Genomic DNA, 40,396 nt, shown 5'->3' on the forward strand with positions numbered 1-40,396 from the left:
AAATACGACCCATAAAATTTGTGGTATCGTAGTATCAATCATTAGTAACGCAGGTGAAAAGACAATCATGTAAGGAATAATAAACGCTGCAATGGCAAGCTTGGCTGAGTTTACACCTGTTTTAATAGGATCTCCTCCAGAAATACCCGAGGCCGCAAAGGCTGCGAGTGCTACTGGTGGTGTTATATCAGCAATAATGCCGAAATAGAACACAAAGAAATGAGCCGATAATAAGATAACTACTGGCACCAATTCCTGTGGTGTGTTCGGTGATAATAAAGCTACGATTGCAGGAGCAGCAATTGTTGATGTTATGACATAGTTTGCAGTTGTAGGAGCCCCCATTCCTAATATTAATGAGGCAATCATAACAAAAATTAGTGTTAAAATAATGCTACCTCCAGCTAATGATACTAAACTATTTGCGAGACTTAAGCCTAAGCCTGTTTTTACTACAACACCAACGATAATACCTGCACAGGCAGTTGCTGCTACTACACCAAGAGCTGTACGTGCTCCTTCAACTAATGCATCAATAATATCTTTTGGCTTTAATCGTGTTTCTTTATTAAACATTGCTACACCTATAGAAATAATAATGCCGTAGAGAGCAGCACGCATCACTGGTGTACCTGTTAGCATTAATATGATGATAGCAATAATTGGTAACAGCAAATAAATTTTCGTAAATACCTCTCGTCGATTTGGCATTTGATCATCACGTAAACCCTTTAATCCTACACGCTTTGCCTCAAAATGCGTCATAATCCAAATACCTGTAAAATACAACAGCGCAGGTATTGCAGCTGCCTTCGCAATATCCCAATATGTTATGCCACGTCCAATAAATTCTACCATTAAAAATGCTGCTGCACCCATAATTGGTGGCATTAACTGACCACCTGTAGAGGCTGCTGCTTCAACTGCACCCGCAAACTCTTTTCGATACCCAAGCTTTTTCATCATAGGAATTGTATATGAGCCTGATGTTACAACATTCGCAACAGAACTTCCCGAAATTGTCCCCTGTAACGCACTGGAAAATACCGCTACTTTAGCAGGTCCCCCAATTAATTTACCTGCAAGAGCTACTGCCAAATCATTAAAATATTGCCCTACTCCCGTCTTTACTAGAAAAGCACCAAACAGTAAGAATACAAAGATGAATGTAGCAGAAACACTAATTGGCGTACCAAAAATACCATCAGTCGTATAATACATAAGATTAACGATACTCTCTAAATCTTGACCTCTATGTGCCATAAATGAAGGAAAATATGGACCAAAGTACGCATAGATCAAAAACACAACTGCAATGATTGTAATTGGCAATCCAACTGCACGACGAGCTGCCTCAAGAACCAATACAACAGCAATTATTCCAACTATAAAATCTATTTGTGTAATCGTTCCATTACTATTAACAAGCTCCGTGTAATTGATAGTCCAATAGGAACCTACTACAATGGATAAGATTGCTAAAATATAATCAAACCATGCGATTTTATGCTTCGCAGCTTTTTTCCGAACAGGGAACAGCAAGAAAATAAGTGTTAAACCAAACCCTAAATGAATTGTACGCTGTATTTGAGCTGGAAATTGACCAAAGATTGCTGTGTATAATTGAAACAATGAAAATGCTAATAGTCCAAAGAAAATGACATGCTTCATGATGCCAGTAATTGTTCGTACATTCGATTCTATATCGTATTTCTCAAGGATTGCTTGCTGCTCCTCAGCAGATATTTGTTCGAATTCTTCTACTTTTTCTTTGTCTTTTAATTTTTGCTGTTTTGTCATCTCATCCTTACTCCTTTCCATTGTTCATAAAGTGATAAACGCTTCACCTCAAATAAATAAGAACTACCCCTTTGTAAATCTTTTTTTAAATCATATTCATAGTGCTCGTATATCAACACAAGATCTAAATCTAAATCACCAATAAATATTGTAAAATTGTCGATAATTTCGTTGTTAAACTGTAAATAATATCTACCATTACGCTCTGTTAATATTTGATTCTCCTCAGCATTGCTCGGCATACCAATTGCTAAATCTTCATACTCCATTCCTACCATTTGAATACGCTTCCCACCTATGTATTGATAATGTTCTAGCACATCCGATTTATGAATAGAATGAGTGTATCTAATTTGAAAGGTCTCCTCAGTTGTTAGTGGTATAAAATGCAGTATTGGATGCACAGTACGCGTTTCCGTAAATGCGAATACCTTTTGGAAAGGAAGAAAAATAACTAGGCATAAGATACTACATAAAATAGCAAAAACTATAAGCACTTTCCTCTGTCGCACAACATTTGTTCCTCCACTTAAAAAGCTATTGACTTTTCATCATGCTTTAAAGTAAGAAAAAAGACCCGAAGCTTTACGCAACCCGAGCCTCTTTATTAATTACTTTTCACTCACTATAAGCGATGATTGTTAGCTAATACATTATTTCTTTTCATCAAAGTACTTTTGTGCACCTGGGTGAACATCAATACTAATACCAGCTAAACCAGTTTCTGCTTTGATGAACGCTCCTTTTGCATGAGAAATTTTACCTGCGTTATCATAAATAGCCTTTGTCATTGAATAAACAACATCATCTGGAAGATCCTTTTTCACTGCTAGCATCGCAAGAACAGACACTGTTTCAGTATCATTAGCAATACCATAAGTTCCAGCCTTTACTGTATCTTTTGCATAATATGGATATTTCTCAATTAATGCATCTGCTTTACCAGGATCTACACCAATAATATTTACTTTCGTCGTGGCATTTAATGCCTCAACTGCTGCTGTGGGTGTACCAGCTGTTATAAATGCTGCATCAATTTGACCTGATTGAAGACCATCTGTGGATTCCCCAAAATCGAGGTTTTGAGCTTTAATATCATTCATTGTTAGTCCATGAACTTCAAGTAATTGTTCAGCATTTGCATAAGTTCCAGACCCTGGTGCACCTACAGATACCTTTTTTCCTTTTAAATCTGCATATGACTTTATTCCAGATGCCTCAGTTGTAACTAGTTGTACCGTCTCTGGATAAAGAGCACCTAAAGCAGCAATTGTATCAATTTTCTTTTTGAACATTAACTTTCCTTCAGTAGCATAATAAGCAATATCTGTTTGAACAAATGCAATCTCACCTTTGCCCGCTTCCAATGCATTCATGTTTGCAGCAGAGGCTTGTGATACCTCAGCAGTAGTTTTAATACCTGTTTCTGTAGTAATAAAATCAGCAAATGTTCCACCTAATGCATAGTAAGTTCCCTGTGTTCCACCTGTAAGTAAGCTCATTAATTTAATGTCGGATGCTGGCTTGTCAGAAGATACCGAATTATCCTTATCCTTGGTACCTGTTCCGCCATCGGCCCCGCATGCAGCCAGAATTAAGAGTGCAAATGCTGTTAAGAGCAGAAATAGATTAAAGCGCTTTTTCTTCATAGTAACCTTCCCCCTTGGTTATATTTAATAATCTATTTAAAATTATCAAATTTAGTATAATAATGTCAATAAATTTATGGTAAATTCAGTATTTTATAAACATACAATCATTTTTCAAACCAATTCTAATCATATCTCTATTACCCTGAAATATTCTCTATTAAACAATAAATTACTACCTTAATAAATTCCGCTTTAAAATAAAACGAAATGTATATGTATAAAAATGCAGAAATGGCATCTATTTATTTACCATTTCAAAAAAATACTGTACCTAAAGTAATTGCCTTCAGATACAGTACTCACTATTATTGAATGACTCCACATGCAATTCTTGCTCCAGAATTACCAGCAGGATCTGTTTTATAGTCGTCTTCGGATTCATGGATAACTAAGGCTGTACCTTCCCCGTTTAGTAACGAATTAGCCGCATTTTTTTCTAGTGTCAGCCCTTCAGCTAAAAAATTCAAATCCACATTGCCATCCTCACCAACTTCTAAATTTGGAAGATCTCCTAGATGATAGCCTTTTGGATTGAGCTTCCCGTGCTCTTTAGATGTTGGATTAAAATGTGGTCCGGCAGATTCAAAGGTTGGCGGTTCGCATTTTCCAACTGCATGTATATGAATTCCATGCGTCCCTGGTGGCAATCCCGATAACGCTAGCGTCATCATTACCCCATTATCCTCTTCTTGAAAATACGCATTTCCATAGCTTTCATTATCTTTACCGATTACTTTTGCGGTTGCTGTCAGCGGGGATTTAGCATTAACTGCCACTTTCTCTTCTTTCTTTTCAAAAAAACCACACCCTCCTACAAACACCAATAGAGACATAAATACCAAGCTTATTTTTTTCATAATTAATACCTCCTCTATTTCTGATGGTTCCCAACAATCCTTACACTTATTCGATTTATCTAAAAAAATAAAAGAGACATCTCCTAAGAGATATCCCTTTTCCTGACATCAATTTAAAACCTTCACTGTTACCTGCTTGACGCCCCACTTCCGGGCTTGTCCCTCTGAAGGGATAAAGACATCAATTTTATTGCCTTTAATGGCACCGCCAGTATCCGCCGCTATTGCTTCTCCATAACCTTCAACCCAAACCTTTGTGCCTAGAGGAATAACCCTTGGATCTACAGCAATTACCTTTAAATTTGGATTAGATCGAATATCTGTCCCATTTGCTGTAATACCTGAACAGCCTTCACAATATGCAGTATAAGCAGTTGCACGCATCGTTAATGTTTTACCTGTCCCCTTTGTTGCGGCACTTCCCCCTTTTGTAGTTGTTGCTGGCTTTTGTACTTTATTTACGGTTGGTTTTGTTTTTGGTTTTGCCGCTGACGCCTTAATGGCTAATTGCTCCCCTACAAAAATTAAGTCAGATGAGAGATTATTCCATTCCTTTAATTCTGCAATCGTTACATTATTTGTGAGTGCAATATTAAATAAAGTATCACCTTTTTCAATAAGATGTTGATCCTTAGGCTTCTCATCACCCTTAACTATGCTTAAAGTTTGCTCTGGATATATCCATGTCGAATCTATTTCACTTATTTGCTGTAATTCTTCTATAGATAAATTAAAAACTTTTGAGATTCCCCAAAGTGTGTTGCCAATTTGAACCCTGTCTATTTCCTCAGCAGAGGAAGAACCCGTAAATACACTTAGACTAAAGGTCAATGCCACAGCTAATGCAAATGCTTGTTTTTTCATATTTCATATTACCTCCATATTTTATTATTTTTTTGCAATCTGGTGCTAGCACGCTAGAGATAGGCTCTTCTATGCAATCGATGCTAGAGAATGCGTTTAATAACTCAGGACAATGGACCTGATATTACAAATTATTACTATAAAAACAGAAAAATATACAATACCGATCATATATTTAGCAAATAACACAATTTTATGGGATAAAAACTAAAACAAATGTTAATGATTCACATCTTTTAAATGTTGGAAAAACAATGTTTTCATCCGATAATAGAGGAAAGGAGGAATGTAGGATGGAGACTTATTCGATATTGGTTTCTAAGGAGCTAAAGCTGCAAAAAAATAGACTACCACAAGCAATGCGAGACGCACTCCATTTAAATATGACCTTGTTAATCATTGTCAAATTGATTGTCAATAAATCTCAACAGCTTGCTAACAATCGAATGTACAAAGGAACCGTGATAGAAATTTCATATTAACCTATCCTCATTTTCGATTTAGGTTAAAAACATCTGAAAGTTGGTGCCCTTTTTGATTCGAGTAATTGTTATGGACGATGAGCCATTAGCTCTTATAAACATGGAGAAAAAGTTAGAGGAGTTTGATTCAATAGAGGTTATTAAAACTTTTACAACTGTAAAAGAATTGATGGCTGAAGGACCAAACCTGTCCTTTCAAGTAGCATTTTTAGATATTGAAATGCCTGGCATGAACGGTTTAGAGGTTGCACATCTTCTCCAAGAATGGAATCCAAACATCTATATCGTTTTCGTTACAGCATATCGTGATTATGCAATTCAAGCATTTGAAATCCACTCACTTGATTATTTATTAAAGCCTATTTCAAAAGCTCGCTTAGAGACAACCATAAATAGAATCCAAGCACTCTTCCACCAAGAAAAGAAGTCACTTCCTGTAGTAGATCAACAAAAATCCTTATTGACTATTCAATGTTTTGGAGGTTTCGTTGTCTCCTATGATGATAAAACCGTACTTTGGAGAACGGTTAAAACAAAGGAGTTATTTGCCTTTCTTTTTTCTAATCTTAATAACCTCATTCCTCGTGATACTATAATTGATGCTTTATGGACTGAGACAGACTATAAGAAAGCTAGGGTGCAATTGCATACAACCGTTTCATATCTCCGTACAACACTCTCTACATTAGGCTATTTAGATGTGATTCAGTATGCAAATGGCTGTTATATTTTACAGCTTGAAGATTTCCAATGTGATGCTTATGACTTAGAGCAGATCTTAAATGAGAAAATGGAGAGTGGAAGGCTCAATATTGAGAAGGCTGAGGCACTTATACAAAAGTATCAAGGCGAATACATGGCTACACTAGATTATCCGTGGATTATTAGTAAAGCCAATTATATGAATAACCAGTTTACGCTTTTGCTGCATAATCTTGAGGGCCATTATACAGCCATAAATGACGTAAAAAAGCGAGAACATGTCTTACTCTTAGCGTTTGAACATAATCCATATTCTGATAAAACTATTCAACAACTTATGCAACACTATATCGATATAGATAATCGAGCAAGCGCTGTAAAAATTTACAATAAATTTAGAGATACCTTGTTAAATGATCTTGAAATTTTACCAAATCAAGAAACAACGGAGCTTTTTAATGCGCTATCGCAGGAATTATAACCACTATTATTCATATAAAAAAGTATGCTAGATGTAACTTATAGCATACTTTTATTTTTTGCATTTTTTTATTTGATTATTTTTTCTGATAGCTCATCAACGACACAGGTACAGTTTCTGCCTGATTGTTTCGCTTTATATAATGCCTGATCTGCAATGGAGATTAATTGATTCGGATTCATAATGTTTGTTGTAAAAGCCGTAATACCTGCAGACAATGTTACCGGCCGTCCACATGCGGTATCTAGTAAAGCCTGCTTTATTCGTAGATTTTCAGCTATTTCAATAGCGATATCAACTGTAGCGGACGGTAATATGACCATAAACTCTTCCCCACCATAGCGAAAGCACATCCCCTGTTTACCAATGTTGTTCTGCATATGATTAGCAAAGGATTTTAAAACCTCATCCCCCATAGTATGACCATATGTATCGTTTATACTTTTAAAGTCATCTAAATCTATTAAGACTATTGCATGGGGTACTCTATTAAAAATTAATTCATTTAAAATTTGATCCATCCTTCTACGGTTAGGAATTCCTGTTAAAGAGTCTAAATTTAGCTGATTTGTTAAGTCAGATATTTTACTTTCTGAAAGAATTACAACGTTCTCTACTACTTCTTTTAACGATCGCACTTCATCATACCAATCATTAATCACTTCAAGCTCTTGAACCCCTTCCGCTCTTTCTACACTAGTAGAAAGTTTTTGGAGAGGTCGTACAATTTTTAAAGCAATCCATATTGCTACTATCAAAATAATTACAAACAAAATGAATAAAGGAACAATCATACTTTTGAAAAAGGTGCTAAATGAAATGGTATTTTCATCATGTATTTTACCAACCAGTTGCTCCATATTATGTTCAATGGACTGTGCTTGATTAGGGTCATTTAAACTTTCCTGTATATAGTTTTCGGTCATGGCCGAAAGTTCCCTTACATAATTCTCTTGCATCGTGTTTTTATTTTGCATAAGAATGTCGTTAAAATTTCGATAGCTGCTCCAAATACTAACACCAGATGTCGCAAGTACAACGATGATTATCATACTCACAATAACAAACGATAACTTTAACTTGTATTTACCCACAATAGATCATTTCTCCCATTGAGATGATTTTTTCGTTAAATCTTATCTATGTTTTTACTCATAAAAATTGATATATTTATTCCATCATCATACGACATAGTTCTTAAAAAATACTTAACAATTAATTAAATTTAACCGACTTTAGAAATATAATGAAACTCAAAAAGAACTATATTTAAGACATTGTGAACATCTTTATATCTTAAAGTATTCTTTAAGAGAATTAATTATTTCCATTTTCTGATTTTCATGGCATGGTAAATATAGTCCTTTTTCTTATTCAGAAGACCATTTAGGAGGTCCTTATGTCACTGTTTAAAAATACCGCTAGTCGTGTACTTACTATTGTTTTAATATTTATTGCTCTGACCATTCTTCGCCTATTATGGCTATCATATTTTCTTCCTTCTAGTAATCAGCCTGTCGCCCATGAAGGAATATTTGATATTCGACATCAGCAGTTACCTGAAGATGAAGTTCTTCATCTCAATGGAGAATGGCTCTATTATCCAGATTTAGTAGATCCCCTAACCATTAACGATCGTACACTCACTTATTCTTCCAGCGTTAATAGGACGATTCCTATAAAAGATGCAGGGAAAATAGCACAAAGCTACGGTACATATCGTTTAAAAATTCAACTTAATACGAATGCTGCTAAAGATAACCATTACGCTATTCGAATTCCAGCTGTATCTACAGCTTCAGCATTATATATTAATGGTAAATTGGTTGGGCAATCAGGCAAAGTTGCTTCTAACCCACAAAGCCATAAAGGTCAAGCTGCCCCTTATACTGTTTATTTTACAAATGAGCAATCTGAAATGGACTTAGTACTACACGTATCTAATTTTGATACTTCAGAAAGTCCTACTATTAGTAAAAGAGTTTTATTTAGCTCAGCAACAGCTATGATACATCATCAACAGGTTACCAAGCTATCTCTTGCGACTATTTCAATTATGCTCATCATATTCGCACTCTTCAGCATTTTAGTGTTTTTATTTATTTATCGAAAACCTATTGTATTACTGTTCACCGTTGGCTTTCTATTGCCTTTAGCCGATGAGTTAATAACCTTTGATCGCTCTATATTAGATTGGTTACATTTAGAGTATGCTTGGTCATTTAAACTATCGTCAGTCATTTATCTAGGGGCTTCTTTTTTCTTTGTCCAATTTATGCGTGTTTTACTAGTCAAATATCGTTATGCAAAATGTTTTCAGCTGTTCTTTCATTTATATGCTTTAGGAGCTCTATTGATTGTACTTTTACCTATTAAATGGCTGTATATATCAAATTTGCTGTTCTTTATTCTTTATGCTGCTTCATTTTTATTTGTAGTCGCCTTTGCGTTAAGAGAGTACATTGAAAATCAAACACAGAGCTCTGTCTTTATTGCTCTTACAGCTCTTAGTACAACAAATGGCGTTATCTGGGGGCTTATTAAATCTATATATGTTTTTGATATACCGGTTTATCCACTTGACTATTTATTTATCATGCTTGGGTTTTCGAGTTACTGGTTTAAACGCTTTTTTGAAAATACAGAGCAAATTAAAGATTTAGTGGCTAAATTACAAAAGGATGATGAATTAAAGGATGAGTTTTTATCAAGTAGTTCACAGAAGCTGTGGGATCCTATGAATAAAATGATTACTTTAGGACAGTCCATTTATGATAATCCTAATAATAAGCTAGTAGCTGAGGATCAGGAAAATCTTAAGTTTCTCATTGATATTGGGAGAAGTATGTCCTTTACATTAAATGACATATTGGATTACACTCGCTTAAAAGAAGGAAATCTACATCTTCATAAAAAAGTTATTAGCATCCAAGGCGCTGTATATGGGGTTTTTGATATGCTAAGGTTTATTACAAATGGAAAACAAATTCACATGAATTCTACTATTGCTCAATCATTTCCTACTATACTTGCTGATGAAAAGCGCTTAATCCAAATTCTTTTTAATCTTTTACATAATGCTATTAAATATACAGATGCTGGCTCTATTGAAATTAGTGCACATATAGAAAAGAATATGGCTGTTATCCATATACATGACACTGGTTTAGGCATGGATGATTCGATTCAAAGTCGGCTATTTTCCCCATACGAGCAGGGAAACGAAAATGATGATGGAATTGGGCTTGGTTTATTAATTTCTAAAAAGCTTATTGAATTACATGGTGGCACATTGAAAATACATTCTATTCCTAACAAAGGATCTGATGTTTATTTTACTTTGCCTTTAGCAATGGAAAACGTAAAGGATCAGCATAACTCTTTAAAGCATGAGATTACAGCAGTTCCAGCAGAAGAAAAAATCCTAGCCTCTATAACAGAAAAACAATTCAAAATCTTAATGGTTGATGATGATCCGGTAAATTTAACAATAATGCGTAGTTTATTTGCATCAACCGAGTATGCTGTTAAAACTGTAACTAGCAGTGAAATGGCTTTAGCTGCTTTAAAGGACAACGATTGGGATTTGGTTATAATTGATGCCATGATGCCCTATATCTCTGGCTATGCATTAATTGAGATGATGCGAGAGCATTATTCCTTACTCGAATTACCAATATTATTATTAACAGCTCGAAAATACCCGGAAGATGTTTACATTGGCTTTGCACATGGGGCAAATGATTATGTGACAAAGCCTATTAATGCTCTTGAATTAAAGGTTCGAAGCCGCGCTTTGATCGATCTCAAATATAGCATCCATCAACAATTGCAACTGGAGACTGCTTGGCTACAAGCCCAAATACAACCACACTTTTTATTTAATACTTTAAATACAATTGCATCACTTAGTACCATCGATACAGATCGTATGGTTAACTTATTGCATCATTTTGGTGAATATCTCCATGCAAGCTTTGATGTGCGAAATCTGCAGCGAGTTGTTCCGCTTAAGGAAGAATTAGAGCTAGTAAACTCGTATCTCTATATTGAACAACAGCGCTTTGGGCAACTACTACATGTCGAATGGGATATTGATAGTCCTATAAATATTGATATTCCCCCTATCTCCATTCAAAATTTAGTAGAAAATGCAATACGTCATGGCGTATTAAAACAGGAAAAGGGCGGAACAGTCTGTATTCGTATTAAAGATGCTCCTGATTTTGTAGCAATAAGTGTTATTGATAATGGTGTTGGTATAGATCCGACCATCTTACATGAATTACAATCAGGTAACGATCATAAAAGTACTAACTCTGGCATAGGTATCCGTAATACTGATTTACGCCTAAAAAGGATTTATGGACAAAGATTGCACATTGAAAGCACACTTAATAAAGGAACAACTATATCTTTCCGCATTCCCAAAAATTAATTTTAAAAGGGCCACCACACTCTCAATTGGATTTGTGGTGGCTCTTCTTTATAATGTAGAGTTACATAGATTTTAAAAAATCAGGGTACAATAAAAGAAGGTAACTAAAGAAAGGTCGATACTATGTACAAAATTTACATAATCGAAGATGATGCTAATATTTCAAGGCTAATCACGGAGCAATTAACAAAATATCAATTTCAATGCTATACTGTCCAGCAATTCCATCACATTGTAGAAGAATTTCAGGCTATTCAACCCCATCTTGTGGTTATGGATATTAACCTACCAACCTATGATGGCTATTTTTGGTCACGGAAAATCCGCCAGCTTTCCACATGTCCGATCATCATTGTATCAGCGCGTATTAACGATATTGATCAAGTTTACGGTATAGAAAATGGTGCAGATGATTTTATGACTAAGCCCTTTTCACTTGATGTGTTTATGGCAAAAGTGAATGGTCTTATCCGTCGTACATATGGAGAATATGCTTCTTCTGACTCTTCTATCATCACCATTGCAAATACAACTTTAAATACTGATACTGTTCGTCTTCAAACAGCAAAACAGGAGAGCTTATTAACATTAAAAGAAATGCAACTTTGCAAGTTACTATTTGATTCATATCCGAATGTTGTTACTCGTCAAGAGCTGTTAAGTGCCATTTGGGATGATGAAACCTTTGTTGAGGAAAACACCTTATCCGTGAACATCGGCCGTCTACGTAAAAAATTTGAAGTCATCCAATCTTCGCTAGCGATTAAAACCATTCGTGGGCTTGGTTACCAATTAGTGGAGGTAGAAGAATGAAACTTTTTTTTCGAGATCATGCAAGTGTCATTATCCTTTACACTATAAGCTTTCTATTTCTTCCTTGGCTAATACAGGTATTAGATGATTTATCATCGCACTATTTCTATTTTATTTTTCTCGTCAGCTTCTTATTTACGATTTGGCTAGTTGGTCGTTATTTTCGTAGAAGGAAATTGTATGCCCATTTACAAAACGACACCCTCACACATAATGATTTACATTTATTTGAACCTCAAGCTTGGATTGAACAAGCCTATAGCTCAAAGCTACGTCAAATGCAGCATTTATATTTAACTCAGCAGCAACTACTTGAAGAACAAGGAAATGAAAGACAGCTTGTGTTATCTCATTTTGCCCATCAGATGAAAACACCCCTATCGGTGATTCAATTGATTATTCAATCTAATCCTAATGCTGCTGCAAATAATCCATCCGAGTGGCAGATTATTAAGAATGAATGTGACAAGATGACATTTACCCTCAACCAACTACTCAGTTATGAACGTACTTCCCATCTTGCTGCGGATTTAAAAATTGAAGCACTCCTATTAAAGGAACTGGTTCAGGAGGTAATCAACGATTTAAAGGATTATTTCATCGCTAAGGAAATTTTCCCTAAAATATTATTCAACGACAACCCTATTATTTACTCAGACCAGAAATGGTTAAAAATTACGCTCTATCAAATTCTCAATAACGCTATTAAATATGGGGATTCTGAAAGCTCCATTCAAATCATGTATGACAATGCTATTTTACAAATTAAAAACGAGGGAGAGACCATTCCTGAGAGCGAGATTTCCCGAGTCTTTGATTTATTTTATACAGGTACAAAAGGACGAATGGGTGGTGAAGCAACAGGGATTGGCCTCTATTTAGTGAAGAAGATACTAACCTCTTTAGAGCACCCTTTCACTTTACTATCTCTAAACAATACCACAACCTTTACCATAGATTTTTCAAATAAGCGGAAAAAAGTAATATGACAACTTTGTCATATTGACGTCATATAGCTAAATAGGTATATGACTTCTCCTTTTTTATAATAGAGCTATTCAATTAAAATAAGGAGTTGTTGAAGATGGGAAACAGTATCCTACAAGTGTCCAATCTACAAAAAGAATATATCGGAGAAATCACCTATAGAGCATTGAATGGTATCAATTTTCAGCTTGGAGAAAATGAATTCGTAGCAGTTATGGGGCCTTCAGGAAGCGGAAAAACAACATTTTTAAATAGTGTGTCCACAATTGATCGCCCTACTGCTGGAGAAATCCTTATAAATAGTAGAAATCCATATACATTAAATGACGATGAGCTTGCTAAATTTCGCCGTAAAGAATTAGGCTTTGTATTTCAGGATTTTAATCTTGTCCACACATTAACCGTGAAGGAAAATATATTATTACCACTAACATTAGATAGTTTACCTGCCGATAAAATGAACCAACGCCTAAAAAATGTGTCTCAGTTTCTTGGCATTGAAGAGCTACTATCAAAAAGGATTTATGAAATTTCTGGTGGGCAAAAACAGCGAGCAGCCATTGCACGAGCAGTTATTCATGAACCAACTTTATTATTGGCAGATGAGCCTACAGGCAATCTTGACTCCAAAGCTGTAAACGATGTGATGAACCTATTTAGTTCTATTCATACAGCATTAAATACTGCCATTCTAATGGTGACGCACGATCCATATGTTGCAAGCTTCGCCAGTCGGATTATTTTCATTAAGGATGGTAAATTATATAACGAAATTCATCGTGGTCATAATCGCAAGCAGTTTTACCAGGAAATTATGGATACACTCGCATTTCTAGGTGGTGGGCAGCATGAGCTTTAATCATATCGTTGTGCAAAATATTTTGCGTGATAAGTGGACATATATTTCCTATTTTCTTAGTAGCGTATTTTCAATCATTATTTTCTTTCTCTTTACAATCATTGCATTTCATCCAAGTTTAAATAGCTTAGATCCAGATTCAACACTTGCCATATCACTACTATTGGCGAGTATGCTCGTTTATTTGTTTTCATTTATTTATATCACTTACTCGATCATGGCATTTTTAAAGAAAAAAACAAAAACACTTGGGATTTTTATGATAACTGGGGCATCTATGAAGCAAATTCGCACACTCATCTTTCGTGAAAATATCTTAATAGGTGCTTTGGCAATAATAACAGCAATTGTTTTTGGTCTTGTTATTACCCCTCTTTTTTTAATGGGGGCCAAAGTCGTTTTAAAGGCTGAAACTTTTAGTATGTATTTTCCTCTAAAAGCAATCGTACTTACTATTTTATTATTCATTGGATTATTTGTAGTGATTTCAAAAGTTGTCACTCGGTTTATTAATAAAGAAGCCTCCATTCAGCTTTTAAAAAGTGACACTATCATTGAAAAATCTATACCAAAGCATCCTTATTTATTTGGCATTAGTATTATATGTTCAGCTACACTGGCTTATTTATTAAAAATCAATCATCATTTTGTTGAAAGCCTCGGCATTCTTTACTATTTAATATTTTTTATAAGTTTCCTTTGCTCGATTTATCTCATCATATCGCAAGGAATGCGCTTCCTTCTAAAAGCTTTTGAGAAATCGCCAGCCTATTTGCGAAAAACAAATATGCTACTAGTTTCTAATTTGAATGCAAAAATGAAATCTCATGCAAATATGCTGTTTTTAATCACAATTTTATTAAGCGGTGTATTTTTATGTACCAGTATTTTATTTAGCTCCTACTACAATGTTGCAAAGGATAGTGAAGAAAACTATCCATATAGCTTTCAATATATAGCTGATCCTAAAGCAGATCTAAATATGGTAAAAGACGATATTGATTACCTAGAAAAGAAATTATCCACAATTGATTCCCAGAAATATTTTATAGAATTTAAATCCAATGAAGAGGATCGACTCGGCTATATGTCTGTTTCTACTTATAATTTGTTAAAAAATAAATCGGTTAGCTTACATGATGATGAATTTATAGCTGTTGCTGGAAATCGTGGTTTAGAACCTATAACAAATATGCCTAAAGACCAGATTCTTAAAAATCTAAAGCTTGCATCTATAGATGAAAAAAACTTGTTATCCACTGGCTTCCAGAACACCTATTTTATTGTACCTGACCAGCTTTATGACCATATCCGCTTCCCTGTTTATCAAACCTATATCTTTGAGCTAGCTAATTGGACAGAACATACAGAACTAGCTGATAAAATTATGGAGCATATACCATCTTTACCTGATGATCGTTATGTCACTTCCAAAATAGCTTTGTATGATTCGGAAATGTTTGTAAAAAGTGTGATGTTTTTTATCGGTTCTATGTTGAGTCTTATTTTCTTAAGTGCGGCTATGAGTATACTATACTTTTATTTACAAACAACCCTTATACAGGAAAAGGAAAAATACGCAAGTATACGCAAGCTCGGCCTTTCTCAAAAGGAATTATTCACTGTTGTTTCAAAAGAACTGGCAATCCTTATATTTGTCCCATTTGCTATAGCCATTGCGATGTTATTTATCACTTTGTTGGCCATGCGAGCGATGGTTTCAACCACATTTTTACAAGTTTCCATGATAAGCTCTCTTAGTTTTTTAGCCCTATTCATGATTAGTTACTTATTTATTCGTAAGAGTTATTTCAAAAGATTGCTCACCATATAATACAAAAAACGCACTCCTCCACGAGTGCGTTTTCTTTACCAAAGAACAGGCTTTGCGACCATTAGCCATAACATAATTAGTAATAAACAGATATACATCCATGCCTTTCTCCGTAACAATAAAGCAAACTTTTTCTGGTCATAGGCGGGTGTATTAAATGTCCTTAAGGTTGGTTTGAATGCTCTTGCCAAAAAAACAATAGAAGCCAACATAACTAGAAATGTTAGGACTATCCACGATGTACTCCAATGATAGCCCGCATGCCACATTAATAAAATGCCAGACGCAACAAGAACATGCCCAGAATGCTTAACAATGGTAATAGCCCCCTTAAAGGCCTCGATATATGGTGGCATTTCAATATGAGCCGCAGTGTTCATTTTCTTAACAATTGGTAAAACTACAAACAATGGCCCAATTGAAAGAATGGCGCTTACAATATGTATATAAAGAAGAAGTGTATAAATAGAAATCATGGTGCAAACTCCCCTTATTAGCAGTCCCCTTCATTATAGCATTCAACATGTCCCGACTTTAGAAGCATTTGTGAATCCTTTGTAAACGCCACTTGAATCATTGTTAAATTGTTTGAAATCTTTACAAAGAGGGTAAGGTTTATAGTAACATGCACTTATAGAACAAAAAGGAGTGATTTTTATAGGAATTCATCAATTTTTTACAAGTCTAAATGATCTAGAACGTATTATTCGTTGCCCTGGCCGCTTCAAATTTGAAGAGCATAACGTAGCTGCTCACTCTTGGAAGGTTTCACAATACGCTATGTTTTTTGCCACATTAGAGGAAATGAATGGCGCCACAGTAAACTGGAAGGCACTTTACGAAAAGACCATTAATCATGATTTTGCTGAAGTATTTATCGGCGATATTAAGACGCCAGTAAAACATGCTAGCCCTGAGCTCAAACAAATGCTTGCACATGTGGAAGAAAAAATGATGGAAAAATTCATTATTAATGAAATCCCTCAGGAATTTCAAGCCGTCTTCTTTGAGCGTATGAAGGAGGGTAAGGATAGCACATTGGAGGGTCGTTTACTTGAATTTGCCGATAAGCTAGATCAATTTTATGAGGCCTTTGCTGAATTAAAGAGAGGAAACACTGACAAAGAATTTGTTTATATGTATCAATCAGCCCTTTCTAAGCTTTTAGCCATTCCTCTAGATGCAACGGTACATTATTTCCGTACTGAAATTTTGAAGGATGCGGTGAAGGAAAAGACACATATTGATATTCAAGCTCTCACTAATGAGGTATTAACCTCAACATAATAAGGTGCATGTACAAGTTTTCCGAATGAATAAACTCACGGAAGGCTTTTTTTATTTTCCCCAAAAAGTTTATAATGAAAGAAGAGGATTGGAGGGAAGTCTTTGTCAAAGGAATGTTCAATAGTTGAGGATTTATTACCTTTGTATAATAAGCGAGCGCTTCAGGCAGCTACTATACAGTTTGTCGAACAACATTTAGCTAATTGTGAGCATTGCCGTCAGCTAGCCACTTCAAAGCAGTTAACAAGTCATTTACCGATGAAAAGAACAATCAGCTTTTTTCATATTATTTTTATCGTTCTATCCTTTATGTTTGCGATTAATTCATCCTTATTAGGCAATCAAAAAAGCTTTGTTGTTTCCTATGCAATTTTCGGCTGTCTAACTTATTTTTTTTATAAAAATATTTGGATCGTTTTTACCATCAGCTCTGTACCAGTTTTCGTATGGGCTATTATAAATAATATAAATAATCCGCTTTATATCACTAACTACTCGTTTACGGAGTTTGGGGCCCTGTTGATCGGTGCAGGCTATATTGCCCTTTTACATACCATTTTTGCACTAATTGGTTCTGCATTTGCGATTCTTTTACGTAGGTTTACGAAAATTAGCTTTTAGCGAAAATTGGGAGCTGCCTCAAAAAAGTCAGAGACAACTCCCTCTATTACCAGTTATCCCAATTCCAAAGCTCAACATCACCAAGCTTCTGATTAGATACGCCTTCTATATTTTTCAGCTTTAATAATTCCTTTGTTGGTCCTGTCACCACAGCACCATAAGCCTGAAAACCATTCTTTTTTAAATAATCATAACGCTCTTGTAAATACGACAAACCAAGAAAATCCTCGATATAGCTTTTCTTTTCATTGTTCAGTAGCTTTTCCATATTTTCTAGCATAACACGCTGACTATCTCTAACACCATTCGTTAAATTTTGACCTACCCAAATTTTTGAATAATCATCACTAACCTTCAATCCTCCTGATAGCCCGAAACTATCATAAATGGTAAGGTTAACACTACCTTCACCAGTTGGAAATAGATCAAAGGATTTGAATTCGCCTGTATATATAGGCATCCAGACAACTTCCACATCGTATGGTTCAAGCATTTTTGTCAACTTTTTAGGCTCCATAAATGTTGTGGTAGAAAACGCTAGTTCTGCAACTGTTCCTTCGGGTAATTTTTCTAACGTTTTCCATACACCATTGTTAATTTGGGATGATGTCACTTTCCCTGTTCGAGGATCCTCAGGTAAATTGAAGCTAAATTTATCAAATTCATTTGTCGATTTCAGGCTCGAAGATGAAGAAGAATTTTTTGAAGTTAAGTTCATTTTCATCGATGAAGATGTATTAAATATTTTTTTATCCAAACTCATCTCACCTACCATTACGTTCTCTTTCCCTACTTGCTTCACAAGAGGATAGCTAAATTTTTGCGTCAAAAGTGGTGTTATTTCAGCAGATGAACCTGAATATTGTCCTTTTATATTTGGCTGCTGCCATTCTAAAGCCATTAATGAATTATAAATATGTTTACGATCTGGGCGTGTTTTTTCAAAAATGATTGATACGCTTAAAATATATAAACTATAAATAACAGCACATAGTAGCAATATACGTAATATTCGAAAGGTTAACGTAAAACGGTACTTCTGCAATATTTTTTTCTCTTTTTCCTGCGACCACTCAATCATCTTGAAATCCTCCATTCTTTTTGATTATTTCTGCTAAACGTTTACGTGCTCGATGTAACAGTATTTTCACCTGCCCCTCTGTTAGCTCCAATGCCTCCTGTAGCTCCTGATATGTAAATTGTTCATACTCTCTTAAATATAAAATTGTGCGGTAATTTTCAGGCAAAAACTTTAATAATGACTGGATATCCTCGGTTACTTCTTGCTTGAGAATATCAACTTCAGGCAAACCATAAGGACTAAGCATGTCATCCTTCCAAAATAATTGGGCAAATGGGATAGTCCTTCTTCTTTTTTGCTTGCGCCATTCATCTAAATACGTATTCCGTGCTACTTTAAACAACCATGCTCTCACATCCTCCTCTTTATAAAATGACAGCGATACCGTAGCTCGTACAAAGGTTTCTTGTACTAAATCTTCTGCTATATGTACGGACCCTGACATTTTCAGCAGAAAGTAATATAACGATTTCGCATATTCCTGATAAAGTTGCTCAAGCTCATTCTTCCGTTGCCTGTCCATGCATCCCCCTCGCTTCATAGATTTCACAAGTAAAACGTCTGTCGTTTCTAAATGTTACAGTAATTACTAAAAAATAAAAAAGAGTCGATTAGAAGTGCAATCCATTATCCGAAAATGGAGCTCTTTTTTACTCGACTCTTTTAATAACTATGCTTTTTTAACAAACTCTGACTTTAATTTCATGGCACCAAAGCCATCAATTTTACAGTCAATGTTATGGTCACCTTCAACTAGACGAATACTTTTCACCTTTGTACCAATTTTTAATGTTGAAGAACTGCCCTTGACCTTTAAATCCTTAATGATTGTAACAGAATCACCGTCCGCAAGTAAGTTACCGTTTGCATCCTTTACAATAAGTGTATCTGCTTCTTGCTCTGCTACATCTGCACTCCATTCATGTGCACATTCAGGACATACAAAATTCGCACCATCCTCATACGTATATTCCGAATTACATTTCGGACAATTTGGATAAGCTGCCATTTCCGCTTCCTCCTTTACTTTTTGCTAGGTTAATCCTATATATTCTCCTATCTTTACATAACCCGTCCTATTAAGTAAAGGTTGTTCGCCTTTTTTGTTCGCATTTGTGAATAATGTATGAAACAATTAGATGGGCGTATGGCTATTTTTTATTTAAAGCAAGACGATTTGGCATGCTTGCCCATTGACTTTTTTTCATAAACCATCTTACTTGCAAGTTTGTTTATCATGCCTTATTATATTTTTAAAGGCTGCATTGTTCGTATAATATTAAGTTTTAACCTTTAAGCTGTAAAAGGGAGTTTTATTATTGGAGTTGGAATGACGGGCCTCACACCAAGGTGAATGAGGATAAGCAGGAAAGCTTCTGCGAACACCCACTTTGAGGAGTGGTGGTTTAAAACTTTCTATAATAACTACGGCATACGCGGCTTTTTAATTTAATCATACAGCCACTTGGCTTTTGAGCGAATCACCCTTCCATTATTGGAGGGTGATTTTTTTATATCAAAATAAGCGTTGGGGTTAAACTGGGGTTAAAATTCATAATAATCCTTAATATCATTTAACTCATTTCAACATTTACCCCATTTAATTATTTCCTCTTTTACTACCATTCAAGCCAGTTTTCTATTTTTGGTCTACTACTTATTTCTGAATGACTATCCTTTTCATATAACCAAAGGTACTGGACTCCACCAAATAAATAACACTCCATTGATTTAATAGCCCTTCTCCCTTACTTTCCTCCACATAGCATAAGATGAAAGGAGGGAAAATTGTGTGCATAAATAATGAAAGTTGTAATTGTTTATCACCACAAATAGAATGCGGAAATTTTGGACCTTTTGTGGCAAAAAACATTAACTGTATAAACTTTAATGAAAGTGGCGAAGAAAACGACAGCGGTTCAATAATCCCTTTTACCTCGGGAATTTCAACATCTGTAGTTACTATAGGACCTGACTTTGGATTAACGTCTAGTCTTATAGGATTCGGTACTGCTATTAATGGTGTGCCTATTTTAAACAACACTATAGATTTATCTGGACTTTTAAGCGAAGCCTTCTCAGTTCCACGCAATGGTAATATTACTGCTATTTCCGCAGCATTTAATTACTTTTTAGATCTTAACCGAGGAGGGTTTACTACTATAACAGCTCAAATCTATCGTGCTCCTACAGGAAGTAACATCTTCACTGCTACAAATGTACGTGTTGATTTAGCTCCACCTGTCGCTGGAGTTCCAGCAGGAATAACTTTTGGTTCAGCAAATGTTGAGCCTGTACCAGTATCGGTTGGAGATCGTTTATTAATGGTATTTTACATTTCATCAATAAATCCTCCTGCTTTAAATTTCTCAGTTGAAGGTACTGCAAGTGCGGGTATTAATATTGTATAAAGAATTCCCTCTACTATTAAAACAATAAATAAGTGTATGATTTAAAAAAGGTTACATTGAGTCATGCGCTTATTTATTGTTTATGAATATTCCTTTCCTCTAACCAATTGTAGAAAGGTACTGGACGTTCTCTTTTCGCTTTGCCCTCCACAGATGATGATTTACTAGTCCTCTTACTAGAACGCTCTACAGCCTTACTTTGGGTTAGGGCTAATAAAGCTTTTGGAGAAGAAGGTTTACAACGGAAAACAAAGCATGAAGAACATCCTGTTCAATTCAAATTAGATGTATTAAACTTTATGAAACAAAAAGGTGCTTCTTACCAAGATACAGCAATACGATTTAACTTGAATGATCCTAGCTTAATCGCAACTTGGAACAGTAAGTTTTTAAAAGAACGAGTGAGAAGGCCTGAAACATGCGAAAGGAAGGCCCTCTATGTCTAAAAAACCAAAAGCTACAGTGACAAAAGCAGAAAAAACAATGTCTCGTGAGGAGCAGTTAGAACGTGAAAATGAACGACTTCGTCTAGAGGTTACGTATTTAAAAAAGTTGAAGGCTTTTCGAGAGAACCCAGATGCCCATAGCTGTCAACTTAAGATTTCTACACATCTAATCAAATGATTTCATAATTAGAAATGATAGGTTTCATTTATCGTTAAAATGGGAAAAAGTATTTTAAACATATCAAAATAAACCCCTCTAGGTGAGTTGGTTATATTTGGATATTCTACGTGAATTGAAGGCGTTGAAAGGCTGTTCCTTTGGTGGACTTTGATTTCCGGGCCGTCTTGAGCAGGAACTCGGTGGTCAAATGGATAAAGTCTTTCAATCCCTTCTCTTTTTTTATGCATTCTTCATATAGCTTCGGTAAAATCTCTGTCGCGATACTACGAATGGCCACCATCTCACTAATTTCTATGCCCTTCTCCTTCCAGATGAAGTTTCTTATTTGATAGGCCATCAATTGACTAATAAAATAAACTAGGATGTTCCCATATAAATGACAAAGCCACCTGTCTTTCTTCATCACTTTGAAGTGGTTGATGCCTAAATCAGATTTCCACACTTTAAAATGCAACTCAATTTGCCAACGTAAGCGATACAATTCCATGATATGACGAGCAGACATCCACTCTGGCAGATTCGTCATATAAATCGTAATGCCTGCTAAATCACGTACCACTTGTTTGGGCACCTTTCCTGATTTCTGGGCTCGTCGATTAATTTTTTTGATGTGTTGCGCTTTCCCCTGCTCATCATGGGAAAAAATAATACAACGAGCTGGAAAATGAGCATCCCGTCCAAAATAAACACCCTCTAATTCTAAAAGTTCCTCTGGTAGTAACTTTTTACAAAGTGCCACGAAATCAATGCGATGATAAAGACTACTTTGAATAACCTCACCATTTGAGTGATAGGAAGGAAATAGATTTTCGAAAGCGGCATACGCATCTGTCCGTATTTTTGTAATAAAAAAACCCTTTTTTTCCTCGATTTTTTTTAATTGTTCGAAGTTAAAATAACCCAAATCTTGTAGACAAAGTTCATGTTCTGTCAGAAACGGAATCCGCATGGCACTTACTTTCGCATCATTCATTCGATGAAAAGCAACGTGAAGAAAGGTCGATTGACCGGATAAGAGATCCAATTCAAATTGAATTTTGGCGGATGCTTGTTTGGTTTTTTGAGCGCGCTTTTGAAAACGATCTGGTACACTAACTGTGGTGGAATCAAGTACCCGAATACTGGTAAATGGCCATGGTTCAGACAGAGAGAGCGAAGAAAAAGATAGTTGATGTTGTGCCCATACGAATTCTTGAATGAGTCGTTGTAAAAAAGCCGTGGCTTCCGGGGTAAATTTTTTATCCATGGCTGCCCGACTAATGGAAATGGCTTGTTTCATTTGTAAGGTTGTACATAACTCTTGGATTGAGCAATCTGCTAAATTCCCATGGACATGAAACAATAAGGATAGGAAGTCACTCGCAGAGACTAGTCGCTTTCTTTGAATAAAACCCGTTTCTTTGGCTATTTCATCTACTCTTTCAGGACAAATGACTTCAAATAGCTTTTGGAGTAATTGTATATGTTTCGGTGTCGACATCAAAAGCACCCCTTCCCAAAAAAGTTTTGTATATATCTATACCACTTTTTAGAAGAAGTACACATTTCTTAAGTTGACAGCTATGACCCAGATGCCTTCCTCGAAAAGCACAAGCAGCAATCGCCTTTGAACTCAAAGAAGAAGGATTCCGATTAAAAGACATTTTTAAACAAGTCGATATTCCAGAAGCAATATATCACTATCACATCAAGCAAATGAAGAATGAAGATCCAGATCAAGTGTGGAAAACGTTGATTTTAGAGATTTTTGGGCAACATGAAGGGCGATAAGGATATCGTCGCATTCATGCGGAATTAAAGGGACAAGGACATAAAATCAATCATAAAAAAGTACAACGAATCATGAGTGAATTGAATTTAAAATGCGAGAAATTCGTGCGTAAATCCCGCTATAAATCGTATAAAGGTACTGTAGGGAATGTAGTGAAGAATCGATTAAACCGTCATTTCCATACAACGTACTTCTTACAAAAACTCGTGACAGACGTAACAGAATTCAAATGTACAAACAACGAAAAACTCTATTTAAGTCCGATTATGGATTTATATAACGGTGAAATACTGGGCTTTAGTATGTCTAAACGCCCCACACTTGATTTCGTAATAGATTCATTAAAACAAGTACTCCCAATTATTCAAGAACATGCCCAATACCGTACAACGATTCATTCGGATCAGGGCTGGCACTATCAACATCATCTATGGGTAAAAGCATTAAAGCGAAACAAGATTTTCCAAAGTATGTCTCGTAAAGCAATCTGTGCAGACAATGCGACCATGGAGAACTTTTTTGGCTTCCTTAAACAAGAAATGTATTACGGAGAAGAATTAATCTCTTATGAAGCGTTAAAGAAGAAAATAGAGAAGTATATCGATTACTATAATAACGATCGAATTAAACAAAAATTGGCCGGCATGAGCCCGGTAAAATACCGAACTCAAGCCAGCCAATTAGCTGCATAATGAAAACTCTAACTTTACGGGGTCACTACCGTATCTGGGCTTTTTTTAGGTATAACAAAATTATTTACTTTGAGACTTACTTATATTTCTCACGTAATCCATTATTAAAAATACCATCATTGTAATAATACCGTACATTAAAGTTTCTTTACTATCAAAAAAATAATCGTCTTTATTATAAAGAAACTTAGAAATATTTATAATTATCGCTCCGATTAGAAAATAAATTAGAGAGTTTCTTATTAATTTCATAATTTTATTTTTCCTTATTCACAATTTGAATCTCCAGGGAATTGTTTGTCCATCTCCCCTTTGGTCTGTCTTACAATTAAATGTACTTGTCCTTTACTATTAGTAGGCATATTTAATTTGCCCTCTAGCTTATAACCTGTAGGCATCTTCCAAGATGTTTTAATTGGGCTTAGGTGAAATGTATGTTGCTGACACTTTTCCTCACCATTTTCTATATGAATAAATCCGCACTTTAGATGCACCATAACAACATACATAATGAATCTGTGCTTTTTTTTGCATGCAATTGTGTGAATACCAAAAAAATATTTAGAACCTAATATTTAATATCTTATGACCCGAAAACTGCTCATGGTGAAAAGAAATTCGCTCGGGATAGCCCTAATCCGATCAGGTCGATATGATATTCGCTCGGGATAGCCCGTAATCCGATCAGGCCGATATGTTTTTCGCTCGGGATAGCCCGTAATCCGATCAGGTCGAATTGATTTTCGCTCGGGATCGCCCATAATCCGATCAGGTCGAATTGTTTTTCGCTCGGGATAGCCTGTAATCTGCTCAGGTCGATATGATTTTCGCTCGGGATAGCCCGTAATCCGATCAGGTCGAAAAGAATTTCGCTCGGGATAGCCCGTAATCCGCTCAGGCCGAAAAGAATTTCGCTCGGGATAGTCTGTAATCCGATCAGGTCGATCATATCAAGAGCACAGAAAATCACCCGTCAAAGAGTAGTCTATAGTTTAAATGCATTTCTTCATATTTTTTTCTTTAAATAAAATGAGCAAAATCCTGAAACACAAAGGCAGGCCATAAACGTCCAGAAGTTAAAGAATAAATCATTAGAAAAAGGATTTAAATAGGATATTTCATATTCAAAATATGGATTGATTTCATTTCGAAACGAAACAATTCGGTAAATCGTTATTCCTAAAATGACCACAAACACCCCTGAGTAGCAGGCTTGAAATAGGTTCCTTTTCACTGAAAAACGTTCATGTATCTTTTCAAAAACAAACATCATGGCGAAGAAAAAATAAAGAATAATTAACATTGGAAGCATAACAAACATTAAGCCTGGGTTTCCATTTCCTCCAACAAAATTATCACCTGTGGGGTCGAATGAAGAAGTAGTCATTTTAGTGAGTGCAAAACCGACAATACTTACAATTCCCGAGATAACAACACTTAGCCAAAAAAGAAAACGCATTATACTCCTCCTTAATAAACCTACCTTGTCATTTAATAATACCTTATACCACTTTGGATAACCATTTCCGTTTATAATTTCCAGCCAATTATCTAACGATGACTCACCATGCACCTTAGATTGTGAAAGGCTAACCTTTTCATTTAACCAGTTAGACACTGAACGTCTTTAAGTGCTTTATCCTCCCCCATCTAATTACAAGCACAACAAAGACCAAGCTTGTTTAACTTGATCTTCTCCAAAGTAGATTAAATTTTTATTTAAGCTGTCTCAAATTTGGATATACTTCTGAGATTTTTTTACTCTCTATTGTTGCATGTTCAAAAAGCTCTTTATGTCCACAAAACTCTTGTGTATAAGAATCCTTTGTTCTGGATAGAAAAGATTTATCTTGAATATGACTTATCCAATATTCATCATTTTTATAATAAAAATTAAGTTCATCCCCCATTGATATAAGATTTTTAAATTCTAAATATTCTTTCTCAGTCATAAATTAACTCCTTATAAATAGCCTGAGCTTCTTGAACTACTATTCAATTCAATGTCTATTTGGTACTTTAAGGTGTTGCTTTGGGTTCTCATGATCTGTGCAGTCAATATCCATATCAGCATTCTCATTTGTATCATAGTATCTTTTTTGAAGAATTTTTTCGCTCCAACTACAGATTTAACTTTTACTGCCTAAAGGTTTTCAGTAATCTAAAAAACTCCATTTTTCTTGTGACATTATAAGTCCTTTCAACGAAATAAACCTCTATCGGATAATAAATCCACCAGTCATTTTACTATCCACCATGTTATACCTATCCCAATGCCCATCTTACATAACTTCATCTAACTCAAATCCAATATCCATCGGCGACAGTTTTACGTCAATTACTACATTAATACGACACAAAGACCCCTAAAAAAATTCTAGGGGGTTACTGATTTAGAAGAGTTCCTTTAATTAACTTTTTAAAGGCTTCATTAGACTGACACATCAATGGAACCGCTGGATGTACTGATATCGCTTTGATTGTTTTGGCTTGCTACTTTAAATGAGCGCCATGCTTCTATATAGATCGCATCAAATTCACTTTCACGAAGCTGTTCTTTTCGTGTACCAATTGCATGCCAACCATTATGTGGCGAATAAGTAGAAGTTATATTCCCTCTTACATCCTTTACCTCTAAATAGCTCACATTTCCACGCTGCCTGAATGGTAATTGACTTACTATTTGTGCTATCGACCCTTTACGATCAGGGGATGCTACAGATACGAAGCTGTTCTTTAGTGTCATATAGGAAGGATTTTTATGACCTCCACACTTACCATTTTCAAAATCTTTTTTTGCCTGTGCGATAATTGCTTCCTTATATTTTTCTTCACTCATCGCTGGAGCTGATTTCGTTGGCATGGCATTTATTCCTGAAAAACTTGGCTTTGAAATAGGTGTTGTCTTTTTTTCAACTCCTAACAATTTCAATGCATCACTACTAATAGTTGGGAATCTCATTTTACACCTCCAATAATTTTGTACCTCCTAAATGTAGAGAACAATATAAAATCAGTTATATTAAGTTTATACATTTAATAGCTAGTAAACAGTTAATTTTGGGGATGCATATGATTTCTATGCACTATTTAAAGTACTTACATTTGTTCCATTATAATAAATAGACCATGTGCCGTTAGCTAGTTTTCCATTAACTCCAATAGTTATTTTGTTTTATTAAGCCAACCCCAAGGCGCAGAAGCATAAGTGCTCATAGAATCACCCGTTCTCCATATGTGATATCACTATTGGCATCAACTACCACTTTAGTAACTATAGCGTTGGAAGGTAATCCAGAAAAATAAAATGTAGCTACATTAGATTTTCATCCTAAAAATAAACTTATTATTGTTAATATTATCTTTTTTTACAACAAACTCCTTTTTATATCGGATGGGTAACCATTATTTATAGTTTTAAATTATAGAATGCTCATTTTAGATATTCTTCTAATGCACCAAGGGTTTCCGAATTTGGTAAATAAATTCGAAAAGAAAATATAGTTTTACCCAGCCGTCACGAAGTGCAAAAATACACCCTATAATCACGAAAAACTGCACTCCAATTCATCAAATGGAGTGCAGTTCAAATAGCTAAATAACAAAACCAACAATTGTAGCTGTTAAGATACTAACTAGTGTGGCTCCATACAACAGCTTTAAGCCAAAACGAGCAACGATATTGCCCTGCTTTTCACTCAAGCCCTTTACTGCTCCAGCAATAATACCGATGGATGAAAAGTTTGCAAAGGAGACAAGAAAGACAGAAATAATACCTACTGTATGCGCGCTCATAGACTTAGCTACTTCTCCAAGGCTTATCATGGCCACAAATTCATTTGTTACTAATTTGGTAGCCATAATTCCTCCAGCAGAAATGGCATCTGCCCATGGTACACCCATTAGAAAGGCTATTGGAGCAAAGATATAACCCAAAATCCCTTGAAAAGATATACCGAATACGATATCAAATAGTGAATTGATCATATCCATTAATGCTACGAAGCCGATTAGCATAGCTCCAACAATAATAGCTACTTTAAATCCATCCATAATATATTCTCCAAGCATTTGAAAGAAAGATTGTTTATGTTCATCTTCAATCGTTAAAATATCTTCGCTTTCCTTTACTCTATATGGATTAATAATGGAAACAATGATAAATCCGCCAAACAAGTTTAACACAATCGCCGTTACAACATATTTAGGTTCAATCATCGTCATATAGGCTCCAACAACTGCCATAGAAACGGTCGACATAGCTGATGCACACAATGTATACATTCGCTGCGGGGTCAGCTGATCTAATTGTTTTTTTACAGTAATGAACACTTCAGATTGACCAACCATTGCAGAAGCAACAGCATTATAAGATTCTAATTTCCCCATGCCATTTACTTTACTTAAAAATAAACCTACCCATTTCATGAAGAAAGGAAGAATTTTAAAATGCTGCAAAATCCCTATCAATACAGATACAAAGACAATCGGTAATAAAACGCTAAGAAAGAATGGAGATTCTCCTTTATTCGCTAAACCCCCAAAAACAAAGGATATGCCCGTATTTGCGTAAGATAATAAATGATCAAATATTTTTGTTATTCCTTTTATTAAAATATAACCAAATTTTGTATTTAACAGAAATGCTGCCAACAAAAATTGGATGATTAACATCATCAATATATTTTTATATTTTATTTCTTTTTTGTTTTTACTCATTAACAGAGCTAAACCAAAAACAAGCAGCAATCCGCAAAAAGATATTAAGTATCTCATAATTTCCCCCATACTAATTTTCAGCGTTCGACCATAAAGTCATCCTTTCATTCATTATGTCCAAATATGAAAATTTAAGAACAACCAAACTCAACATACTATAGTCAGACGTCAGACAAATAAATTCACTATAACAGTTTTTCTACTACTTTTTCAATAGCTAGCAGAAAAATAATATATAAGTATAAAAATTTTTGTTGCATTTCAAGCAAAAAAACGATGACAAGTTATTTCGTCATCACGACTGCTTCTAGTTCTCTGGGGAATTCGTTTGAAATAAAATCATCACCTCTATCTAAACTTGTCCAACTACTTCAACTGAAAGCAGAAAAACCTCCCATCAACTTGTATAATTCATCTTCATTTTGTGCATATATGGTAGTAACAAGGGAGGTTATGATATTGAAAAGGTTATTTTATATGTTATTACTTGCTACACTATTATTGTCAGCGTGTGGAAAAAATACGGTACCTAAGGAAGCAGTGGTTGATAGCAATACTTCAATTGAAGATATAGTGAGGACTACTGTCAAAAGTAAATTTACAGTGGAAGATACAAAGGGAATTGTTACAATTTCCATTCAAGATGATGATGTAAAACAGGGCTCAAAAAGCCAAATGTTAAAGGATTCTGCGAAAATATTTGCTGAGTTATCAAAATTAAAAAGTGTTAAAACACCCGCCATTATTTGGTCTGCCCCATTAACAGAACCTGGTGGCGCTCAAAATATGACTGAAGTATTAAATATATACTTTAACGAGAAAGATTTTAGAAAGGTCAATTGGGCGAACTATTCCCAACTAAATCTAGAATCCATTGCCTCTCACTATCATCAAAATGAAGCTTTAGGGCAATAAATTGCGTTCAGTAAAGAAGATACCCTATTATGTATAATGAAGAGTATCTTCTTTAATTTATTTTACATACATACTAATGGCATCAGATAGAAGTAATTGTTTTATCTTATAATGGGTTGCCTGCCAAACTCCCTGCCCTCCCTGCAAAATTAAAAACTGAGGGGATTCATGCCTCACCTCAAGTTCCTTCTCGATCATTTTCGATACCTCCCTATCCTTTTGTACGATAACTACATACTTCGGCAGGATCGTTTCCAGTGCTTTTAATTCTTTTAATGCGGATATGCTACTAAAGCAAGTCATGCTATATTTTAACACTAGGCATGGCGTATGGCTCGATAGCTGTAAAACATTTTTCCACTCTTCTGTGGTCATTATTCGCTTCATGCTGAACCCCCCATTTTATTGTCTTATTGCATTATATACCATAGTGGGTATTTTCCGCATTTCCATAAAAAAACGAGCCTACACAGAAGGTAAAAGCTCGTGCCATTTATAATTTATTTTGATTCTTTTCATCCCATTATGATTTTTCTGGCTCTACTTCTGGATATTCCATATTATCCTTGGTTGCCGCTAGACATGGACTTTCCTCTAAATGCTCCGTAAACTCTATAAATTCCTATACTCAAGCTTAATTCAGTAAATAGTGGATTTATACTTCATAAACCGAATCTACTACAGCTAATGGATTTTCTTTCGTTAAATAATACTTTTCTGCTGGCCAATATCTTTTTTTATATTTATGAAGGCGTGTTATAAAATCACCTATATACACATCTCGTTGTAATACTCTTTCCTCTCTAATAGTTGAGGGGCAGTCTATAAATAAGCGATAATCATAAAAGCTCCTCCACTCATGGCGCATAAGAAATATCCCTTCAATTATAAAAATACTATTAGCTTCTATATTCATGTCTCTTTCGCAAATTGTATCTGTATGCCGATTATAAAATGGGAGATAAAGGTGTAAAGCACGATTATGTAAGGGTAAAAATAGATTATTTTTTAAGCTTTCAATATCCCATTGTAAATAATAATATTCGAACCATTCCTCATGGCCCGTATCATAACGTTTACATCTTTCTACGATATGATTATCAATATGAATAAGTGTCACCGTACATATAGACTGAAGCTCCTCTACAAGGTGGTGAGCTATAGTAGACTTGCCAGCCCCACCTAATCCATCAATGGCTACGATAAAAGGTCTATCTGTAGCCGTTCTCAATTTAAATCGCTGAATAATTTCCTCTTTTACATCTAGGACATCCATCAATAAAACACTCCTTGGTTAATCGATTACGTTCAGGGTTTTTCGCGTTCACGCAAAAGCTCCTCTTTAAGAACCATGACGTTCCCGGGGCTTTAGTAACTCCTTTCTGAATCAAACTAAAATAACCAGCCCTAAAAAGAACTGGTTACACTGATTATAATGCAATACTGAATGAAGCAGCTGTTTTTTCCTTTACTTCCTCTATAGTAACACCCTCAGCCAATTCGATAAGCTGCATGCCATCCGTTGTAAAGTCGAAAACAGCGAGATCTGTAATTAATCGATGTACTACACCCTTACCTGTCAGCGGAAGCTCACATTGCTTTTTAATTTTAGATTCTCCATTTTTATTAACATGCTCCATGATGACGATAACCCTTTTCGCACCAACAACAAGGTCCATGGCACCTCCCATGCCCTTGACCATTTTTCCTGGAATCATCCAGTTTGCAAGGTCACCTGTCTCAGATACTTCCATACCGCCCAAAATAGCAAGATCAATATGCCCTCCTCGAATCATCGCAAAAGATTCCGCACTATCAAAGAAAGAGGCACCTGGTACAGCTGTTACTGTTTCCTTCCCAGCATTTATTAAATCAGGATCAACAGCTTCCTCTGTTGGATAAGGTCCAATTCCAAGCAAACCGTTTTCTGATTGTAAAAGCACATCATAATCAGCAGGAATAGCATTTGCAACTAATGTTGGCATACCAATACCTAAATTAACATTCATCCCATTTTGTATTTCCTTCACAGCTCTATTGACGATTCTTTGTCTTGTATCAGCCATTAAGCTTCCCCCTTTTTCACCGTCAAACGCTCAATACGCTTCTCATAATTTTCCCCTAATAAAACGCGTTGTACAAACACACCAGGTGTATGAATATGGTCCGGATCTAATTCTCCCACTTCAACGATTTCCTCTACCTCTGCTATCGTAATTTTCCCTGCCATTGCAGCTAGTGGATTAAAATTACGGGATGTTTTCCTGAACACTAAATTCCCTAGCTTGTCTGCCTTCCATGCTTTGACAAGTGCAAAATCAGCAGTAATTCCATTTTCTAAAATATACTCCCTGCCATCAAAAACCTTTACTTCTTTTCCTTCAGCAATGGGTGTCCCCACTCCAGTAGCCGTGTAAAAGCCAGGAATTCCAGCCCCACCAGCTCGCAAACGTTCGGCCAATGTTCCTTGTGGTGTTAATTCTACTTCGAGTTCACCACTTAAAAATTGCTGTTCAAAAATTTTATTTTCGCCTACATAGGATGCAATCATTTTGTTTATTTGTTTATTTGCTAGTAAAAGCCCCAAGCCCCAATTATCAACGCCACAGTTATTGCTGACAACTGTTAAGTCCTTTATGCCCTTTTGCACTAAGGCAGCAATAGATTTTTCAGGAATACCACATAACCCAAAGCCTCCTACTGCTAATGTATCTCCATCTTTTATATCTGCAACGGCTTCCTCAAACGAACTCCACACTTTCCCGTTCCCCATAATCGAAACCCCCTTAAATTGCTCGTTTATTAAGAAAAATTCTACCCTATTGCTATTTTATAAGTAAAGGAATTAATTAGAATATTACTTATTCCTAAAATGCATAAATCATTTTTTACTTGCCACTTCTCTACTAATACTATTCAGTAATTGCTTTAATGCAAAAGATTGATATGAATTCTTCTTTGTAATAACGCCTAAACGCCATGGCATATCAAAATCTTTTAAAGGTATAATTTTTACGTTGTTATTTGTTTGCTTAGCTGCAATTGAATAAGGTAATAGTGTAATGCCTAAATTTGAGGATACAAGCTCTACAATCAAATCCCATTGTGAGCTTTTATAGCCAATGATTGGTGTAAACCCAGCAGTATTACATGTATTGATGACATAATCATGTAGTGTAAATTCCTCCGTAAAGATAATAAAGGTCTCATTTTTTAAATCCTCTAATTGAATAAATTTCTTCAGTGCTAATGGATGGGAATCATTAATAAATACAAAAAATTGATCCTCCACAAAGGGTTGGACAGAAAATTTCCGTTCGTCCGTAGGCAAAACAACAATTCCAATATCGACTTCACCATTTTCAACGAGCGTTCCAATCATTTTAGCGCCACGCTCCACAAGTTCTAGACGCACCTTTGGATATTGCATATGGAAATTTCTTGCGATGTCTGGGAAAAATAGTGTGCCAATTAATGGAGGAATACCTAATTTTATTGCACCTGTCTGAATGTTCAATAAATCGTCCAATAAAATATGTAATTCCATTACAGAGCCCATTATTTTTTGCCCCTGTTTATAAACAATACTTCCGGCGTCAGTTAATTCGACATGGCGTGTAGAGCGACTTAACAATTCTACTCGCAGGGTTTCCTCCAATTTTTTAATGCTTTTGCTTAAAGAAGGCTGTGAAACAAAGGATTCACTTGCGGCCTTTGTAAAACTTCCATGTTCAACAACTGCCATAAATGCTTTTAAATCTCTTAATTCCATATTCAAGTCCCCTATTTATTCCAATTTATTATAAAAATATAGCTGTTTCCCCTTTTTAATAATAAATTCTCTCTATATTCCACAAATCCTTTATATAAGGCATCCCTATATGGAAGAGGAAATTTATTGGTGATGAAGGGGCCATTTGGAATAAACGTAAAAAAAGAAATCCTAAAAATAGTTTGCTTCTCACGTTACGTTAGCTTTTACAATAAAGATAACATGTAATAGGGAGGTAAAATAATGTTCACTCAATATTCAATTGGAGAGTTTGCCAAAAAAACAGGTATGACCATACGAACTTTGCATTATTACGATGAAATTGATTTATTAAAACCATCCTTTATTTCTCCAACTGGCAGAAGATTTTATTCAGATGAAAATATTATACAACTGCAAAAAATTGTATCCTTGAAGTTCTTAGGCTATCCATTGGAAAAAATTCATACATTAATCCATTTAAAAGAATGGAATATAAAAGAGTCACTTGAATTTCAAAAACAAGAAATGCTTCAAAAAAAGGAGCAACTTCAACAGGTCATTCGTGCCCTAGACCATGCCTTATATATCACGGAAGAGCAAGGCACCATGAACGCAAATATCTTTATGATGCTTATTCATAATATGCATAAGGAAGAGGAGCAGAAAGAATGGCTGTCCAATTATTTTCCAAAAGAAATGGTTGAGAACATGTTTAAAGTTCCTGAGGAAAAGCTTAAGGAGCTAAATCTGGAAATGGCTGAGCTTTTTAGTCAGCTGAAGGCAGCATATGGTCAGGATCCGGCTAATCCGAATGTTCAGGCGCTTTTGGAACAGTATTTTGATCTATCTTTAGAGTTATACCCTAATGCAATTGAGCTTGTGGAAAATGTAAAGGATGAAAATATTGAATTTGGGCAGGATACACAGCTCTTCCCCTCGCCCCTATCGCCTGAGGAAGAGATATGGCTTGGTCAGGCTATACAAATTTATTGGAACAACAAGGGTATTAATCTCCACGAATAGATGATTAAAATTCTTTTTTACTGAAATACTAAAAAGTCGATTTGCAACACATTTTTTTGTGGCAAATCGACTTTTTAGTATAATCAATGGGCTTTTTCCAAAGCTAGTTTAATCCCAAAGCCAATTAACACAATCCCTGTTAAACCTTCGATAACAGCCTTTGTAGTTGGCTTTTTCATAAATGCACTAACTTTATCTAACAAGTAAACATAGAACACAAACCAAATCCCTGTTAAAGCAGTGTATATTAGCCCCATTATAAGAAACGGCATGAATGTACCGCTCGTGCCATCTACAAATTGAGGTAAAAATGTTAGGAAAAATACGGCTACCTTAGGATTGGTAACATTTGTTAGAAAGCCTTGCTTAAAGCAAGATTGCTGTGAAAATTCATGATTAATTTGTGTTTCATCTTGAACTACAGGAGATTGCGTGCGGATTGTCCGTAAAGTCCATAATGTCTTGACACCTAAATAACATAAATACACCGCTCCGACATACTTCAAAATGGCAAATACATAGGCGGACTTCACAATAATGGCAGACAGTCCAATCACCGCTGCAAAAGTATGGATTAACAGCCCACAACAGGAACCTAGTAAAGTTTGTAAGCCACCCTTTCTACTTATGGTAAGTGTATTTTTCGTGGCAATTGCCGTATCTGGACCTGGTAAAATAATTAGTAAAATACACATTATCAAAAAGACCGATATGTTCACCATTTCAAGCCCCCTTTTCTGAAAATTATAAAAATAATTCTACCATAAGGACGATATTGTAGAAAAGGTGATTTATAGGAAATTAAATCTGTTTTCGCTCATTTCTCTCTAAAGTACAATTGCAAGCAAAGGTTCGTTTTGAACATCATCTATAGGAGCAATTAAAAGAAGTAAGAAAAATTGATTTAACCTAGTATCTATTTTTGAAAAATGCGAATCATATTAAAAATAATTGACATATAACCATAAGGTGTTATATATTCATAACACCTTATGGTTATATTTTTGCAAAGGAGTTATGAGAAAATGACTGAAAAGCTAGATAATATTGTGAAGGTAATAAAACTTAATGCGCCAATTGATAAGGTGTGGGAGTCAGTTACAGATGCTGAAAAAATAGCTACGTGGCTGATGCCAAATGATTTTAAGCCAATTGAAGGACATCAATTTACGATTCAATCTCCTTTTGGCCCTTCGCCATGTAAGGTGGAGCAAGTGAATGCTCCCCATTTTGTACGTTTCGCTTGGGATACAGATGGCTGGTTTGTAACATTTGAGCTAAAAGAGCTCGGTGAACAAACAGAATTTACGTTAACACACGGTGGCTGGAAGGAAGCATCACACATTATTCCGAAAGCAAATATACCAGCTGAAGCTGTTCGTAAAACTATGGATGGTGGCTGGACAATGATTGTTACTCAAAAATTAAAGGAAACTGTGGAATCACGATGACGCAGCCTGCAGTAAAATATGATGTATTTCAAGCAATTGCTGATCCAACAAGACGTCATATCCTACAACTGCTAGCCTTACGTAATAAACCGATCTCATTAATTGCTGAAAATTTTGCGATCAGTCGTACTGCTGTTGTTAAGCATTTATCTATTTTAGAGCAAGCTGAGCTAGTATCTGCACAGAAAAAGGGCCGGGAAAAAATTTATACATTGCATGTTGAAAAGCTGAAGGAACTTGAGGATTGGTTACAATACTTTGATTTATTCTGGGATAATAAATTAGCACAGCTACAAAACATGGTGGAAGAACAATAAAAAGCAAGGAGCTGTCTTTTCTATTTGGACAGCTCCTGCTTAGTATAGATAAAACATCCCACCATTAATAATGTCTATTTTAATCTTTGTCTCATATTGTTCCTCTAACGCTTTTTTTTCAATATCATAGCATTCTGGCTTGTCATCTATATCCTCGTAAAAGTAATCTAGAACACGTTGATCACGCTGCCATCTTTTTTTTGCTTCTAAGGCCCATGAATGGTCATCTTGTTCAATGATGGCATGAATGGCTGCCTCTAGTCTTTGCAATGCTCGAATTGGCTTAATAATAGGTTGAACATGAAATACATTTTCTCCCGGAGCTGTTTCTAGTGACGTTTTACATAAGGTTTCTTGGAAATTCTTTTTAATAACCCCTGTTAAGAGATTTATGCCAAAGGAGTAGAGCATTTCCTTTGTACGATCACAACAATAAGACACTTTATAATTTATTCCTAACCAAGGTGTTAAGATAACCTGCCCGATTGTCGGATCTACCACCTCATACATCTCCACGTAGGCTCCTAGCTCTCTTGTCGCTTGAAAAACCTGATTGAGTCTTGGAGAACCGAAATGAATGGCCTCACCGTATAAGTTTGCAGAAGATGTTATTTGATTTGTAATAAATGTAATTTTCGCAGGGTTTGGCTCACTATTTGTCGCCTCTATATATTGCCAGTAGAAAGGTCTGTTCATAATTTTTTTATCAATATCTACTGTTAATTGGACAGTAAGATAATGACGATCTTCACTCAAAATAGTGCAATCATTTTCGGAAAAAAACTCTCGTAAGTAACTATGAACTTGCTGTGGATACATAACTTTTCCTCCTACATCAGACAGATTCTTTAAAGTTTGTTAAAATGGCATCTAAGTCCCCCACTACCTTTTCAAAAACATCAATTTTCGTATGCAATAATGCTAAGATATTTTCTTCAATCGTATTTTCGATAGCAAGATTATAAATATGCACATCATGCTCCTGTCCCAAACGATGGACCCGGCCTATCCGTTGCTCTAATTTCATAGGATTCCATGGCAGATCATAGTTAATGACATGATGACAGAATTGTAGGTTTATTCCCTCGCCACCTGCCTCTGTCGCTATAAGAACCTGCGCTCTCTCTTTAAATAAATGCTTCATATAATCACGTTTACTTTTATTAAATTTCCCGTTAAATAGTACGCTTGTGATTCCTTTAGAATGTAAATACCACTGCAAATACAATTGAGATGCTCTATATTCTGTAAAGATAATCACTTTCCCCTGTGCTTTTTCGATAATTTCTAGCGTTTTTTCTGCCTTAGTATTTACTTCTAAAGCCATTAATTTTTCCAGAATATCTTTAATTTTTGATGACTCCGAGTGCTCTTCAAGCATTTTCGATAATGTTAAAGCTGTTGCCTCTTTGCTACTACACATTTCTTTCTGCAATGTAATTAAAGTGAACGAACCCGTATTTTGAAGCGTTCCGAGTAAATCATAAACTTCCTTCTCTTCTTTCGTAAATTGGATGGGCACAATTTGAACTTGACGTTGCGTCCATTCGATGCCAGTATCTTCCCTCCTATTTCTCACCATCACCTGATTTACTAATTCTTTTAAATAATCATCATGCTCTAAATCATGCTTACTAGCTGAGAAGGCAGATTGGAATGTTTCATAGCTACCTAGATGACCAGGCTTTAATAACGAAATAAGATAATATAATTCAAAAACATCATTTTGAATAGGTGTAGCCGTTAATAATAGACAAAACTTTTTCTTTAAGCTTTGTACAAATTCATATATTTTCGTTTTATGATTTTTTAATTTATGTGCCTCGTCAATAATAATCATGTCATAATCCTGCTCATATATACGCTCTCTGTGTGGGCTTTTCTTCGCCGTATCCATACTCATAATAAGTACATCGTAGCGCTCTATTGGACAATTTTTTTTATAAGCGATGGCTGGAATATGAAATTTACTATTTAATTCTTCCACCCATTGATTAATAAGAGAGGCTGGCGCTAGTATAAGTGCTCTTTTGACAAGTCCCCGAATAAGATATTCCTTTAAAATCAAGCCTGCTTCAATTGTTTTACCAAGTCCCACCTCATCACCTAGAATTGCTTTTCCATTCATGCGTTCAATCACTGTTTTAGCCGCCTCCAGTTGATGTGTCAGTGGCTTTAAATTAGGTAAATATTTTATTGCTTGTAATCCCGTAAATTCAGGAATCAATTTCATTTTTACAATGTCATAATTCATCTTATATAATGTCCAGCTATCCCATTTCTCAAGATGATTTAATCGATTGATGAAGCCCTCTTCCCATTCAGATGACCTCTCGATATTCATAACCATCACCTCATACCTTTTTTTCTAACTTAGGTTGTCCAAAAAAGGCAAAGCTATGTTTTTTTATGCAAAAAACATCTGACGAAAATTATTTTTCGTCAGATGTTTGTTATTTCTTATACATACGAAATTCAGTAGGTGATAATCCCATAACCTTTTTAAAAACATGACTAAAATAAAAAAGTTATCGTTTTAAGCTTTCCTTTAAGAGCAAACGATTGCGTTGCTTGAAAATATCATTATGTGAGGAAACAATACCACCCTCTGATGCATCTGGTTGAATGTATTTTTTCGCACTATTTACCGCATGAAGGGCATCATGAAAAGTTGCTGCAATTAAGTGAATTTTACCGTTATGCTGCAAAATATCTCCGGCCGCATAAAGACCAGGAATAGAGGATTCACTATGAATCGTTCCAGCAATAAAATAATCATTTTTCCGCTCAATGTCTAATGGACTATTATCCAATAGCTCCTTATCTCTAATATAGCCATGACTAATGACAACTTCATCAACTGGAATTTCATTTACTTGCCCTGTTTCATAATTTGTTAGGGAAACAGCTTTAATCATACCTTCTGCATCGTCTGCAATAAGCTTTGTAATTTCAGAATTAAAATGACATTCAATTGTGCTATTTAATAGCTCAGTAATTTGAGCCTCATGTGCAGAAAGCGTGTCCTTACGATACGTTAAATATACTTTAGAGGCAACTTCCATTAATTCCAGTGCCCAATCTACTGCCGTATTGCCACCACCTGAAATAATAACAGCCTTATCCTTAAATTTTTCATAGGATTTAATCGTATAATTTAAATTGGATACCTCAAATCGCTCTGCACCCTCAATCTCAATTCGTTGAGGATTTAAAATACCACCACCGATAGCAACTATTACTGTCTTTGAATAATGAATATTGCCAGATTCAGCGGTAATAATGAAAATTCCTTCTTCATTTTTTGAAATAGTAGTTACTTTCTCATTTGTGTACACAGAAGGATTAAAGGTCATAGCCTGTTCGATTAATTGTTCAATTAACTGTCCTCCTGTAATTGGTGTTACGCCACCAACGTCCCAAATCATTTTTTCTGGATAGACATGAATTTTTCCACCAAGCTGAGGCTGTGATTCGATAAGCTTAGTTTTCATCTCACGTAAGCCACTGTAAAATGCTGAATATAAACCTGCTGGACCACCGCCAATTATAGTTACATCAAATAATTCTTGTTCTAACAATTACATACACCCTTTCCTCTGTGTACAACATATTTAGTTAAATAAAATAAATTTATCCTTACTTTCTATTTTCAATTTCTTTAAGGGAACACAAGCATCCCTTGCCAAATTCTCTAAAGATGCTATATATCCTCTATATTACACATTATACGATAATGATAATCATTATCAAATAAAATGATAACAAATCTTTATGTTAGAGTACATGTATTTTTGCTAATCTTTTTATATTTTTGTTCATCAGTCATAAAACATCCATAATTAAATAAAAAAATAGTATGCTAATAATCAGCATACTACTTTCATAGTGTTGAAAAACTAAATGGTCAAGGGACTCTTTGTGAATATTTAGTCAAAATGAAGGTGATTTCCGTTCC

42 protein-coding genes, 1 other RNA gene and 1 pseudogene (1 of these 44 cut by a window edge) are annotated in these 40,396 nt (G+C 35.2%); 18 read left to right on the forward strand and 26 right to left on the reverse strand.

The window, feature by feature from the left end; genetic code table 11:
- The 5 genes from AC2CGN_RS12430 to AC2CGN_RS12450 form a co-directional block, all read right to left on the reverse strand.
- On the reverse strand, nucleotides 1-1,800 hold the 5' portion of the coding sequence (locus tag AC2CGN_RS12430) for a TRAP transporter permease (protein WP_484514110.1). The gene continues 243 nt to the left of window position 1, outside the view; 1,800 of the gene's 2,043 nt are visible here — the first part of the coding sequence; it begins with the start codon at nucleotides 1,798-1,800; the stop codon falls past the left edge of the window.
- On the reverse strand, nucleotides 1,797-2,312 hold the full coding sequence (locus AC2CGN_RS12435; protein ID WP_484514111.1) for a DUF1850 domain-containing protein: 516 nt from the start codon (nucleotides 2,310-2,312) through the stop codon (nucleotides 1,797-1,799). The genes AC2CGN_RS12430 and AC2CGN_RS12435 overlap by 4 nt, the downstream gene beginning before the upstream one ends.
- A gap of 141 nt (nucleotides 2,313-2,453) precedes the next feature.
- On the reverse strand, nucleotides 2,454-3,449 hold the full coding sequence (locus AC2CGN_RS12440; protein WP_429983924.1) for a TAXI family TRAP transporter solute-binding subunit: 996 nt from the start codon (nucleotides 3,447-3,449) through the stop codon (nucleotides 2,454-2,456).
- A gap of 308 nt (nucleotides 3,450-3,757) precedes the next feature.
- Nucleotides 3,758-4,309: a superoxide dismutase family protein gene (locus AC2CGN_RS12445; protein WP_283870560.1), complete on the reverse strand. Its 552-nt coding sequence runs from the start codon at nucleotides 4,307-4,309 to the stop codon at nucleotides 3,758-3,760.
- A gap of 108 nt (nucleotides 4,310-4,417) precedes the next feature.
- Nucleotides 4,418-5,173 (reverse strand): LysM peptidoglycan-binding and 3D domain-containing protein, encoded by a 756-nt coding sequence (locus tag AC2CGN_RS12450; protein WP_054772406.1) that lies wholly within the window; start codon nucleotides 5,171-5,173, stop codon nucleotides 4,418-4,420.
- A 293-nt stretch (nucleotides 5,174-5,466) separates the two neighbouring features.
- Between AC2CGN_RS12450 and AC2CGN_RS12455 the strand changes: the two genes are divergently transcribed.
- Both AC2CGN_RS12455 and AC2CGN_RS12460 read left to right on the forward strand, forming a co-directional pair.
- Entirely contained in the window at nucleotides 5,467-5,655 is a 189-nt protein-coding gene (locus tag AC2CGN_RS12455) for a hypothetical protein (RefSeq protein WP_484514114.1), read from the forward strand.
- Nucleotides 5,656-5,707: 52 nt separating this feature from the next.
- The gene (locus AC2CGN_RS12460; protein ID WP_429983923.1) at nucleotides 5,708-6,838 is read left to right on the forward strand and encodes a response regulator; all 1,131 of its coding nucleotides are present in this window, start codon (nucleotides 5,708-5,710) and stop codon (nucleotides 6,836-6,838) included.
- Between the two features lie 68 nt (nucleotides 6,839-6,906).
- Here AC2CGN_RS12460 and AC2CGN_RS12465 read toward each other — a convergent pair whose 3' ends face one another.
- Complete coding sequence (locus tag AC2CGN_RS12465) at nucleotides 6,907-7,932, reverse strand: GGDEF domain-containing protein (RefSeq protein WP_429983922.1); 1,026 nt, start codon at nucleotides 7,930-7,932, stop codon at nucleotides 6,907-6,909.
- 305 nt (nucleotides 7,933-8,237) lie between these two features.
- On the opposite strand from AC2CGN_RS12465, the gene AC2CGN_RS12470 reads away from it, so the two are divergent.
- From AC2CGN_RS12470 to AC2CGN_RS12490, 5 genes are all read left to right on the forward strand, one after another.
- The gene (locus AC2CGN_RS12470; protein ID WP_484514117.1) at nucleotides 8,238-11,276 is read left to right on the forward strand and encodes a hybrid sensor histidine kinase/response regulator; all 3,039 of its coding nucleotides are present in this window, start codon (nucleotides 8,238-8,240) and stop codon (nucleotides 11,274-11,276) included.
- Between the two features lie 123 nt (nucleotides 11,277-11,399).
- On the forward strand, nucleotides 11,400-12,089 hold the full coding sequence (locus tag AC2CGN_RS12475) for a response regulator transcription factor (RefSeq protein ID WP_429986616.1): 690 nt from the start codon (nucleotides 11,400-11,402) through the stop codon (nucleotides 12,087-12,089).
- Nucleotides 12,086-13,078: a sensor histidine kinase gene (locus AC2CGN_RS12480; protein WP_429986615.1), complete on the forward strand. Its 993-nt coding sequence runs from the start codon at nucleotides 12,086-12,088 to the stop codon at nucleotides 13,076-13,078. The genes AC2CGN_RS12475 and AC2CGN_RS12480 overlap by 4 nt, the downstream gene beginning before the upstream one ends.
- Before the next feature lie 95 nt (nucleotides 13,079-13,173).
- Nucleotides 13,174-13,935, forward strand: a complete 762-nt coding sequence (locus AC2CGN_RS12485; protein WP_484514120.1) for an ABC transporter ATP-binding protein — start codon at nucleotides 13,174-13,176, stop codon at nucleotides 13,933-13,935.
- Complete coding sequence (locus AC2CGN_RS12490) at nucleotides 13,925-15,769, forward strand: FtsX-like permease family protein (protein ID WP_484514122.1); 1,845 nt, start codon at nucleotides 13,925-13,927, stop codon at nucleotides 15,767-15,769. Before AC2CGN_RS12485 ends, AC2CGN_RS12490 begins: the two co-directional genes overlap by 11 nt.
- 35 nt (nucleotides 15,770-15,804) lie before the next feature.
- Here the strand turns inward: AC2CGN_RS12490 and AC2CGN_RS12495 are convergent, their stop codons facing one another.
- The gene (locus AC2CGN_RS12495) at nucleotides 15,805-16,245 is read right to left on the reverse strand and encodes a hypothetical protein (protein ID WP_286926576.1); all 441 of its coding nucleotides are present in this window, start codon (nucleotides 16,243-16,245) and stop codon (nucleotides 15,805-15,807) included.
- A gap of 172 nt (nucleotides 16,246-16,417) precedes the next feature.
- Here AC2CGN_RS12495 and AC2CGN_RS12500 point away from each other — a divergent pair, with 172 nt between their 5' ends.
- Together AC2CGN_RS12500 and AC2CGN_RS12505 are read left to right on the forward strand one after the other, a co-directional pair.
- Nucleotides 16,418-17,056 carry a YfbR-like 5'-deoxynucleotidase gene (locus AC2CGN_RS12500; RefSeq protein WP_283870550.1) on the forward strand — a complete coding sequence of 213 codons (639 nt, stop codon included), beginning with the start codon at nucleotides 16,418-16,420 and terminating at the stop codon, nucleotides 17,054-17,056.
- A gap of 102 nt (nucleotides 17,057-17,158) precedes the next feature.
- Nucleotides 17,159-17,677: a zf-HC2 domain-containing protein gene (locus AC2CGN_RS12505; RefSeq protein WP_484514125.1), complete on the forward strand. Its 519-nt coding sequence runs from the start codon at nucleotides 17,159-17,161 to the stop codon at nucleotides 17,675-17,677.
- A gap of 46 nt (nucleotides 17,678-17,723) precedes the next feature.
- Here AC2CGN_RS12505 and AC2CGN_RS12510 read toward each other — a convergent pair whose 3' ends face one another.
- The 3 genes from AC2CGN_RS12510 to AC2CGN_RS12520 all read right to left on the reverse strand — a co-directional run bounded on the left by AC2CGN_RS12510 (nucleotide 17,724) and on the right by AC2CGN_RS12520 (nucleotide 19,767).
- Complete coding sequence (locus tag AC2CGN_RS12510; RefSeq protein ID WP_484514127.1) at nucleotides 17,724-18,758, reverse strand: anti-sigma factor; 1,035 nt, start codon at nucleotides 18,756-18,758, stop codon at nucleotides 17,724-17,726.
- Nucleotides 18,751-19,281, reverse strand: coding sequence for a sigma-70 family RNA polymerase sigma factor (locus AC2CGN_RS12515; RefSeq protein ID WP_286926579.1), 531 nt, complete (start codon nucleotides 19,279-19,281; stop codon nucleotides 18,751-18,753). Before AC2CGN_RS12515 ends, AC2CGN_RS12510 begins: the two co-directional genes overlap by 8 nt.
- Before the next feature lie 147 nt (nucleotides 19,282-19,428).
- The gene (locus AC2CGN_RS12520) at nucleotides 19,429-19,767 is read right to left on the reverse strand and encodes a zinc ribbon domain-containing protein YjdM (protein ID WP_054772394.1); all 339 of its coding nucleotides are present in this window, start codon (nucleotides 19,765-19,767) and stop codon (nucleotides 19,429-19,431) included.
- Between the two features lie 245 nt (nucleotides 19,768-20,012).
- On the opposite strand from AC2CGN_RS12520, the gene ssrS reads away from it, so the two are divergent.
- The 4 genes from ssrS (at nucleotide 20,013) to AC2CGN_RS12540 (ending at nucleotide 21,793) form a co-directional block, all read left to right on the forward strand.
- A non-coding RNA gene (gene ssrS / locus AC2CGN_RS12525) (6S RNA) lies at nucleotides 20,013-20,205 on the forward strand.
- Between the two features lie 343 nt (nucleotides 20,206-20,548).
- Nucleotides 20,549-21,169: an exosporium glycoprotein BclB-related protein gene (locus AC2CGN_RS12530; protein WP_484514130.1), complete on the forward strand. Its 621-nt coding sequence runs from the start codon at nucleotides 20,549-20,551 to the stop codon at nucleotides 21,167-21,169.
- A 140-nt stretch (nucleotides 21,170-21,309) separates the two neighbouring features.
- Nucleotides 21,310-21,615, forward strand: a complete 306-nt coding sequence (locus AC2CGN_RS12535; RefSeq protein ID WP_484514132.1) for a hypothetical protein — start codon at nucleotides 21,310-21,312, stop codon at nucleotides 21,613-21,615.
- Nucleotides 21,608-21,793, forward strand: a complete 186-nt coding sequence (locus tag AC2CGN_RS12540) for a hypothetical protein (RefSeq protein ID WP_484514134.1) — start codon at nucleotides 21,608-21,610, stop codon at nucleotides 21,791-21,793. Before AC2CGN_RS12535 ends, AC2CGN_RS12540 begins: the two co-directional genes overlap by 8 nt.
- 106 nt (nucleotides 21,794-21,899) lie before the next feature.
- Here the strand turns inward: AC2CGN_RS12540 and AC2CGN_RS12545 are convergent, their stop codons facing one another.
- Complete coding sequence (locus AC2CGN_RS12545) at nucleotides 21,900-23,276, reverse strand: IS4 family transposase (RefSeq protein ID WP_484514136.1); 1,377 nt, start codon at nucleotides 23,274-23,276, stop codon at nucleotides 21,900-21,902.
- A gap of 302 nt (nucleotides 23,277-23,578) precedes the next feature.
- On the opposite strand from AC2CGN_RS12545, the gene AC2CGN_RS12550 reads away from it, so the two are divergent.
- Nucleotides 23,579-24,259 (forward strand): IS3 family transposase, encoded by a 681-nt coding sequence (locus AC2CGN_RS12550; protein ID WP_484514167.1) that lies wholly within the window; start codon nucleotides 23,579-23,581, stop codon nucleotides 24,257-24,259.
- A gap of 601 nt (nucleotides 24,260-24,860) precedes the next feature.
- Here the strand turns inward: AC2CGN_RS12550 and AC2CGN_RS12555 are convergent.
- The 5 genes from AC2CGN_RS12555 to AC2CGN_RS12575 all read right to left on the reverse strand — a co-directional run bounded on the left by AC2CGN_RS12555 (nucleotide 24,861) and on the right by AC2CGN_RS12575 (nucleotide 29,035).
- Nucleotides 24,861-25,208: a hypothetical protein gene (locus AC2CGN_RS12555; protein ID WP_484514138.1), complete on the reverse strand. Its 348-nt coding sequence runs from the start codon at nucleotides 25,206-25,208 to the stop codon at nucleotides 24,861-24,863.
- Nucleotides 25,209-25,265: 57 nt separating this feature from the next.
- Nucleotides 25,266-25,877 carry a hypothetical protein gene (locus tag AC2CGN_RS12560; protein WP_484514139.1) on the reverse strand — a complete coding sequence of 204 codons (612 nt, stop codon included), beginning with the start codon at nucleotides 25,875-25,877 and terminating at the stop codon, nucleotides 25,266-25,268.
- A 97-nt stretch (nucleotides 25,878-25,974) separates the two neighbouring features.
- Nucleotides 25,975-26,211 (reverse strand): hypothetical protein, encoded by a 237-nt coding sequence (locus tag AC2CGN_RS12565; RefSeq protein WP_484514141.1) that lies wholly within the window; start codon nucleotides 26,209-26,211, stop codon nucleotides 25,975-25,977.
- Nucleotides 26,212-26,690: 479 nt separating this feature from the next.
- Nucleotides 26,691-27,221, reverse strand: a complete 531-nt coding sequence (locus AC2CGN_RS12570; RefSeq protein ID WP_429986610.1) for a hypothetical protein — start codon at nucleotides 27,219-27,221, stop codon at nucleotides 26,691-26,693.
- 632 nt (nucleotides 27,222-27,853) lie between these two features.
- Entirely contained in the window at nucleotides 27,854-29,035 is a 1,182-nt protein-coding gene (locus tag AC2CGN_RS12575; protein ID WP_429983847.1) for a NupC/NupG family nucleoside CNT transporter, read from the reverse strand.
- 396 nt (nucleotides 29,036-29,431) lie between these two features.
- On the opposite strand from AC2CGN_RS12575, the gene AC2CGN_RS12580 reads away from it, so the two are divergent.
- Nucleotides 29,432-29,893 carry a hypothetical protein gene (locus tag AC2CGN_RS12580; protein WP_429983846.1) on the forward strand — a complete coding sequence of 154 codons (462 nt, stop codon included), beginning with the start codon at nucleotides 29,432-29,434 and terminating at the stop codon, nucleotides 29,891-29,893.
- Nucleotides 29,894-29,950: 57 nt separating this feature from the next.
- Here the strand turns inward: AC2CGN_RS12580 and ytxJ are convergent, their stop codons facing one another.
- The 5 genes from ytxJ to AC2CGN_RS12605 form a co-directional block, all read right to left on the reverse strand.
- On the reverse strand, nucleotides 29,951-30,280 hold the full coding sequence (gene ytxJ, locus AC2CGN_RS12585; RefSeq protein ID WP_484514144.1) for a bacillithiol system redox-active protein YtxJ: 330 nt from the start codon (nucleotides 30,278-30,280) through the stop codon (nucleotides 29,951-29,953).
- Nucleotides 30,281-30,548: 268 nt separating this feature from the next.
- Complete coding sequence (locus AC2CGN_RS12590; protein WP_429988500.1) at nucleotides 30,549-31,169, reverse strand: nucleoside/nucleotide kinase family protein; 621 nt, start codon at nucleotides 31,167-31,169, stop codon at nucleotides 30,549-30,551.
- Nucleotides 31,170-31,323: 154 nt separating this feature from the next.
- Nucleotides 31,324-31,959: a 3-oxoacid CoA-transferase subunit B gene (locus AC2CGN_RS12595; RefSeq protein ID WP_054771581.1), complete on the reverse strand. Its 636-nt coding sequence runs from the start codon at nucleotides 31,957-31,959 to the stop codon at nucleotides 31,324-31,326.
- Nucleotides 31,959-32,666, reverse strand: coding sequence for a CoA transferase subunit A (locus tag AC2CGN_RS12600; RefSeq protein ID WP_484514147.1), 708 nt, complete (start codon nucleotides 32,664-32,666; stop codon nucleotides 31,959-31,961). Before AC2CGN_RS12600 ends, AC2CGN_RS12595 begins: the two co-directional genes overlap by 1 nt.
- Before the next feature lie 108 nt (nucleotides 32,667-32,774).
- Entirely contained in the window at nucleotides 32,775-33,665 is an 891-nt protein-coding gene (locus tag AC2CGN_RS12605) for a LysR family transcriptional regulator (protein WP_484514148.1), read from the reverse strand.
- Between the two features lie 243 nt (nucleotides 33,666-33,908).
- On the opposite strand from AC2CGN_RS12605, the gene AC2CGN_RS12610 reads away from it, so the two are divergent.
- A complete protein-coding gene (locus tag AC2CGN_RS12610) occupies nucleotides 33,909-34,670 on the forward strand; it encodes a MerR family transcriptional regulator (RefSeq protein WP_484514149.1) in 762 nt (253 codons plus the stop codon).
- Nucleotides 34,671-34,753: 83 nt separating this feature from the next.
- On the opposite strand, the gene AC2CGN_RS12615 is transcribed toward AC2CGN_RS12610, so the two are convergent.
- Complete coding sequence (locus AC2CGN_RS12615) at nucleotides 34,754-35,392, reverse strand: LysE family translocator (RefSeq protein WP_484514151.1); 639 nt, start codon at nucleotides 35,390-35,392, stop codon at nucleotides 34,754-34,756.
- Between the two features lie 303 nt (nucleotides 35,393-35,695).
- On the opposite strand from AC2CGN_RS12615, the gene AC2CGN_RS12620 reads away from it, so the two are divergent.
- Both AC2CGN_RS12620 and AC2CGN_RS12625 read left to right on the forward strand, forming a co-directional pair.
- Nucleotides 35,696-36,121: an SRPBCC family protein gene (locus AC2CGN_RS12620; RefSeq protein WP_484514153.1), complete on the forward strand. Its 426-nt coding sequence runs from the start codon at nucleotides 35,696-35,698 to the stop codon at nucleotides 36,119-36,121.
- Complete coding sequence (locus AC2CGN_RS12625) at nucleotides 36,118-36,438, forward strand: ArsR/SmtB family transcription factor (protein ID WP_286926595.1); 321 nt, start codon at nucleotides 36,118-36,120, stop codon at nucleotides 36,436-36,438. The genes AC2CGN_RS12620 and AC2CGN_RS12625 overlap by 4 nt, the downstream gene beginning before the upstream one ends.
- 39 nt (nucleotides 36,439-36,477) lie before the next feature.
- Here the strand turns inward: AC2CGN_RS12625 and AC2CGN_RS12630 are convergent, their stop codons facing one another.
- From AC2CGN_RS12630 to AC2CGN_RS12645, 4 genes and pseudogenes are all read right to left on the reverse strand, one after another.
- On the reverse strand, nucleotides 36,478-37,257 hold the full coding sequence (locus tag AC2CGN_RS12630; RefSeq protein ID WP_484514155.1) for a YqhG family protein: 780 nt from the start codon (nucleotides 37,255-37,257) through the stop codon (nucleotides 36,478-36,480).
- A 16-nt stretch (nucleotides 37,258-37,273) separates the two neighbouring features.
- A complete protein-coding gene (locus AC2CGN_RS12635; protein WP_484514157.1) occupies nucleotides 37,274-38,788 on the reverse strand; it encodes a DEAD/DEAH box helicase in 1,515 nt (504 codons plus the stop codon).
- A gap of 103 nt (nucleotides 38,789-38,891) precedes the next feature.
- Nucleotides 38,892-38,963 (reverse strand): annotated as a pseudogene (locus AC2CGN_RS12640) (AraC family transcriptional regulator); the annotation flags it as partial.
- Between the two features lie 3 nt (nucleotides 38,964-38,966).
- On the reverse strand, nucleotides 38,967-40,019 hold the full coding sequence (locus AC2CGN_RS12645) for an NAD(P)/FAD-dependent oxidoreductase (protein ID WP_286926598.1): 1,053 nt from the start codon (nucleotides 40,017-40,019) through the stop codon (nucleotides 38,967-38,969).
- Nucleotides 40,020-40,396: the final 377 nt, after the last annotated feature.

This window comes from Lysinibacillus sp. DFXJR4, assembly GCF_057196045.1.

What these genes read in the sequence shown, in the direction of transcription:
- AC2CGN_RS12495 (WP_286926576.1), bottom strand. Translation starts at nt 16,245, where the DNA reads ATGATTTCTATTTATACACTTCTTCTTTATATACATATTGTAAGCGCC.
- AC2CGN_RS12480 (WP_429986615.1), top strand. Translation starts at nt 12,086, where the DNA reads ATGAAACTTTTTTTTCGAGATCATGCAAGTGTCATTATCCTTTACACT.
- AC2CGN_RS12570 (WP_429986610.1), bottom strand. Translation starts at nt 27,221, where the DNA reads ATGAGATTCCCAACTATTAGTAGTGATGCATTGAAATTGTTAGGAGTT.
- AC2CGN_RS12615 (WP_484514151.1), bottom strand. Translation starts at nt 35,392, where the DNA reads ATGGTGAACATATCGGTCTTTTTGATAATGTGTATTTTACTAATTATT.
- AC2CGN_RS12625 (WP_286926595.1), top strand. Translation starts at nt 36,118, where the DNA reads ATGACGCAGCCTGCAGTAAAATATGATGTATTTCAAGCAATTGCTGAT.
- AC2CGN_RS12470 (WP_484514117.1), top strand. Translation starts at nt 8,238, where the DNA reads ATGTCACTGTTTAAAAATACCGCTAGTCGTGTACTTACTATTGTTTTA.
- AC2CGN_RS12445 (WP_283870560.1), bottom strand. Translation starts at nt 4,309, where the DNA reads ATGAAAAAAATAAGCTTGGTATTTATGTCTCTATTGGTGTTTGTAGGA.
- AC2CGN_RS12485 (WP_484514120.1), top strand. Translation starts at nt 13,174, where the DNA reads ATGGGAAACAGTATCCTACAAGTGTCCAATCTACAAAAAGAATATATC.
- AC2CGN_RS12565 (WP_484514141.1), bottom strand. Translation starts at nt 26,211, where the DNA reads ATGACTGAGAAAGAATATTTAGAATTTAAAAATCTTATATCAATGGGG.
- AC2CGN_RS12475 (WP_429986616.1), top strand. Translation starts at nt 11,400, where the DNA reads ATGTACAAAATTTACATAATCGAAGATGATGCTAATATTTCAAGGCTA.
- AC2CGN_RS12595 (WP_054771581.1), bottom strand. Translation starts at nt 31,959, where the DNA reads ATGGCTGATACAAGACAAAGAATCGTCAATAGAGCTGTGAAGGAAATA.
- ytxJ (WP_484514144.1), bottom strand. Translation starts at nt 30,280, where the DNA reads ATGAAGCGAATAATGACCACAGAAGAGTGGAAAAATGTTTTACAGCTA.
- AC2CGN_RS12545 (WP_484514136.1), bottom strand. Translation starts at nt 23,276, where the DNA reads ATGTCGACACCGAAACATATACAATTACTCCAAAAGCTATTTGAAGTC.
- AC2CGN_RS12490 (WP_484514122.1), top strand. Translation starts at nt 13,925, where the DNA reads ATGAGCTTTAATCATATCGTTGTGCAAAATATTTTGCGTGATAAGTGG.
- AC2CGN_RS12575 (WP_429983847.1), bottom strand. Translation starts at nt 29,035, where the DNA reads ATGAGATACTTAATATCTTTTTGCGGATTGCTGCTTGTTTTTGGTTTA.
- AC2CGN_RS12440 (WP_429983924.1), bottom strand. Translation starts at nt 3,449, where the DNA reads ATGAAGAAAAAGCGCTTTAATCTATTTCTGCTCTTAACAGCATTTGCA.
- AC2CGN_RS12635 (WP_484514157.1), bottom strand. Translation starts at nt 38,788, where the DNA reads ATGGTTATGAATATCGAGAGGTCATCTGAATGGGAAGAGGGCTTCATC.
- AC2CGN_RS12620 (WP_484514153.1), top strand. Translation starts at nt 35,696, where the DNA reads ATGACTGAAAAGCTAGATAATATTGTGAAGGTAATAAAACTTAATGCG.
- AC2CGN_RS12600 (WP_484514147.1), bottom strand. Translation starts at nt 32,666, where the DNA reads ATGGGGAACGGGAAAGTGTGGAGTTCGTTTGAGGAAGCCGTTGCAGAT.
- AC2CGN_RS12610 (WP_484514149.1), top strand. Translation starts at nt 33,909, where the DNA reads ATGTTCACTCAATATTCAATTGGAGAGTTTGCCAAAAAAACAGGTATG.
- AC2CGN_RS12540 (WP_484514134.1), top strand. Translation starts at nt 21,608, where the DNA reads ATGTCTAAAAAACCAAAAGCTACAGTGACAAAAGCAGAAAAAACAATG.
- AC2CGN_RS12555 (WP_484514138.1), bottom strand. Translation starts at nt 25,208, where the DNA reads ATGATCGACCTGATCGGATTACAGACTATCCCGAGCGAAATTCTTTTC.
- AC2CGN_RS12515 (WP_286926579.1), bottom strand. Translation starts at nt 19,281, where the DNA reads ATGGACAGGCAACGGAAGAATGAGCTTGAGCAACTTTATCAGGAATAT.
- AC2CGN_RS12510 (WP_484514127.1), bottom strand. Translation starts at nt 18,758, where the DNA reads ATGATTGAGTGGTCGCAGGAAAAAGAGAAAAAAATATTGCAGAAGTAC.
- AC2CGN_RS12450 (WP_054772406.1), bottom strand. Translation starts at nt 5,173, where the DNA reads ATGAAAAAACAAGCATTTGCATTAGCTGTGGCATTGACCTTTAGTCTA.
- AC2CGN_RS12630 (WP_484514155.1), bottom strand. Translation starts at nt 37,257, where the DNA reads ATGTATCCACAGCAAGTTCATAGTTACTTACGAGAGTTTTTTTCCGAA.
- AC2CGN_RS12605 (WP_484514148.1), bottom strand. Translation starts at nt 33,665, where the DNA reads ATGGAATTAAGAGATTTAAAAGCATTTATGGCAGTTGTTGAACATGGA.
- AC2CGN_RS12580 (WP_429983846.1), top strand. Translation starts at nt 29,432, where the DNA reads ATGATATTGAAAAGGTTATTTTATATGTTATTACTTGCTACACTATTA.
- AC2CGN_RS12520 (WP_054772394.1), bottom strand. Translation starts at nt 19,767, where the DNA reads ATGGCAGCTTATCCAAATTGTCCGAAATGTAATTCGGAATATACGTAT.
- AC2CGN_RS12455 (WP_484514114.1), top strand. Translation starts at nt 5,467, where the DNA reads ATGGAGACTTATTCGATATTGGTTTCTAAGGAGCTAAAGCTGCAAAAA.
- AC2CGN_RS12590 (WP_429988500.1), bottom strand. Translation starts at nt 31,169, where the DNA reads ATGGATGTCCTAGATGTAAAAGAGGAAATTATTCAGCGATTTAAATTG.